36 protein-coding genes and 2 tRNA genes (1 of these 38 running past the window's edge) are annotated in these 57,671 nt (G+C 42.5%); 24 read left to right on the forward strand and 14 right to left on the reverse strand.

Features of this window, described 5'->3' with window-relative positions; genetic code table 11:
* Window positions 1–181: 181 nt before the first annotated feature.
* Entirely contained in the window at window positions 182–1,774 is a 1,593-nt protein-coding gene (locus ACEZ3G_RS13680; protein ID WP_432426079.1) for a sulfatase, read from the forward strand.
* A gap of 12 nt (window positions 1,775–1,786) precedes the next feature.
* Here ACEZ3G_RS13680 and ACEZ3G_RS13685 read toward each other — a convergent pair whose 3' ends face one another.
* The 5 genes from ACEZ3G_RS13685 to ACEZ3G_RS13705 all read right to left on the reverse strand — a co-directional run bounded on the left by ACEZ3G_RS13685 (window position 1,787) and on the right by ACEZ3G_RS13705 (window position 14,110).
* Window positions 1,787–3,253, reverse strand: coding sequence for a glutamate synthase subunit beta (locus ACEZ3G_RS13685; RefSeq protein ID WP_432426080.1), 1,467 nt, complete (start codon window positions 3,251–3,253; stop codon window positions 1,787–1,789).
* 9 nt (window positions 3,254–3,262) lie between these two features.
* A complete protein-coding gene (gene gltB / locus ACEZ3G_RS13690) occupies window positions 3,263–7,771 on the reverse strand; it encodes a glutamate synthase large subunit (protein WP_432426081.1) in 4,509 nt (1,502 codons plus the stop codon).
* A gap of 323 nt (window positions 7,772–8,094) precedes the next feature.
* Window positions 8,095–8,529, reverse strand: a complete 435-nt coding sequence (locus ACEZ3G_RS13695; RefSeq protein ID WP_432426082.1) for a hypothetical protein — start codon at window positions 8,527–8,529, stop codon at window positions 8,095–8,097.
* Between the two features lie 99 nt (window positions 8,530–8,628).
* A complete protein-coding gene (locus ACEZ3G_RS13700; RefSeq protein WP_432426083.1) occupies window positions 8,629–12,318 on the reverse strand; it encodes a hybrid sensor histidine kinase/response regulator transcription factor in 3,690 nt (1,229 codons plus the stop codon).
* A gap of 649 nt (window positions 12,319–12,967) precedes the next feature.
* Window positions 12,968–14,110, reverse strand: coding sequence for an acyl-CoA dehydrogenase family protein (locus ACEZ3G_RS13705; protein WP_432426084.1), 1,143 nt, complete (start codon window positions 14,108–14,110; stop codon window positions 12,968–12,970).
* Between the two features lie 281 nt (window positions 14,111–14,391).
* On the opposite strand from ACEZ3G_RS13705, the gene ACEZ3G_RS13710 reads away from it, so the two are divergent.
* From ACEZ3G_RS13710 to ACEZ3G_RS13755, 10 genes are all read left to right on the forward strand, one after another.
* Window positions 14,392–15,624 carry a Glu/Leu/Phe/Val dehydrogenase dimerization domain-containing protein gene (locus ACEZ3G_RS13710; protein WP_432426085.1) on the forward strand — a complete coding sequence of 411 codons (1,233 nt, stop codon included), beginning with the start codon at window positions 14,392–14,394 and terminating at the stop codon, window positions 15,622–15,624.
* Between the two features lie 62 nt (window positions 15,625–15,686).
* Entirely contained in the window at window positions 15,687–17,060 is a 1,374-nt protein-coding gene (gene nhaD, locus ACEZ3G_RS13715) for a sodium:proton antiporter NhaD (RefSeq protein WP_432426086.1), read from the forward strand.
* A 50-nt stretch (window positions 17,061–17,110) separates the two neighbouring features.
* Window positions 17,111–17,803, forward strand: a complete 693-nt coding sequence (locus ACEZ3G_RS13720) for a MotA/TolQ/ExbB proton channel family protein (protein ID WP_432426087.1) — start codon at window positions 17,111–17,113, stop codon at window positions 17,801–17,803.
* Window positions 17,804–17,812: 9 nt separating this feature from the next.
* Window positions 17,813–18,199 carry an ExbD/TolR family protein gene (locus ACEZ3G_RS13725; protein WP_013992279.1) on the forward strand — a complete coding sequence of 129 codons (387 nt, stop codon included), beginning with the start codon at window positions 17,813–17,815 and terminating at the stop codon, window positions 18,197–18,199.
* 3 nt (window positions 18,200–18,202) lie between these two features.
* Entirely contained in the window at window positions 18,203–19,147 is a 945-nt protein-coding gene (locus ACEZ3G_RS13730) for an energy transducer TonB (protein WP_432426088.1), read from the forward strand.
* Window positions 19,144–20,355, forward strand: a complete 1,212-nt coding sequence (locus ACEZ3G_RS13735) for a bifunctional folylpolyglutamate synthase/dihydrofolate synthase (RefSeq protein WP_432426089.1) — start codon at window positions 19,144–19,146, stop codon at window positions 20,353–20,355. The genes ACEZ3G_RS13730 and ACEZ3G_RS13735 overlap by 4 nt, the downstream gene beginning before the upstream one ends.
* Window positions 20,356–20,415: 60 nt before the next feature.
* Window positions 20,416–20,490 (forward strand) — tRNA-Val (locus tag ACEZ3G_RS13740).
* Between the two features lie 733 nt (window positions 20,491–21,223).
* A complete protein-coding gene (locus ACEZ3G_RS13745; protein ID WP_432426090.1) occupies window positions 21,224–24,424 on the forward strand; it encodes a SusC/RagA family TonB-linked outer membrane protein in 3,201 nt (1,066 codons plus the stop codon).
* A gap of 108 nt (window positions 24,425–24,532) precedes the next feature.
* The gene (locus ACEZ3G_RS13750; protein WP_432426091.1) at window positions 24,533–26,287 is read left to right on the forward strand and encodes a RagB/SusD family nutrient uptake outer membrane protein; all 1,755 of its coding nucleotides are present in this window, start codon (window positions 24,533–24,535) and stop codon (window positions 26,285–26,287) included.
* A gap of 143 nt (window positions 26,288–26,430) precedes the next feature.
* A complete protein-coding gene (locus ACEZ3G_RS13755; protein ID WP_432426092.1) occupies window positions 26,431–29,802 on the forward strand; it encodes a VCBS repeat-containing protein in 3,372 nt (1,123 codons plus the stop codon).
* Window positions 29,803–29,900: 98 nt separating this feature from the next.
* Here the strand turns inward: ACEZ3G_RS13755 and ACEZ3G_RS13760 are convergent, their stop codons facing one another.
* Entirely contained in the window at window positions 29,901–30,884 is a 984-nt protein-coding gene (locus ACEZ3G_RS13760; protein ID WP_432426093.1) for a carbohydrate kinase family protein, read from the reverse strand.
* Between the two features lie 91 nt (window positions 30,885–30,975).
* Complete coding sequence (locus ACEZ3G_RS13765; RefSeq protein ID WP_432426094.1) at window positions 30,976–32,034, reverse strand: 6-bladed beta-propeller; 1,059 nt, start codon at window positions 32,032–32,034, stop codon at window positions 30,976–30,978.
* Between the two features lie 164 nt (window positions 32,035–32,198).
* Here ACEZ3G_RS13765 and ACEZ3G_RS13770 point away from each other — a divergent pair.
* The 3 genes from ACEZ3G_RS13770 (at window position 32,199) to ACEZ3G_RS13780 (ending at window position 37,923) form a co-directional block, all read left to right on the forward strand.
* Window positions 32,199–32,273, forward strand: a tRNA-Val gene (locus tag ACEZ3G_RS13770).
* Window positions 32,274–32,509: 236 nt separating this feature from the next.
* Complete coding sequence (locus ACEZ3G_RS13775) at window positions 32,510–36,217, forward strand: efflux RND transporter permease subunit (protein ID WP_432426095.1); 3,708 nt, start codon at window positions 32,510–32,512, stop codon at window positions 36,215–36,217.
* Complete coding sequence (locus ACEZ3G_RS13780) at window positions 36,214–37,923, forward strand: efflux RND transporter periplasmic adaptor subunit (RefSeq protein ID WP_432426096.1); 1,710 nt, start codon at window positions 36,214–36,216, stop codon at window positions 37,921–37,923. The genes ACEZ3G_RS13775 and ACEZ3G_RS13780 overlap by 4 nt, the downstream gene beginning before the upstream one ends.
* A gap of 4 nt (window positions 37,924–37,927) precedes the next feature.
* Here the strand turns inward: ACEZ3G_RS13780 and ACEZ3G_RS13785 are convergent, their stop codons facing one another.
* Window positions 37,928–39,202: a UDP-N-acetylmuramoyl-tripeptide--D-alanyl-D-alanine ligase gene (locus ACEZ3G_RS13785; protein ID WP_432426097.1), complete on the reverse strand. Its 1,275-nt coding sequence runs from the start codon at window positions 39,200–39,202 to the stop codon at window positions 37,928–37,930.
* 138 nt (window positions 39,203–39,340) lie between these two features.
* The gene (gene gldJ / locus ACEZ3G_RS13790) at window positions 39,341–41,011 is read right to left on the reverse strand and encodes a gliding motility lipoprotein GldJ (RefSeq protein ID WP_432426098.1); all 1,671 of its coding nucleotides are present in this window, start codon (window positions 41,009–41,011) and stop codon (window positions 39,341–39,343) included.
* A 473-nt stretch (window positions 41,012–41,484) separates the two neighbouring features.
* Between gldJ and porV the strand changes: the two genes are divergently transcribed.
* From porV to ACEZ3G_RS13820, 6 genes are all read left to right on the forward strand, one after another.
* Entirely contained in the window at window positions 41,485–42,630 is a 1,146-nt protein-coding gene (porV, locus tag ACEZ3G_RS13795) for a type IX secretion system outer membrane channel protein PorV (protein ID WP_432426099.1), read from the forward strand.
* A gap of 78 nt (window positions 42,631–42,708) precedes the next feature.
* Window positions 42,709–43,194, forward strand: a complete 486-nt coding sequence (cdd, locus tag ACEZ3G_RS13800; RefSeq protein WP_432426100.1) for a cytidine deaminase — start codon at window positions 42,709–42,711, stop codon at window positions 43,192–43,194.
* Window positions 43,195–43,393: 199 nt separating this feature from the next.
* Window positions 43,394–44,392, forward strand: a complete 999-nt coding sequence (gene pdhA / locus ACEZ3G_RS13805; RefSeq protein ID WP_432426101.1) for a pyruvate dehydrogenase (acetyl-transferring) E1 component subunit alpha — start codon at window positions 43,394–43,396, stop codon at window positions 44,390–44,392.
* A gap of 2 nt (window positions 44,393–44,394) precedes the next feature.
* On the forward strand, window positions 44,395–46,047 hold the full coding sequence (locus ACEZ3G_RS13810) for a pyruvate dehydrogenase complex dihydrolipoamide acetyltransferase (protein ID WP_432426102.1): 1,653 nt from the start codon (window positions 44,395–44,397) through the stop codon (window positions 46,045–46,047).
* A gap of 113 nt (window positions 46,048–46,160) precedes the next feature.
* A complete protein-coding gene (locus tag ACEZ3G_RS13815; protein WP_432426103.1) occupies window positions 46,161–47,264 on the forward strand; it encodes a M28 family metallopeptidase in 1,104 nt (367 codons plus the stop codon).
* Window positions 47,264–47,944: an SDR family NAD(P)-dependent oxidoreductase gene (locus ACEZ3G_RS13820; protein ID WP_432426104.1), complete on the forward strand. Its 681-nt coding sequence runs from the start codon at window positions 47,264–47,266 to the stop codon at window positions 47,942–47,944. The genes ACEZ3G_RS13815 and ACEZ3G_RS13820 overlap by 1 nt, the downstream gene beginning before the upstream one ends.
* A 16-nt stretch (window positions 47,945–47,960) precedes the next feature.
* Here ACEZ3G_RS13820 and ACEZ3G_RS13825 read toward each other — a convergent pair whose 3' ends face one another.
* From ACEZ3G_RS13825 to ACEZ3G_RS13835, 3 genes are all read right to left on the reverse strand, one after another.
* Window positions 47,961–48,314, reverse strand: coding sequence for a hypothetical protein (locus tag ACEZ3G_RS13825; protein ID WP_432426105.1), 354 nt, complete (start codon window positions 48,312–48,314; stop codon window positions 47,961–47,963).
* Window positions 48,311–50,728, reverse strand: a complete 2,418-nt coding sequence (locus ACEZ3G_RS13830; protein ID WP_432426106.1) for a penicillin acylase family protein — start codon at window positions 50,726–50,728, stop codon at window positions 48,311–48,313. The genes ACEZ3G_RS13825 and ACEZ3G_RS13830 overlap by 4 nt, the downstream gene beginning before the upstream one ends.
* Before the next feature lie 98 nt (window positions 50,729–50,826).
* Window positions 50,827–51,279, reverse strand: a complete 453-nt coding sequence (locus ACEZ3G_RS13835; protein ID WP_432426107.1) for a GNAT family N-acetyltransferase — start codon at window positions 51,277–51,279, stop codon at window positions 50,827–50,829.
* Window positions 51,280–51,345: 66 nt separating this feature from the next.
* Here ACEZ3G_RS13835 and ACEZ3G_RS13840 point away from each other — a divergent pair, with 66 nt between their 5' ends.
* The 3 genes from ACEZ3G_RS13840 (at window position 51,346) to ACEZ3G_RS13850 (ending at window position 54,593) form a co-directional block, all read left to right on the forward strand.
* Window positions 51,346–51,948 carry a SprT-like domain-containing protein gene (locus ACEZ3G_RS13840; protein WP_432426360.1) on the forward strand — a complete coding sequence of 201 codons (603 nt, stop codon included), beginning with the start codon at window positions 51,346–51,348 and terminating at the stop codon, window positions 51,946–51,948.
* A gap of 95 nt (window positions 51,949–52,043) precedes the next feature.
* Window positions 52,044–53,123 carry a mannose-1-phosphate guanylyltransferase gene (locus ACEZ3G_RS13845; protein WP_432426108.1) on the forward strand — a complete coding sequence of 360 codons (1,080 nt, stop codon included), beginning with the start codon at window positions 52,044–52,046 and terminating at the stop codon, window positions 53,121–53,123.
* A 3-nt stretch (window positions 53,124–53,126) separates the two neighbouring features.
* Window positions 53,127–54,593, forward strand: coding sequence for a DUF389 domain-containing protein (locus tag ACEZ3G_RS13850; RefSeq protein ID WP_432426109.1), 1,467 nt, complete (start codon window positions 53,127–53,129; stop codon window positions 54,591–54,593).
* On the opposite strand, the gene ACEZ3G_RS13855 is transcribed toward ACEZ3G_RS13850, so the two are convergent.
* Both ACEZ3G_RS13855 and ACEZ3G_RS13860 read right to left on the reverse strand, forming a co-directional pair.
* Window positions 54,590–55,357, reverse strand: coding sequence for an ABC transporter ATP-binding protein (locus tag ACEZ3G_RS13855; RefSeq protein ID WP_432426110.1), 768 nt, complete (start codon window positions 55,355–55,357; stop codon window positions 54,590–54,592). The genes ACEZ3G_RS13850 and ACEZ3G_RS13855 overlap by 4 nt on opposite strands.
* A complete protein-coding gene (locus tag ACEZ3G_RS13860) occupies window positions 55,357–56,094 on the reverse strand; it encodes an MlaE family ABC transporter permease (protein WP_432426111.1) in 738 nt (245 codons plus the stop codon). Before ACEZ3G_RS13860 ends, ACEZ3G_RS13855 begins: the two co-directional genes overlap by 1 nt.
* Window positions 56,095–56,206: 112 nt before the next feature.
* On the opposite strand from ACEZ3G_RS13860, the gene pafA reads away from it, so the two are divergent.
* Window positions 56,207–57,671: the 5' portion of an alkaline phosphatase PafA gene (gene pafA / locus ACEZ3G_RS13865; RefSeq protein WP_432426112.1), read on the forward strand. The gene runs 206 nt beyond the window's last position; 1,465 of the gene's 1,671 nt are visible here — the first part of the coding sequence; the start codon lies at window positions 56,207–56,209; the stop codon falls past the right edge of the window.

Raw genomic sequence — 57,671 nt, forward strand, 5'->3', positions numbered from 1 at the left:
CCCGTCAGCGCCGATGGTACTGCCACACCAGGTGGGAGAGTAGGTCGCCGCCTTCCTCGAAGCCCCTTACATAACTGTAAGGGGCTTTTTTTGTTTTATATCCGAAGTAAACAAATTCTTACTTTCACAGGAGTCCAAAAAAACAACAGGGTTTTACTATTTTTATTCCAAAACGAATAAAATGTTCAAAGCCATTTATTTCCATACAATATTAATTTTGGGGTTTTTGCTCGTTACGGGCTGTCAAACAGAAGGAGTTCAATCTGAAAAGAAACCCAACATTGTCTTTATTTTGGTCGATGACCTTGGTCTTCACGATTTAGGTGTTACGGGAAGTGAATTCTACGAAACCCCCAATGTTGATCGAATAGCCAAAGAAGGTATGATGTTCACCCAAGGCTATGCGGCAAGTAGGGTATGTAGTCCCTCTCGGGCAACGATCATGACCGGAAAATTTACGGCAAGACATGGTATTACCGATTGGATCGGTGCTGCTTCTGGTACCGCGTGGCGAAAACATAACCGTCATGATAAACTGCTTCCGTCTGAGTACGTACATAGCTTGCCAAATGATGAAGTAACCTTGGCCGAAGCTATGAAGGCTGCTGGGTATACTACTTTTTTTTCCGGTAAATGGCATTTAGGTAATGAGGGGTCTTATCCTGAAGATCACGGTTTCGATATCAACAAGGGTGGTTGGGAAAAGGGGAGTCCTATGGGAGGCTATTTTTCTCCTTGGGAGAATCCAAAATTAGCGAATAAAATTGACGGCGAAAATCTTTCAATGCGACTGGCCCAAGAAACAGCAGATTTTATCAAACAGCATAAGGATACTACATTTTTTGCTTTTCTTTCGTTCTATGCGGTTCATGGTCCTATTCAGACCACGCAACAAAAATGGCAAAAATATAGGGATAAGGCCGAAGCTCGGGGCATTGCGGAAAAAGGATACATAATGGAACGGGTACTGCCTATAAGACAAGTTCAGGATAATCCGATTTATGCCGGGTTAGTGGAGAGTATGGATGATGCCGTGGGCGTTGTACTACAGACTTTGAAAGATGCAGGTTTGGAGAAGAACACAATCGTGGTCTTTACTTCGGATAATGGAGGGGTAGCCTCAGGCGATGCATTTTCTACTTCGAACCTGCCACTGCGCGGCGGAAAGGGATATCAATGGGAAGGTGGTATTCGGGAACCTTATTTTATAAAAGTACCATGGTTGGACAATAATGGTTTCGAAAATGATTTTCCGGTCACCGGGGCCGATTTTTATCCCACGCTACTTGATTTGGCGGGAATCGAGCTTTTGCCTGAACAGCATGTGGACGGGATTAGCCTTAAACCTCTTTTGGAAGGAAAGCGATTGGATATAGAACGCCCTTTGTATTGGCACTATCCACATTATGGGAATCAGGGTGGTAATCCTTCATCAATTATAAGGGAAGGCAAATGGAAACTTATTCATTACTGGGAAGACGGCACTGAGGAACTCTATGATTTGGCAAGCGATGTCGGCGAACAGCGCAACGTAATCAAAGAACATGCCGATGTGGCCAAAACCCTTAGTAAAAAACTGTTCGACTGGCTGACAAGCGTCAATGCCAACATGCCGCAATCGGACCCAGAATATGATTCCGTTCTTGCCGCCAATCGACGTCAAACAATTATTGATGAAAGATGGCCGGCACTAGAGGCCCAGCGTATGGAGTTTCAGACCGAAAATTTTGAACCCAATGAAGACTGGTGGGGGAGTAAGGTTACCGAAGATTAATTTTCTTATTCCCTAAATCCTCGGCAAATCTCCATCCCCTTTTAATGGCAATGCCGAATCCCCCATTAAATATTTGTCCACATGGTGCGCCGCCTGTCTTCCTTCCGATATGGCCCAAACGATCAGTGACTGTCCTCGCCGTTGGTCACCAGCCACGAAAACACCGGGTACATTGGTCTTGTAATCGTTTTCGGTGGCCTGTATATTGGTTCTGGCATCTATTTGAAGGCCCAGCTGATCTGCAATCGTTGTCTCGCTGCCCGTAAACCCCAAGGCTAAAAGGGCCAATTCACATTTCCACTCTTTTTCGGTGCCTTCGACTTCTTTCAACTGGGGTCTTTGTCCGGGAACAGTGACCCATTCCACCTCGGAGGTAACCAAACCCGTCAAATTTCCTGAAGCGTCGCCTATGAATTTTTTGGTGGAAATGCTGAATATCCTTTCGGCTCCTTCTTTGTGCGAAGAACTAGTTCGCAATCGCATGGGCCAAAAAGGCCAAGGCTGGTTTTCGGGCCTTCCTTCAGGGGCCATGGGCATGATTTCAAAATTGGTAACCGATTTTGCACCATGGCGAAAAGAGGTACCGATACAATCAGATCCGGTATCTCCTCCACCGATTACGATTACATGTTTATCGGTGGCTTTTATTTCTTCGCCAAGGTTTTTGATACCATCAACACGCCTATTGTTCTGGGCCAGAAAATCCATGGCTTGTACCACCCCCTTTAGTTCGGCACCTTCAATTGAAAGCGGCCTTCTCACTGTGGCACCTCCCGATAAGATCACGGCATCAAAATCCTTCCTTAGACTATCCGCTTTTATAGCTACACCGACATGGATTCCACATTTAAATTCGATACCTTCTTCCTCTAAAATTTTCAGTCTTCGGTCGATAATATGTTTTTCCAATTTAAAATCAGGGATTCCATATCGCAACAGCCCGCCCGGTTTTTCATCACGTTCAAAAACGGTGACCAAATGTCCTGCTCTGTTCAATTGTTGTGCGGCGGCAAGGCCGGCAGGGCCAGAACCTACGACAGCAACTTTTTTACCTGTTCGATTTACAGGAGGTTTGGCGACCACCCACCCTTTTTTAAAGGCCGTTTCAACGATATTTTTTTCGATGTTCTCAATTGAGACGGGGTCTTCGTTAATACCAAGCACACAGGCCTCCTCACAAGGAGCCGGACAAAGTCTTCCCGTAAATTCAGGAAAGTTGTTGGTCGCATGGAGAATTTCAGCTGCCTTTACCCATTTGCCACGATACACGGCATCGTTAAAATCGGGAATCAAATTGCCCAAAGGGCATCCACTATGGCAAAAGGGAATGCCGCAATCCATACATCGCGCCCCCTGTTCCTTAAGTTCTTTTTCCTTCAAGGGCAAGGTAAACTCCTTATAGTTTTTTACACGTTCCTCTACAGGTGAATAAGCTTCAACTTTTCTATCGAATTCCAAAAATCCGGTAATCTTTCCCATGTATCGATATTATATGGTTTGCAATTTTTCTTGTTCCAATCGTATGAGTGCCTGACGGTATTCCTCGGGTAAGACTTTAATGAAATCAGGAAGACATTTTTCCCAATTCTCAAGGATGCGTTGCGCCAAAGGACTCATCGTATAATTGTAATGACTTTCTATAAGATCTTTAAGCTGTTTGATGTCTTCGGCTTTCTGAACGGGTAAAAGGTTCAATGCCTCCTTATTGCATTTTCTTTCAAAGGTCTTGTTCTTGTCATAGATATAGGCAATGCCACCGCTCATACCGGCCCCAAAATTCCTTCCTACCTCGCCCAAGATAACGGCAACACCCCCTGTCATATACTCGCAACCGTGATCACCGATACCTTCAACAACGGTCTTGGCCCCAGAATTACGAACGCAGAAGCGCTCACCCGCCTTACCGTTGATGTAGGCTCTTCCGGCTGTGGCGCCGTATAGGGTTACATTGCCAGTAATGATATTTTCCTCGGGCACAATGGTCGATCCTTCGGGGACTTTAATGACCAATTTCGCGCCTGATAGTCCTTTTCCGAGATAATCATTGGTGTTCCCGTTTACGGTCAATGTCAGTCCCCGAGTGGCAAAGGCCCCAAAACTTTGTCCTGCGGAGCCCGTAAAATTCAACCGTAATGTGTTGATAGGAAGCCCTTGGGCGCCATAAACTTTTGATATTTCATTGCTAATAATCGCTCCTACCGCACGATCTGTATTGTGTATCGGAAAATCAAGACTCAATTTTTCTTTTCTGAACAACGACGGATTCGCTTTTGCGATTATCTCAAATTCGATTGATTTGTCGACATCGTGTTTTTGCTTTTCGGTGTTGTAAAATTTGGTTCCCTTCGGAACATCGACCTGGTGCAGGATCGGGGTTAAGTCGATTCCGGCTGATTTGTAATGGTCTATGGCCTTTTTACGATCCAATTTTTGTACTTGGCCCACCATTTCGTTCACAGTTCGGAAGCCTAACTGCGCCATGATCTCTCGAAGCTCTTGGGCAACAAAGTACATATAGTTCACTACATGCTCAGGCTTGCCTTCAAATTTTTTGCGCAATTCGGGATTTTGGGTTGCAATGCCGACCGGGCAGGTGTTCAAATGACAGACGCGCATCATGATACAACCCGATGCGACCAAAGGCGCCGTGGCAAAACCGAATTCCTCGGCTCCTAGAAGACATGCTACCGCAACATCTCGACCCGTTTTTAATTGCCCGTCGCACTCTAAAACAATGCGGTTTCTCAAATCGTTCATTACCAAGGTCTGTTGCGCTTCGGCAATGCCCAATTCCCATGGAAGGCCTGCATGTTTCAACGAGGTCAAAGGCGATGCTCCGGTGCCTCCATCGGATCCCGAAATCAATACGACATCGGCCTTGGCTTTTGAAACCCCGGCCGCGACGGTGCCTACACCCACCTCGGAAACCAGTTTTACATTGATTCGAGCTTTTCTATTCGCTGATTTAAGGTCATATATCAATTGCGATAGATCTTCGATTGAATAGATATCGTGATGGGGCGGCGGCGAGATCAACCCCACATAAGGTGTTGAATTTCTAGTTTTGGCAATTGAAGGATTGACCTTTGGGCCGGGCAGTTGCCCTCCTTCCCCAGGTTTTGCACCTTGTGCCATCTTGATCTGTATTTCCTTCGCGTTTGTCAGATAGTTCGAAGTCACACCGAAACGCCCTGAGGCCACTTGTTTGATCGCACTGTTACGCCAGTCTCCCGTGGCATTTTTATAAAACCTTTCTTCGTCTTCGCCACCCTCTCCCGAGTTACTTTTACCACCGATACGGTTCATGGCTATGGCCAAATTTTCATGGGCCTCTTTACTTATGGATCCATATGACATGGCCCCGGTCTTGAAGCGTTTTACAATTTCTGTCCACGGTTCTACTTCATCTATCGGAATAGGGTCATAATTCGAAAATTCGAACAACCCGCGAATGGTCATTAAGTTTTTTGATTGCCCATTGACCATTTCTGCAAATTCCTTATAGGTTTCGGGTTCGTTGCCCCGAACGGCCTTTTGCAGTTTTGCCACCGAAAGCGGATTGAACATGTGTTTTTCGCCATCGCGTCTCCAGCGGTATTCCCCGCCGATTTCCAAATCTAAATTTGCGGCAACTTCTTTTTTGGCAAATGCTTTTTGATGCCTTTTGGCGATTTCTTTTTCAATCTGATAAAGCCCGATACCCTGTATTCTTGTCGGGGTATTCGGAAAATATTTATCGACTACCTTGGTGTTGATACCAATACACTCGAACAATTGTGAACCTCGATACGAGTTGAGTGTTGAGATCCCTATTTTGTTCATTACCTTTAAGATACCCTTTCCAATTGCCTTGTTGTAATTTTTGATGGCCTCGTCAAATGTAAATTCGGTGATGTCGTTTTCTTCGATTTGTTCCCCAATAATCTCATTGACCAAGTATGGGTTGATCGCACTGGCCCCAAACCCGAAAAGTAGACAGAAGTGGTGTACTTCCCTAGGCTCGGCAGATTCGACGATAATACTAAGCTTAGACCTTTTTTCTAGACGCTGTAGGCCACTATTGACATATGAACAGGCAAGCAATGCGGGAATTGGTGCATTGTCTTTATTGACATTTCTATCTGAAAGTATGATGATATTGGCACCTTCGTCAATGGCCCTTGAGGCCTGGTCAAGAATCGATTCAAGGGCATCTTCCAAACCATTGTGTCCTTTTTCGACTGTGTATAGAATCGGTATTGATACCACCTTATAGTCAGGGCTTGAATCATAGTTCTTGATCTTGTCAAGGTCTTCTTTTGAAATTACGGGATTCTGTATTTTTAATTTTCTACAGTGGTATTCATTTATGTTAAAAATGTTTTGATCGGCGCCCAAGGTCAGACTGATATCGGTAATCAACTCTTCGCGTATACCATCGAGGGGGGGGTTGGTTACCTGTGCGAAAAGTTGCTTGAAATAATTATAGATCAATTGTGGGCGTTGCGATAGTACGGCTATTGGAGTATCTGAACCCATTGAGCCAATGGGCTCTTTCGCGTATTGCGCCATCGGAAGGATAATGGTATTGATGTCTTCTAGGGTATAGCCGAATACCGACTTTCTTTTTTCAACCGACTCTTCGCCAAGAAATAGCGGGCAATCATTGTACGGTATATCCCTAAGATGTACCAGATTATTGTCAAGCCATTTTTTATAAGGATGTCGCGAGGCGATTTCTTCCTTGATTTCCTCGTCATTGACGATTCGGCCTTCTTCCATATTCACCAAGAACATTTTTCCTGGTTCGAGCCGCCCGTGAAACTCGATGTTTTCAGGGGCGATGTCAAGTACACCGGTTTCTGATGACATGACAACATAACCATCTTTAGTAACCGAATATCTAGAAGGTCGCAGTCCGTTTCTGTCCAATACCGCACCGATGTAATTACCGTCGGTAAAGGGAATCGAAGCCGGGCCGTCCCATGGTTCCATTAAGCAGGAGTTATATTCGTAAAATGCCCTTTTTGCCTCAGACATATCAGGGTTTTTCTCCCAAGCTTCAGGTACCAACATCATCATCACTTCTGGAAGTGAGCGCCCTGTCATCAATAAAAGTTCCACCACCATGTCCATTGTGGCCGAATCTGATTTTCTAGGAAGAATTATCGGTAGTATGTTCTTTATCTCATCGCCGAACCATTCACTTTTTAATAGTTCTTCTCTCGATTTCATGCGCGAAACATTGCCCCTCAAGGTGTTGATTTCACCGTTATGGCACATATACCGGAACGGTTGGGCTAGATCCCAAGTAGGGAAAGTATTGGTCGAAAAGCGCTGGTGCACCAATGACAACCGTGTCACTACCCTTGGATCCATAAGGTCTTTGTAGTACAGGCTGATGTCCTTGGGCATCAAAAGCCCTTTGAAAATAATAATCTTGGTTGAAAGACTAGGTACATAGAAAAATCCGCTTTCAGATAATTTAGAATTTATTATCTCATGTTCGGTCAATTTTCTTGCTATGTACAACTTCAGATTAAAATTGAAGTCGTCTTGCCCTTCATTTTCCTTGGCAATGAAAATCTGCTTTACAAAAGGTTCGGTCTCCATAGCAATTCGGCCCGGTACCGTACGGTTTACAGGTACATCGCGCCAACCTAGAAGTCGAAGCCCCTGTTTCTCGATATTTTCTTCAAAAATATCGATGCAGAACTGCCGCTGATTTTCTTTTTGGGGCATGAATATGTTGCCTACGGCGTAGTGGCCTGGTTCCGGAAGTTCAAAATTGCATACTTGGACAAAAAAGTCATGGGGAATATCGATGAGGATACCGGCCCCATCACCTGTTTTGCCATCAGCACTGACCGCACCGCGATGTTCGAGTTTATCCAATATTTCCAAAGCCTTATGAATAATGTCATTCGACTTTTCGCCTTTTAGGCTACAGATAAAACCGGCACCGCAATTATCGTGTTCAAATTCGGGCAAATACAATCCTTGTTCCTTCAATACCATATACAATATATTTACTTTCAAGGCCCATTTTGGGCATTCCAAGCCTATAAAAATATCATTTTTGTTGAATTATTTATGCTGTTTTGGCTATAATCCAACAAAAAACGCAACGATTGTAATAAAACATTAAAAAATCTTGAATTCCGAAATTTCGGACGCCAATAATTGAGATATTGATAATACACTCATCGCGTTTGGGTACGCCGCGTATTAATCTGGATTCAGAAATTAATTTGATTAGGTTGATATCTCAACTTTCATAATAGAACTTTAGGCTTCTTTGTACAGGCGAGCATTTGGCCAATGGGCCTGTTGGTCGTAATTTACCTTACCATCCATATTGTACCGCTTTCGTCGTTGTCTCCGCTATGTGTTCCGTAGATGCTGTCCGGAGTTATTATTCTTCCCTGGAAAGAAGCTCTAATTGTACTGCCATTATAGTTTATTGAACCAATGTAACTAATATTACTACCTGATACTCTCCAACAACCATTTAATGATGGAACGCCTTCCCCAGAGGCAAGTACAGTTCCGTTATCTTTGAAATTGTGCGTCTGGGGGTACGCGGTAGAATTTGAATTGAAATAGATTTCTCCAGTCCATGCTCCGACTATGTCTTTGTCGATTATACCTGCGACATCACAACTTGCCTCGGTTTCATCTGTTGTTTGCAGGTCGTTATTTTTAGAACAACCAAGAGCAAATAAGAGATGATAGATAAGGAGGACTGCCGAAACTGCGATTGCTTTGTTCTTCATACTGGATTTTGGTTAAACTTGATATATCAAAGCTAAGGAAGTGCCTCGTCGTTGCCTTTCAAATATGTTTCAAACTAGTTTGACAATGTTACCTTCATGTTATGAACGTCTGTGTTGTTCACGATAAGTTGAAGGTGTGACGCCAAGGTCTTTTTTGAAGGAAGTAACGAAGTAGGAGGGTGTGTTAAAGCCAACGTTATAGGCTATCTCTTTTATGGTCAAACGAGAATCGACCAAAAGCTTTATTGCAAGTTGTAGACGATTGTTTCTTATAAATTCAGTAGTTGATCTGCCTGCGAGTGCTTTTAGTTTTCTATGTAGTTGTGTGCGGCTAACATTCATTTTTTTTGCTAGATCTTTAGAAGACAATTGCGGGTTCATAATATTCTCATCTAGAATCTGCTGAAGACGTTTTAAGAAGGCCTCGTCCATGTCAGAAAAGGGTATATCTTTTAAAACAAACCCTTGGCGATATTTCAATTTGATATTATTGCGCAATCTCATTAAATTCTCCATTTTTAGATTTAGCACCTCTACTTTAAAGGGCTTGGTAATATAATCGTCCGCACCTGATCTTAACCCCGAAATCTCATTGGGATTTCCAGACTTCGCAGTAAGCAGAATTATTGGAATATGACTTGTGAGTTCATGGTTTTTTAACTTTTTTGTCATTTTTTCGCCATCCAACTTTGGCATCATAATGTCACTAAGTATGATGTCAGGAACTAACTTTAGTGCCGACGCAAATCCGTCCTCACCATTGGTACATTCCTTAATTTTATACCTTTCCTTGAATAAGGACTTAAGGAAAGATCGAATGTCCTCATCATCTTCAACTATCAGTAATACCGGTTTTTCGGTATTTGGCACACTAGGGGTATCATCATTTTTATGGTTTGTGAATGGGGTCGAAGTAACCAATGACGAACTATGTTCTTCAATCTCATGTTGATCGTAAGCGTGCTTTGAGATGGGTAATTTAACCGTAAATTGAATATGGCCGTTTACAATTAATTCTGCCTTGACGGTGCCATGTGACAATTGTACGAGTTCCTTTACTAAGGATAGCCCGATCCCCGATCCGTCTTTTGTACTTTCCTTTTGGTAGTAGCGCCGAAAGAGTTTTGGTATTTCTTCTTGAGAGATAGAAACACCGTTGTTCATAACAATTAGAATGAGCTGATCGTCTACCGTTTTTACTTGGCACAGAATTGTGCCATCTATTGGTGTATATTTGAATGCATTGGATAGTAAGTTGCCCGCTATCTTTTCAAGTACATCCAAATCTATCCAAGCCTTGCCCAACCCATTTGAATGCCATTCAAAGTTTATCTTTTTTTGCTTGGCTTGATACTCGAAAAGGCTCATAATCTGTTTAAAGAACGAAGAAATTTGAACCTCTTTTGCCCTTATGTTCAGATTTCCACTTTCCAACTTTGCAAGGTCTAGAAGTTGATCTACAAGCTTAAGTAGTCTTTTCGTGCTTTTATCAACTAATTGAAGATCATTTTTAAGGCCTTCTGGGTTATCAGGATTTTGTAGCTGACGTTCGATTGGTCCTGAAATTAATGTAAGCGGCGTTCTAAACTCATGTGAGATGTTGATGTACAAACGGTTTTTGAGCTTATCCAGTTCTTTTAAGTGTTCAGACCTTTGAAATTCAATCTTCAATTTGGATTGTAGTTCCCATTTTGAATAAAAATACTGATATATCAAGAATATCAACAACAAAAAGGCGATACCGTAGGTAACCCTTGCGGTCTTTGACAAGTACCAAGGGTTTTTTATTTCAAATTTATAGGTAGCGGGAGTAAGGTCCCATATATTGTCATAATTACCGCTAAGTGCTTGAAATTCATATTTTCCAGGTGGAAGGTTAGAGTATCTTATCAAAGATTTATTTTGGCTATGGACCCAATCCGCATCATAGTTCAATAGCCTATGTTTGAATTTGTTTTTGTCATGAGATGAAAATTGTAGGGCAGATATTTCAAAAGTGAAGGAGTTTTGGTCATATTCGAAATCTGTTCTTACCGTGCCGTCTATCGGGTTGTTGAAAAGGTTTATTTTATCTATGGCCGTTTCTGGGGCATATGGATTTTCAGTTATTTCGTCAGGTTTGAACCAATTGATGCCTTCCTTGCCACCAAGGTAAAGAGTTTGGGTTTCATTGTCCCAATAGTTGGCAAAAGTAAATTCAAGAGACTGAAGGTCCTGTTGGTCATCGTATTTGAACAATTCTCCTGTGCGCTCAGGTATTTTTATAATACCTTGACTAGATGCCAACCAAAACCATTCATTGTGATGATTGATTGATTGCACCGTAAATTCTGGTATAAAATCGTATTTCAATGTTGTTTTGTTTTTCTCAGGGTCGTATCTGAGAAGGCCAGAGTTGTGGTTCCATATCCATAAAGTATTATCCTCAAAAGGTAATATCTTCGAGTAGTTGTTAAGATCTAGATCATAATGTTCAATTTTAGAAGATCTTAAGTCATAGCTAAAAAGTCCCTCATCGCCAACTATCCACATTTTCTTGTTGTTACCTTCTTTAAAATCGAATATCTTTTTTGAAGGGAATGTATTTATGTTTTCGGCTTCTATTCTTATAACTGGCGGAATCGTGCTTTCTGGATCGTATTTCACCAAACCATTATTGGCTATTTGCAGCCAAATATTATTTTCAGAATCCTTCTTTATTTTTTCGACCCAAGAATTTAGTACTTTTTTTGTGCCGACATTTTTTAATACCCCGTTTTGGTCATAGTTCATAACCTGAATTTCTGAATCAGTATTGCTGACCCATAGCTCTTTTCCTATAAACTCCATAGATAGAATTCCATTACCGGTCAGGCCACAGTTTTCGTTATTGAAACTAGTTATGTCTCCTGTTGTTCCATCAATTTTGAATATTCCAGATTCCATTGAAGCAAGCCATATATGACCTTCAGAATCTTTTTGGATTTCAGTGATGGTCGACATTGTGAGATCATGTGGTAATTCATTTTGAGTAAGCCGATTGAATTTAAATAAAAAGGGGTCGTACAGACTGATGCCCCTGGTATTGGTAATCCAAATACCCTTATGGGAGTCTTCATACAGCATTAAGGTTTTGTTCGATAGAAGACTGTTGTTGTCATATTTGTTATTTGTCAAGTGATTGATCTTCTCTTTCTTAAGATCAATCAAAAAAACACCTTGTCCATTAGTAGAAACCCATAAACTGTGATCGCTATCGAACAACAGGTCGACTATTTCTAGGTCGTCTGAAAAAGAATAGTGCTCAAACCCTTCGAATTTTTCAATTCCTGACTCGGAGCCATTGAGTTTGTATAAGCCATTTTTGCGGGTACCCAGCCAAACGCCGTGTTCTTCGGAAGAGGTTATGGCACTATATCCATTGGGGTTTTGCGACGGTATCTTCAACCAGCTAAACTTGCCATTCTCAGACTTTGCGATGCCGTTTGTCGTAGAGGCAAATATATTTTCTTTGTATTCGATAATCTCAAAGATTTGTTCAGGAATTTCCTGTCTCTTCAAGAGCTGTAAAGTATCCTTGGTTTTTTGGTTTATCGAGTATAGACCATTTCCGACGGTGCCAATGAAGTAATTTCCATTTTTGGCTTGAATCATACATTTGGCCTTATCGATAGCGTTTATATCGTCAAAACTGTCAGATTCTTTGTCGTAAATAGCAAGTGGTCTATTGCCAACGATAGACCATATTCGACCTAATCTATCTGTATAGATTTTCTGGTCATTCACAAACTCATCCGTTGAGCTGATCATGGAAATGCCATAAACTTTGAATTCTTTTCCATTGTATCGATTAATACCGTTTAAGCTAGCAATCCATAGGTAACCTGTACTATCTTTTGAAACACTATAGACCAAGTCCCTTGGTAGTCCATGTCGGCGGCCAATGTTTTTAAAGTTGATTTTTTCGCAGCTCTGATTGGTTTGGGATAAACAATGGCATGATGATGCCAATAAAAAAAGCATTACAAGTATAGCTTTTATGTAATGCTGACACCATTGAGAAGACGATGTGGAGCCAATATTATAGTTGTTTTTTACCAATCCTTTTGAAGTAAAATCTGAATCAATTTTAAAGCATTTTTTAATCACGGGGAAATAAGATAAGAATTTTTGAAAACACCCTTACCTCTTTTTCTTAATGATTCACAGATGTATTATGTGTGAACAATATCAGGATGACGTAGCCTCTTTATTTTGTAAATATGTTGAAAATGCTCATGGCGATAAGATATTATTGGCAAACCTGATGTTTTATTGATTACGTAAAGATTGCACAAATTGGCAATTGTTCACTGTCTCAATCTGAAGCATTACAGCTTTTAAAAGTCAGTTGGTATTAAGTTTTACGGGCAGTATGGCTGTTGAAGTGTCAATGATTAGAAGTTGCCACAATGCAATTTTAACCTTTTAGTATGTTACGTGAAATAACGATTTTCTGAATTTCCGAAGTTCCCTCGTAGATTTGTGTAATCTTGGCATCACGCATCAATCGCTCGACATGGTAGTCCTTTACGTAACCGTTTCCGCCGTGGATCTGCACTGCCTCTATGGTCGTTTCCATTGCGACCTGTGATGCATAAAGTTTGGCCATGGCCCCTGAAAGATCATAGTCAGAACCATTATCTTTATCCCATGCCGCTTTGTAGACCAAATGTCGCGCCGCTTCGATCTGGGTATGCATATCGGCCAATTTAAAGGCTATGGCCTGGTGATTGGCTATTTCGGTGCCGAACGCCTTTCTTTCTTTCGCGTATTTTTTTGCCAGTTCATAGGCTCCGGCCGCAATTCCCAAAGCTTGGGCGGCAATACCGATTCGCCCTCCCGCTAAAGTCTTCATGGCAAATTTGAATCCGAAGCCATCTTCTCCGATTCGGTTTTCCTTGGGTACTTTTACATCGTTGAAATTAAGCGAATGGGTATCGCTTCCTCGAATGCCCAGTTTATTTTCTTTTGGGCCGATTTCAAAACCCTTTGCACCTTTCTCAACAATAAGTGCATTGATGCCCTTATGGCCTTTATCCACATGGGTTTGGGCGATTACCAAGTAGATCCCGGCCGTACTTCCATTGGTTATCCAATTTTTGGTGCCGTTCAAGATATAATGGTCACCTTTGTCGATTGCCGTCGTTTTTTGGGAAGTGGCATCACTTCCTGCCTCGGGTTCGGACAGACAAAAGGCTCCTATTGTCTCACCAGTTGCCAATCGAGGCAGGTATTTTTGTTTTTGCTCTTCCGTTCCGTAGGCTTCTAAACCATAACATACAAGCGAATTGTTGACAGATACGACTACCGAGGCCGACGCATCGACCTTAGAAAGTTCTTCCATAACGAGCACATAAGACAAGGTATCCAGCCCACTTCCCCCGTATTTCGGGTCTACCATCATACCCAAGAAACCAAGTTCGCCCATTTTTGCAACCTGTTCAGAAGGGAAACGCTGTGCATCATCCCTTTCGATTACTTCGGGAAGCAATTCGTTCTGCGCAAAATCTCTTGCGGCTTGTTGTATCATCAATTGTTCTTCGGAAAGTGTAAAGTCCATAATCTTGAGGAATTGTTAGTCAGTGATGCAAAGATAAGGGTATGTTTGAAAATTCAAGAGACAATATGGTCAGGTTTTAAGAATAATTCAATGGTTTTTGCTTTTACACATATCGAATAAACAGCTCCAAATTTTTATATTTGTTCGCCAAGCTTCGATAATCGATTTAATAAAAAAAATTATGAGACAGCATTAGCCCCGCAAGGGGAAAAAATGATAATCGAGATTTGCTAGATCGTCCAAGGGGCGAATAATCCATAATTTTATTTTAAATCACTAAGATGAAGGAATTACTCAAGTTATATGAAGACAAACAGCCCGAAATAGTTTTCAATTGGAAGGACCCCGAAACCGAAGCCGAAGGTTGGGCGGTCATAAATTCACTGCGCGGCGGCGCGGCAGGCGGCGGTACACGAATGCGTGAGGGCCTTGATATGAACGAAGTGCTCTCATTGGCCAAGACAATGGAGGTAAAATTCACGGTGTCGGGCCCCCCGATAGGTGGTGCCAAATCAGGTATTAATTTCAATCCGCACGACCCTAGAAAAAAAGGGGTGCTTGAGAGATGGTACAATGCGGTGGCACCCTTGCTAAAAAGTTATTATGGTACAGGGGGCGATTTAAATGTAGATGAAATCCACGAGGTCATACCCATAACGGAAGATGCAGGGGTGTGGCACCCGCAAGAAGGGGTTTTCAACGGACATTTCAAACCTACCGAGGCCGATAAGATCAACAGGATCGGGCAACTGAGGCTGGGTGTTATCAAAGCATTGGAAAGCAAGAAGTATTCGCCCGATATCTCAAGAAAATATAGGGTGGCCGATATGATCACCGGTTTTGGCGTTGCAGAAGCGGTACGGCATTATTATGATATTTTTGGCGGAAATGTTATGGGAAAAAGGGCCGTAGTACAAGGTTTCGGCAATGTTGGTGGCGCGGCGGCCTTTTATTTGGCGCAAATGGGGGCAAAGGTCGTGGGTATTATCGACCGTGCCGGTGGGGTCATTAAGGAAGAAGGTTATTCATTTGAAGAAATACGATCTTTCTTTCTCAATAAAAAAGGAAATAACTTGATGGCCGATGCGGACCAAATGATTCCTTTCGAAGAGATCAATGAACGCATTTGGACGCTACCGACGGAAATATTCTTGCCCTGTGCAGCTTCCCGGCTCATAACCAAGGAACAGATTGCCAAAATGATCGATACGGGGCTCGAGGTTGTTTCTTGTGGTGCCAATGTGCCTTTTGCCGATAAGGAAATTTTCTTTGGCCCTATTATGGAATATACCGACGAACGCGTAAGCCTTATTCCTGATTTTATTTCAAACTGTGGTATGGCCCGTGTTTTTGCATATTTTATGGAAAAAAGGGTGGGTATCGATGATAATTTAATATTTAATGACACTTCCGATACCATTAGAAAAGCAATTTTAAATATCTTTAGGCAGAATCCTTCAAAAACCGATTTGAGCAAAACCGGATTTGAAATTGCGCTGAAACAACTGATTTGACGAATAGGTTCTTTTGATCAATATTTGATATATTTCAAGCGGACCACTAAAACCGACCGAATATGGAAACCATCATTGTAATTGTATTTGTTGTGGGTTATCTGGCGATAACCATGGAACATAACCTTAAAATCGATAAGCTGATACCGGCTTTGGCCATGATGGCTATTTTATGGGCGATTATCGCTTTGGCACATATGCCGGTCTTCGAGGTCAATGCGGATCTTAAGGAATTGGAACCGAGCCACTTGGATGAAATGCTATTGCATCATTTGGGCAAGACGGCCGAGATCCTTGTCTTTTTATTAGGGGCAATGACAATAGTGGAAATCATCGATTATTTTGATGGTTTTGCTACGATCAAGGGTTTTATACGAACGAAGAGCAAGCGTAGATTGTTATGGCTTTTTTCAATATTGGCATTTATTCTTTCGGCCATAATAGATAATTTGACCGCGACGATAGTGCTTATCACGATCTTGCAAAAAGTTATCAATGATCGAAATACCAGGCTTTGGTTTGCGGGTATGATCATAATTGCAGCCAATGCAGGAGGGGCGTGGTCACCTATTGGCGACGTTACCACAACGATGCTTTGGATTGGAAATAAGGTATCCGCATTGCAGTTGATAGAACATGTACTACTTCCTTCCATCATTTGTATGGTTGTTCCCGTATTGGTCGCTAGTCGTTATACAGCTTTTAAAGGTGAGCTCGAAGGCGATATGGATACTTTGGAAGAACCCAAATCGAGATTCGGCTCGACCATGTTATATTTGGGCTTGGGAGCCATAGTATTCGTGCCCATATTCAAAACGATTACCCATTTGCCGCCCTATGTTGGCATGATGCTTTCATTGGCCGTCGTTGCGACTTTTGCCGAGATCTATAGTAATTCGAAGTTCACGATTTCCGATGCGGTCGATATTCCCGGTGAGAGCGATTCGCATGGGCACCATAGTCCGGTTCATGCTTCGCTTTCAAAAATCGAGCTGCCCAGTATTCTATTTTTCTTGGGAATATTGATGGCGGTCGCGGCAATGGAATCTTTGGGATTGCTTTTCCATTTTGCCGAAAGTTTGGACCAAACCATGCCTATGTTGGGCACAGAATCGGTTGGGGAACATGTTTCCGATCTTGTGGTCTTGATTTTAGGCATCGGTTCTGCGGTCATCGACAATGTGCCCTTGGTCGCGGCCAGCATGGGTATGTTCTCGGTGCCGATCGATGATCCGGTCTGGCATTTTATTGCCTATTCGGCCGGAACGGGCGGTAGCATGTTGATAATAGGTTCAGCCGCAGGAGTCGTAGCCATGGGCATGGAAAAAATAGACTTCTTTTGGTATCTTAAAAAAATCGCTTGGTTGGCGTTCCTCGGATTTATTGGTGGCGCGGTTGCTTTTATATTGATGCGAAATTTAGTGTTGAACGCATAATTTAATCGATAAAATACCGTTATAAGGGCAAATCAACTAAGAGAAATTATATGTTTTTGATGCAAGACCTTGCCACTGACCCAACTACAGGCGAAGTACTATCTGAAGAAAAGACCCTTTCGGTCATGGATTTGATCTTTAACGGCGGTACCGGGAGTATCGTAATTATTTCCGTTTTGTTCATTATGCTGGCCGTAGCACTTTACATTTACTTTGAACGTCTGCTGGCGGTCAATGCGGCTTCCAAAATCGATAGTAACTTCATGAACCAAATTCGTGACCACGTGACCAACGGCAAATTGGAGGCGGCCAAAATATTATGTGCCCAGACAGATTCACCTGTTGCCCGATTGACCGAAAAAGGAGTGTCTAGAATTGGTAAGCCGTTAGATGATATAAATACCGCAATTGAAAATGCGGGAACATTGGAAGTTTATAAGTTGGAGAAAAATGTGAGCATTTTGGCCACAGTAGCGGGTGCGGCACCTATGATAGGCTTTCTTGGAACCGTTATCGGCATGATTTTGGCTTTCCATGAAATGGCCACAAGTGGAGGTCAAGCTGAAATGGGATCTTTGGCATCGGGCATTTATACCGCTATGACGACTACGGTAGCCGGATTGATCGTTGGAATTATCGCTTATATGGGCTATAACCACTTGGTCAACCGTACCGACAAGGTCGTTCATAAAATGGAGGCCAATGCGGTTGAATTCCTTGATTTGTTGAATGAACCGCTTTAATCCCTGAGTATGAAATTGAAAGGAAGAAATAAGGTGAGTCCTGATTTCAGCATGTCATCGATGACCGATATCGTTTTTCTGTTGTTGATATTTTTCATGCTGACGGCAAATTCACCCAATGCATTGGATCTGTTGTTGCCCAAGGCAAAGGGAAAATCGACCAATACCCAGAATGTTTCGGTAAGTATCGATAAGAACTTACAATATTTTGTGAACAACGAGAGAATCAACGGTGAATACATAGAAATTGAATTAAAAAAAGCACTTGAAGGTCAAGACAAACCTACCATTATCTTGAGGGCCGAAGAAAGCGTTGCTATTAAGGAGGCCGTCAACGTCATGGATATTGCGAACCGTAACAATTATAAGGTTATCTTGGCAGTGCGACCCAATTAGCGCATGTCGTTCTTAGATACGAGACACAAGAAAAAATCCTTTACGCTTACAACATTATTGTTAAGTGTACTCCTACTTGTTTTATTCTACATTGGACTTACCTATATGGATCCGCCCATCGAAAATGGAATCTCCATTAATTTCGGTACGACCGATTTTGGTAGTGGTCAAGTACAACCCAAGGAAAAAATACGTTCTGAACCATTGGATACTCCGCCTGTAGAACCGACCAAACAAGAAGAGGTAGTCGAGGAAACTGTGGAGGAAGTCGTTGAAGAAAAACCGGAGGAAACTGTACCGAAAGAAGCCCCTTCCGAACAAGTGCTTACTCAAGAAAATGAGGAGGCCATTAAAATAAAGCAGGCCCAAGAAGCCAAAAGAAAGGCAGAGGATGCTGCTAGGGAAGCTCAACGCAAAAAGGAGGCCGAGGCTCAAAGAGCAAAGGCCGAAGCAGAAAGAAAAGCTGAAGAGCAGCGCAGGGCTGAAGAGAAAAAAAGACAGGAACAAGAGGCCAAAAAGAAAAAATTGGACGAGTTGATGGGCGGTCTGAACAAATCCGATGGTAGCGCCTCGGGTAGTGAGGGAGATGATGATCGGGCCGGTGATAAGGGCTCTCCTGACGGGGATCCCTATGCAACAAGTTATTATGGCAGCCCCGGTTCAGGAAGTGGTACGGGCGGTTATGGACTCAATGGCCGGTCATTGGTAAGTAAGGGTAAGGTTCAGCAAGAATGTAATGAAGCGGGAAGGGTTGTGGTACAAATATGGGTGGACAAAAATGGAAACGTTGTCAAGGCGGAACCGGGCGTAAAAGGTACAACCAACACTGCGTCCTGTCTTCTGGAGCCAGCTAAGAAAACCGCTTTTATGCACAAATGGAACCTCGATTCCAACGCGCCCAGCCAGCAAATAGGTTTCGTAGTGGTCAATTTCAAACTGGGCGAGTGACCTACGAAGAGACGCTTGATTGGATGTTCTCCAGGCTTCCAATGTACCAACAAAAAGGTAAGACGGCCTACACCGGAAAGCTTGACAATATCAAGGCACTTTCAGAGTATTTGGGAAATCCTGAAACAAAGTTTAAAAGCATCCACGTAGCCGGAACCAATGGTAAAGGTTCGAGCAGTCATATGTTGGCATCCATTCTTCAAGAGGCCGGTTATAAGGTCGGATTGTACACTTCGCCCCATTTAAAGGATTTCCGCGAACGTATTCGGATCAATGGCAAGCCTGTTCACAAAAAATTCGTCATCGATTTCGTGGCGCGAAACAAATCTTTTTTTGAATTAAGGCAGCTGTCTTTTTTTGAAATGACCGTCGGAATGGCCTTCCAGTATTTTGCCGAGGGCAAGGTTCATATTGCGGTCATCGAAGTTGGCCTTGGCGGTCGTTTGGATTCCACCAATATTATCGTGCCTGAAGTTTGCCTGATTACGAACATAGGTATGGACCATGTCGATTTTTTGGGCGATACACTTCAAAAAATAGCATGGGAAAAGGCCGGTATTATTAAAGAAGGAGTACCTGTAATAATTAGTGAATATCAAGATGCCGTGGCTTCGATATTCGAATCGGTTGCCAAAGACAAAGACGCAAGACTTGTATTTGCCCAAAAAGAAATTTTACATGCGTTCGATACATCATTGTTAGGGGAGTACCAACACAAAAATGTCAAGGGCGTCATTGCAACCGTCAAGGAGCTAAAAAGTCTAAAGGTTCGTGAAAAAGAAATAAGATCAGGCCTTCTCAAAGTTGTGGAGAATACAGGGCTTTTGGGAAGGTGGCAGATGCTCAAAGACGATCCGAAAGTAATCTGTGATACTGCGCATAATAGTGAAGGGCTATCGTTGGTTTTGGAGCAAATTAGAAAACAGAAGTATGATAAACTCCATATTGTTCTAGGTTTTGTCAAGGATAAAAATTTAGATACCATACTTCCACTTTTTCCAAAGAATGCCGATTATTATTTCGCAAGCCCGAATATTTCAAGAGGGCTTGATGTTGCCATTTTAGAACAAAAAGCTGCAGAAATAGGGCTTAAAGGTGAAGGTTTTTCCTCGGTTGATAAAGCATTTACGGCTGCTTTGAAAAACGCAAAAAAAAACGATTTCATTTTCGTGGGTGGAAGCACTTTCGTTGTGGCCGAGGTAGTGTGATTTTTTCTTTTTTTCTTTTGGGTGTATCCAAAACTGTTCTATATTTGCACACCTTTTTATGGGCAATTAGCTCAGTTGGTTCAGAGCACCTCGTTTACACCGAGGGGGCCGGGGGTTCGAGTCCCTCATTGCCCACAAAAACGACCCGCCATTGGCGGGTCGTTTTTTTATAGCTGTGATATTACTTCTAATTTTTTTATTACTAATTGTTGGGCTACAAGGTTAAATTTTCATCTTTGTAGTCATCTCTCACGTCTTTCTAATGCTCTGTGGATTTCGGTCGAACTGGACTTAGCTTTGAAGTACTTTGATTCGTGAAAAGTATTAAAAAACAAATTGATATAATGGCTGGGCAACCTGTATATTTTTGTGATTGAAGCTTTGGATTAAAATGTGTGGGAAATACACAATGATTGGGGTCGAAACAGATTATTTAATTGTAAATGAACTGATGTCAAAGACATATCTTTTACTTGGCAATAATCAAGCTTTTCATTCAAGATTTGGAAATTTATTGAAATTGGTCGTTTGACAATTTTTTCACTTTTGTATAATACACCTAAATAAAATATTTAAAGGTGCTTTTTTTGTCAATAATTAACATTTTAAGAAATTCAGACCTTTTTGCCAGAACCATTTGACGTAGGAATCAAGTTTTAAAGGACATAAATTTTATAACTCTTTGTAGAAAATTGGTGTTAAAAGGCACTTCATGATTTTTTTTTAAAAGAATTATTCTAATTTTAGCAAAATTTTAGGATTATTGTATTCCTATTTATGAGAACAGGGAAATTGATCTGTGTTAACAAGTGGGAATACTTTAATTTTAATATATTGCAGTATTAACTAACTTAAAACTCAACTTTTTATGAAGATTAAATTGATTAAAAGTTCTTTGCTTTTAGGGGCATTTTTATGCTTCGGGCTGGCAAAAGCGCAGACCGTGTCCGGAACCGTTTCGGATGAAACTGGTCCTTTACCGGGAGCCAATGTTATTGTAAAGGGTACGACCAATGGTACCCAAACCGATTTTGATGGAAATTATACGTTGGACAATGTGGGTTCCGATGGCATTTTGGTTTTTAGCTATATTGGTTATAGAACTGTCGAAGTTCCCGTAAACGGACAAACCACAATCGACCAAATTATGGAGGAAGATGCCGCTGCACTTGACGAAGTAGTTGTGACCGGTTATGGTTCTCAGACGAAAAGAGATGTTACGGGTTCGGTGGCTACCGTTGACGCCGAGGAGTTGACAGCCGTTCCGGCCACTACCTTTGCCCAGCAGTTGCAAGGTAGGGCTGCGGGTATTGGAATTGTAAACGATGCTACACCCGGTGGTGAGGCAACGGTCCGTATTCGCGGTTTCGGTACAATTGGTAACAACGATCCTTTATATATAATTGATGGGGTGCCTTCGCGTTCTCAGGCTAATTTGAACCCTGGCGATATTGAATCATTGCAGGTGCTGAAAGATGCGTCCGCGGCTTCGATTTATGGTTCACGTGCCGCTAATGGGGTAATCATTATTACCACGAAGCAAGGTAAAATGGGTAAGCCTGTCATCAGCTTTGAAACATTTTATGGCACACAATCTTCTTCGGAGGATGTAGAGGCCCTTAATGCGGAAGAATTGGGTTCTTACCTCTACTTGGCGGATCTTTATGCAGGAAAGTCTCCTGGTCACGGCCAGTATACATTTGGGCCGAACGGGGTCATCATTCCTGATTATGTTTTTCCAAGTGGTGCTTTTGAAGGCGATCCAGGTGTGGATCCAAGTCTCTATGCATTGGAGCCTGGAAATATTTATGCAATAACTAGATCTGCCGATACTAATTGGTGGAAAGAAACCACGCGTTCTGCGCCTATTCAGAATTATCAGATTTCGGCATCCGGGGCCACGGAAAGTGCTCGTTATGCATTTACTTTGAACCATTTCGCCCAAGATGCGATTACCAAATTTGTTGGGTATAACAGAACATCGATTCGTGCAAATACCGAGTTCAGGGCCTTAAACAATAGACTGGCGATAGGAGAGAACCTAACGGTAAGTTTTGACAATAGAAAGGGAGGGTTTTCCAATGACTCGGAGCAGAACACCGTTTCTGGAGCCTACAAGCATCACCCGTTGCTGCCGATTTATGATATCGCCGGTAATTTCGCAGGAAGTAGAGGGGCGAACCTAGGAAACAATTTCAACCCTTATGCCGTATTGCACAGGGATCAAGATGATCGAAGATATCGGTCTAGGGTCTTCGGTAATGTTTACGCGTCTTACGATATCTTGGATAATTTAGAGGTAAAAACAAGTTTTGGAATCGATGCGGCTAACTCAAGGGTAATCAATTTGCGCAGACCACAGCCAGAGTATGTTGAGGGTAACTTTATCAATGGTTCTACATCTGATAATGCCTATGAATACCAATGGCAATGGAATACGGTATTGACCTATGATAAAACCTTCAATGAGGTTCATAATTTCAATGCCTATGTGGGTATCGAGAGTATTCAGGCCTATGGTGAGTTCTTTAATGCAAGTAGAAATCAGTTCGCTTTTGAAACCACGGACATTCTGAGGTATTTAAGACTTGGGGATGCCACGACAGCTAGCAATGATGGTGCCTCATTCAGGGATTTTTCCTTGTTTTCGCAATTCGGTCAGTTCAAATATGACTATGATGGTAAATATTTGGCACAGTTCACGATTAGGAACGATGCTTCATCAAGGTTTCAAGCGGCTTCAAGAAGCGCTGTTTTCCCTGCCTTTAGCTTGGGTTGGCGTGTCAGTGACGAGAAGTTCATGGAAAATGTTGATTGGATCGATGAATTAAAGTTGCGTTACGGTTGGGGTAAAACCGGTAACCAAGAAATTGGTGATTACAATGCCTTTACTACTTATCGTTCTAATATTTTCAATGCAGGATACCCCATCGATGGCTCGACTGGTGCCCCTACAATTGGTTTTGACGCTTCTGGATTTGGAAATCCTGATGCGAAGTGGGAGACCACAACATCGAACAACTTTGGTATTGACTTATTGATGTTAGATCGAAAATTGAATTTCAATTTGGACATTTGGGATAGGGTTACCTCCGACATGTTGTTTCAGTCGCCGGTTACATATAGTGCTGGTGATGCATCGGCTCCCTTCTTCAACGTAGGTCAAATGACCAATAAGGGTATAGACCTTAATATTTCTTGGGATGATAGTGTTGGAGAAGACTGGAGTTACGGAATCAGCTTTAACTTGTCACAATACAAGAATGAGGTTGATAAGTTGAGTGAAAATGCCGACACCCGTCTTTTCGGTGACGGTTCTCGTGTGCCTTCTTTAACGGTAACAGAGGCAGGAACTCCTATTTCGTCCTTCTATGGTTTCAAGACAGTAGGTCTTTTTCAATCACAGGCTGAGGCAGATGCATGGCCTGCTTACGGAAGCTACAATGCGCCAGGAAAATTGAAGGTGGCCGATGTCAATGGAGATGGTGTAATCGATGACGATGACCGCACCATTATTGGTAGCCCACACCCTGATTTTACGTATGGCATCAATTTGGATTTGAGCTACAAAAATTTGGCACTAAACGTTTTTGGTAACGGTTCTCAGGGGAATGATATTTATAATTATGTGAGATACTTTGCCGACTTTAATACCTTTCAAGGTAACCGTTCAAAAAGAGCATTATATGAAGCTTGGCAACCAACAGACCGTAATGCAGACCCAAGTACTTGGGTAGCTGCGAACCCTAACGCAACTGTGCCAATTATGGATGCGAACGATCAGGTGAGTAGTAGGCCTTCATCCTATTTTATCGAAGATGGAAGCTACTTTAGGCTGAAAAATGTCTCTTTGACCTATACACTTCCTCAAAAGCTTTTGGGCAATGGAGGTATTTCAAACTTTCAGATATATGCACAAGGCCAGAACTTATATACCTGGACAAAGTATACAGGTCTTAACCCTGAGATTCAGGCGGCTAACAGAGATGATGATACACTTGGTTTTGATGGAGGCTACATGCCGGTCGCAAGAACTTATACTCTTGGTTTAAGAGTTAGCTTTAAATAATAATTGCATGAAAACGGAATGAATCGATGTTTTACGAATTGAAAATAAGTAAGTAGGACAGAAAATGGTTCGTTTCAAGAAAATTAACAAACATAAATGATAGTAAAAATGAAGAAGAACAAATCAATTTTAACGATGTTCATCGCATTGGTGATCCTGATTACGGGGTGCAATGATGAATTTTTGACCCGCGAGCCAGAAGGCCAATTTGGCCAGCCCAGCTTGCAGACCCCAGAGGGTGTGAGAAGTTTATTGATAGGTGCCTATGCAATGATTGATGGTTCTGGTCTTGATGGAACTGCAGATTGGAATGTAACTGTGGAAAATTGGGCCTTTAACCTAGCTTCCGATGATGCCTTGAAAGGTACCGATGCAGGAGACCAGCCAGAGCAATCTTTTATAGAGGCATATGACTTTCAAGCGTTTAATGGACATATTAATAACCGATGGAGGTCGCTTTTCAAAGGCGTGGCTCGAACAAATGATGTTATTACTTCTGCAAACGCCATAGAGGGCTTGGGTGATGCCGAAAAGGCACAAATAATTGCCGAAGCTAGATTTTTGAGAGGTATTTTTCATATGGAAGCTCGTAAGATGTGGAGAATGCCTCCGTATATTGGCGATGATGTTTTTGACATCAATGACGTAAATAGCACATTGGTGCCCAATGACCGTGAAATCTGGCCTTTAATCGAAGCTGATTTCGAAGCGGCCATTGCCGTACTGCCCGATACACAATCTGATGTAGGGAGACCTACCAGTTGGGCGGCAAAAGCTTTTTTGGCAAAGTCAAAAATGTATCAAGGGTGGAATGAAGATGGTTCTGCGAATACTGCTAAGCTGCAGGAGGCTAAACCTTTATTGGAAGATATCTTAAATAATGGGCCTTTTAGTTTGGTAGCTGATTTTGAAGACAACTTCTTGGTCGCAACACGAAATAATTCAGAATCTATTTTTGAAATTCAATATGCGGTCAGTAGTGCGGCCGATCAAGCATCAAGTAGAGGTATGGGCCTTGCGCACCCATATACTGATCCTTGGGGTTGCTGTGGTTTCTATCAGGTCTCTCAAAACTTGGTAAATGCCTACCAGACTGAAGATGGATTGCCATTGCTTGACACGTTTGATGCTAATGATGTTTCGCCCGATACCAATGCAGATGGAACTTCTGTTGTTACTACAACCTTGGATCCAAGGTTGGACCACACGGTAGGTCGCCCTGGAATTTTGTACAAGGGCTTCAAGATTTATCAGACAGACTTTGTTCGTGATTTGTCATATGCTGGGCCATTTTTCTCAAAAAAGCATGTTGCTGAACCAGAAGGGTTTGGTATAGGTGGTTGGGGTAATCTTACTGCAAACAATTATCGCTACATGCGCTTGGGAATGGTTATACTTTGGTTAGCCGAGGTTGAGGTCGAGATAGGAAGCTTGGAAAGGGCCCGTGAACTTGTCAATTTGATTCGTGAGAGGGCTTCGAATCCTGATAGTTGGGTGCCAAGAACTATTCAAGGTTCCGATCGTAACGATTTTACCGTTGTTGATGGTGAAGCTGCCGCCAATTATGAGATATCACAATACAGCACACCATGGACTGATCAGGCGACGGCCCGTAAGGCAGTTCGATTTGAAACTCGTTTAGAATTCGCTATGGAAGGCCATAGATTTTGGGACTTGGTACGTTGGGGAATTGCAGCAGAAACACTTAATGCTTATATCGCTAGTGAGTCACAACATCGCCAGTATATGGCCGGTAAATCTTTTACTAAGGGTAAACATGAGTATTTTCCTATTCCGACCCAGGCCATTGATCGCTCTTTCAAGGAAGGAGTACCTACTTTAACACAAGATCCCGCCTATTAGGATTAGGATATATATAGTATAAACTTTGAATAACGGTGATAGGAAACATCCTATCACCGTTTTGTTTGAAAAACACCATTTTATATTTGTAGACAACAAAGACAGATTTGTAAATTAGTTTTTTCTTAGCATTATTTAAATTCATGAAGACTTATTTATTGTATGTTTTTATAGCTTCGATTTTCTTGTTTTCCTGCAATGAGAGTAAGGAGCTTGTTCTGTTTAAGAATAAGCCAAGCACTCTTACTCAAATAACTTTTAATAACAGTATTGTTGAGACTGACAGTGCCAATATTCTTACCGAAGAATATATTTTTAATGGTGGAGGGGTCGCAGTCGGAGATTTTAACAACGATAAACTTCCAGATTTGTTCTTTACTGGAAATCAGGTGTCGAATAAGTTATATTTGAACAAGGGCGAGTTCAGATTTATGGATATTTCTTCTGAATCCGGTATTGAAGCAACCGATAGATGGTGTACTGGAACGACAGTAGTTGATATTAATCAAGATGGCTGGCTTGACATCTACGTTTGTGCTGCTCGCGAAGCTGATTTAAAACGAAGGGCAAATCTTCTGTTTGTCAATCAGGGCCTTAACGAACACGGTATTCCTGTATTCAAGGAATCTGCAAATTCTTACGGAATTGCTGAACAAGGCAACAGTATGGGGGCAGCTTTTTTTGATTATGACAGAGATGGTCTTTTAGATCTGTATGTATTGAATAATGAACAGGTGCACATACTTCCAACTAACTATAGAAAAAAGGTTGATGATGGAACCGCCGTAAGTAACGATCGTTTATATCGGAATAATGGTAACGGTACCTTTACTGATGTCACTCTGTCTGCCGGAATAAGGTATGAAGGTTTTGGCCTTGGAATAGCTATTGGTGATTTGAACTATGATGGTTGGCCCGATATCCACATAGGTAATGACTATCTTACCAATGATTTGCTTTATATAAATAATGGAGATGGTACATTTTCAAACGATATCGAAGATTTTATAAAGCATCAGAGTAAGTTTTCTATGGGCTGCGATATTTCTGACTACAACAATGATGGATATCTTGATATAGTTACTCTGGATATGTTGGGAGAGACCAACTATAGGATGAAGACCACAATCGGTATGAACAACTATATCAAATATGTGTTGAATGAACGTTGGGGCTATGAATATCAATATAGCAGAAATATGCTGCATGTTGGCAATGGACCCGGTATACCCTTAAGTGAAATTGGCCTTCAAGCAGGTGTGTCTAGAACGGATTGGAGTTGGTCACCTTTATTTGCTGATGTTGACAACGATGGATTTCGAGATTTGTTGATAACCAACGGATTTCCTAGGGATATTACGGATAAAGATTTTGGAGATTTTAGATTGAGCGTAAGTCAGTATTTGAGTCCTTACAAGATTTTGGATTCTATTCCCGTTGCCAAAGTACAGAACTACGCTTTCAAAAACACAGAGGATGGACTGTTTCAAAATATGGGAAAAGAATGGGGGCTGAACTTACCTTCCTTTTCGAACGGTGCCGCATATGTTGATTTAGACCAGGATGGTGACTTGGACTATGTAGTAAATAATATTAACGATGAGGCCTTCGTATTTGAAAATACGATCGGAGGTAGTGCCGAATCTCCACAATCTCTTAGAATATCGTTGAATGGCCCTGAATCGAACCGTATGGGTATTGGTGCCAAAATAGTGATAAGATACGGCGAAAATCAATTTCAGTATTACGAACATTATTTGACAAGGGGCTATATGTCCTCTGTAGAAGAGGTCATTCATTTCGGTCTTGGCGATATAAGGTCGGTTGATTCGGTCGAAATACTTTGGCCAGATGGCAAATTGCAAAAAGTTATCGGCATAAAGACAAACCAGACTTTGAAATTGGACTATGACGATTCCGATACTATTGTTGACACTGAGCCAGTTTTCCCGTTGGTGCCAAAGAAAATAAAAACAATCTTTAAAGAAATATCAAAAGAACTGTCGGTTGATTTTGTTCATCAAGAAAAAGACATTGTCGATTACAATATCCAGCGTATTTTGCCACATAAACTTACGCAGAATGGCCCATGCCTTGAAGTGGGTGACATAAATGGCGATGGGTATGAAGATTTTATCGTTGGCAGCTCCTCCACTTTTTCGCCAAGTATATTCTTTCAAAGAAGCGATGGTACTTTTGCCGAAAAAAAGCTTTTTGACAAAGACTCGGATATGCGATATGAAGAACAGTCAATGGTTTTGTTCGATCTTGAAAATGATGGGGACCTCGATCTATATTTGGTTTCGGGTAGTGCGGAGTTTGAAGAAAAAAGTGAACTCTATGTCGACAGGCTTTTACTGAATGACGGTAAGGGCAATTTTACCTTGACTAATGATGTATTGCCCGAAGTAAGAGCAAATGGCTCAGTAGTAAAAGCCGAGGACTTTGATAATGACGGATTTACGGACCTGTTTGTTGGAGGCCGTACCCCTATTGCGAAATATCCATTACCAGACAGTAGTTTTCTACTTAAGAATGAAGCGGGTAAATTGGTTGATATTACCGACACATATGCAAAGGGTCTAAGAAAGGTCGGCATGGTTACCGATGCCAGTTGGTCGGACTATAATGGAGATGGTTTGTTAGATCTCGTTGTTGTCGGTGAATTTATGCCCTTTACGATTTTTGAAAATAAGAAAACCTCGTTTGAAAAGGTAAAATCGTCGACACTAGATAATAATCTGGGATGGTGGGAAACCGTTAGTGCCAATGATTTTGACAACGATGGTGATACGGATTTTGTGGTGGGCAATTTGGGGTCTAATAATTTCTATCGGCCAACAAAGGAAAAGCCGGTTACCATTATAGCAAAAGATTTTGATGCTAACGGTAGTATCGACCCCGTAATGTTCGCTTATTTTAAGCAAGATGAAGATAGTTACGAAGCATTTCCAGTAAATTTTTGGGGCGATTTGAATGCTCAAAGCCCTTTGTTTAGGTCGAAATTCAATCTTTACAAGGAGTACGCCAGAACGACCAAAAATGATTTGTTCACAGAAGAAGAACTAAAAGACGCCATAACTTTGACCGGAAATACTGACAAAAGTACTTATGTCGAAAATATGGGCCAAGGAGAATTCAGACTATCAGCCCTTCCCCTGGATGTTCAGGTGGCACCTGTCAATGGATTTTCGACAGGCGACTTCAATGATGACGGCTTTATGGACGTTCTCGTAATCGGAAATGACTTTGGCAATGAGATTTTTATTGGCAGGTATGATGCCTCGAACGGTAGCCTACTCTTAGGTAATCAAAATGGAGGATTTAAAAGCCTTCATCCTGTGGCAAGTGGTTTTACGCCTAGTGGTGATGCGAAAGCAATTGCTAAGTTGAGAAGTGCTTTGGGTGAAATGTTATATATCGTTACTCAGAACGAAGGGCCTATTCTGATTTATAAACAAAAAGTTTCTAGTACTAATTCAGCGCAGAAAAATAGATTGGTTCGGAGTAATTGAATATGATATCTTTGGCAAAGCAATATTACGTAGGTACTTTTGACGGGTTGTATTCGTATCCTTAAGGTCATATAGTCTTACATCCGGAAGTTTTGTAGTTATACTGCTCCATAAGTTTCCAAAATCATCTGATCGGTTTCTTCAATAGATTTGAAAACACTAAAGTCTCGCCCTTGCGTTCGTTGTGCTCCCAAGGCATTTGCATACTTGGTGGCGGTTATATAATCGGTTCGGTTTTTTAAAATCCCGTAGCCTAGGCCGCCTGCAAACGAATCGCCGCAGCCCGTGGTGTCAACCACATGGTCTACATGAATCGATTTGACCCTTTCATGATATATTTCACCTTCCTTTTTAAAAAAAACGGCACCGCCATTCGAGTCTAAGGTAACGATTAAGGATTTTACCCCGTTTTCAAGGGCATGATTTGCAAATTCAGGAAGATGTTCGGTAGACCCATCATGTAGATTTACCAAACTCTCCGAATGGTATTCTTTTTCGAACCAGCAACATTTCGATTCTTCTAAATTCATTTTGAGCACATCGATATAGGGCAGCCATTGATCACGGTCGATCCAAAATTTGACCAATCGATCTCCGGTCATCGTAACGGTATTTGTGGGCCCATGGGCATCGAAAATAATCGTAGCGTCACTTTTTTTCTTGATATACTTCAAGGTTTCGAGGGGTACCTCGTAATCGGTGATCGGTACACATACGAAAACATCACAATGCAAAAGATTTTTTACGTCTTTGGGGATGATTGGGTTCATAAAACCTGTTTGTTTCTCCAATCGATTGTTTTGGTCCAAAAATTTAAGGCTGATAACATCACCTTGGTCCTGATCTGAAGTAATGTTGGCGACATTTATATTCTCATAGTCGGCAAGAATCTCCTTGATGGCCTGTTCGTCTTTCTTGCGAACATGTGATACCAGGTGAACCGTTCCTTCATTGCCAAGAAGTTTCGACAAACCAATGGCCGTATGGGTGGCACATCCATATTTTTCTATGACTTCACCCCTATGTGTTGTAATATGATCCCTAGGGATTGGGCCCAAAACGGCAATGTTGTATTTTGACATAGTTATCTGCTTGTTGCTGTTAATAATAACAGTAATTCAAAAGAACATAAGAAGATACGACTTTTTTGGAAAGTTCAAACGCAAGATGAAATTAGACGCGATGTAGCTTGACAGGGTAAGTTTTTCCGGATGCCCACTGTGGAATGTAAAGGTTTTCATCGTTATCAACGAACACATCATGCGGGTTTTTAAAAGTTTTTCCGTCGTATTGTGGAGCAACCAAGACACCTCCTTTATATTCGGGAATGCTCCCTCCGGGAAAGGAGATGACGTTATTGTCCTTATCGAGAACGGCCAGCATACCGTCATAGCTGTCCCAGGTTTTGGTTACGATTACGGCAAAGTAAAGATTCTCGCCACGTATTACCGGCCTGCAGATTGAGCAACCCGGCAGCGATATGGTTTCCAAGTGTTTTCCATCCAAAGAGAAACGCTTGAATTCTTGGCTGGCCCGAGAGGTTATCAGTAAGGTTTGATTGGTTTTGTCCCTAGTATCCAAGGTGATGCCATGGCAACAATTGAATTTGTCATCTTGGTCACCCGTTCCACCAAAATGATTTAGGTACTCACCTTTCGAATTGTAGTGAATGATAAAATTCTTTCCATAACCATCGGCCACGTAAATGTCACCATTGGGCATAATGGCGGTCTCGGTGGGTAGAAATTGGTCGTCCTTTTCATATCCGCTGACCTCCTTTGGTCTTTCCAAGGTCATCAAGACACGGCCATCCAAGGTTGTTTTTGTTACCTTGTGTGTTTCGGGATCCGTTATAAAAAGAGATTGGTCGCTGCCTTCACCGGTAATGGTCAACCCGTGCGCTCCAGGAAATTCGGTGCCCCAAGAATCCAATACTTTTCCCGATTTATCATATATCAGAACATTGTTGTTGTTTGCACCGGTCGTTGTCATAAAAATACGGCCCTTATGGTCCATGGCCATTTCATGGCAATCGTTTACAGGTATTTTAGATGGGTCCTGTACTCCCCATTCTTTATCTACGCGATATTTGAATTCTCCATGCCCTACAATTTCCCCCATATTTTTTGTTGAGTGTGTAATTCCAAAAGTATATTTAGGTGCGGCCAAAGTCGCCCCGGCCACTATAGTTGACTTTTTTAAGAAATCCCTTCGGCTATTATTTTTTTTCATAACGTTTCTAGTTGTGTCCCGCATCTTACAGTGCGAGATGGTGTTGCCCTAAATTACGTTTTTTAGACTAGAAAATCATCATTTTCTAGTTTGGCAATTCATAAACTTATGAAAGAACCGTCTTTTTTGAATGCAAAAATAGTTATACCTTAGCGACCTCTTTTGGGTCATTAGCTCAGTTGGTTTAGAGCGCTGCCTTGACAGGGCAGAGGTCATTGGTTCGAATCCAATATGACCCACATTCTTTCTCATTTTGGGGGTTGACAGTTGTCATTATATCGCCGTATATAGTTTTTTTATTCTTCAATATTGTTTTCGCGATTGCCTATACGGCCCTTCTGTGTTGTGGGCCATATCATTGTATATCTTTTTCGTTTAAATAGTTCGCCTTTCACCACAATCATTTGTTACTTTTGAACGTTAAGGTTTACGGGAGTTTTTCGACGAACGGAACTCTATTTGCAAACAACGGAAAATGCTTGACAGAGGCATCAAATTCTTGATCGACAACAAACTGATGGCCGTCATTTTGATGCTATTGTTTTTAGTATGGGGGCTAGTACATTCCCCTTTCGATCTTGGTGCTGGTATAATTCCGAAAAATCCCGTATCGGTGGATGCTATTCCCGATATCGGGGAAAATCAGCAGATTGTTTTCACACGATGGAATGGGCAATCTCCACAGGATATTGAAGACCAGATTACGTATCCGCTTACCGCCGACTTACTGGGTGTTCCAGGGGTAAAAACGATTCGCAGCTCTTCGATGTTCGGGTTTTCGAGCATCTATGTGATTTTTGACGAAGACATAGATTTTTATTGGGGAAGAAGCCGTCTTCTCGAAAAGTTGAACGCCCTCCCAAATGGTTTACTTCCAGAAAACGTCAAACCAACCCTTGGCCCTGATGCCACCGCATTGGGGCAGATATTTTGGTATACATTGGAAGGAAGGGATGAAAACGGCAATGTTACGGGTGGCTGGGACCTTCATGAGATTCGAAGTATTCAAGACTTCTATGTGAAGAACGCCCTATCAGGAGTGGAAGGGGTATCGGAAGTGGCTTCCATTGGGGGTTATGTTCGGGAATATCAGATCGATGTAGATCCCGAGCTAATGCGGCAATACGGAATATCACTTTCAGAGGTCGTACAAGCAGTCAAGAATAGCAATAGGGATGTTGGCGCAAAAACACTTGAGATAAACCAGACCGAATATTTTGTGCGCGGACTAGGTTACGTAAAAAGTACTACGGATATCGAAAATACCGCGGTCAGGTCAGAAAATTTCACCCCGATCCGAATCAAGGACATTGCACATGTTACTTTGGGCCCGGCCGAACGAAGGGGAATTCTTGACAAAGAGGGAGCCGAAGTCGTTGGAGGGGTCGTAGTATCGCGATATGGGGCAAACCCTATGGAGACCATTACCAGGGTCAAGCAAAAAATCGATGAAATTGAAACGGCACTTCCGACCAAACTTTTGAAAAATGGTACCAAATCTCAACTGACCATAGTCCCTTTTTATGATCGTACCGAACTCATCGAAGAAGCCTTGGGCACTTTGGGCAATGCGTTGACATTTGAAGTTTTGATCACAATTCTTGTGGTGGTGGTGTTATTGTATAACCTACGAATTTCGGTACTGATCTCGGGCCTGATGCCGATTGCCGTACTTACCGTTTTTATTGCGATGAAATTGTTCAAGGTCGATGCCAATATCGTCGCCTTGTCAGGTATTGCAATAGCCATTGGTACCATGGTTGACATGGGCATTATACTTTCCGAAAATATTATCCGTCATTTAGAGGCGCATCGTGATATTGGAACATCCGATATTGATAAGGTAGTTTATGAGGCGACTTCAGAAGTATCCGGAGCTATTTTGACCGCAGGGCTTACCACGATTGTCAGCTTTATTCCAGTATTTACAATGACCGGGGCAGAGGGTAAGTTGTTCACTCCTTTGGCTTTTACAAAAACAGTGGCTCTGACCGTGTCTATGATAATCGCACTTTTTTTGATACCGCCTTTTGCCGCGCAATGGTTCAAAAAAAGAAAATCCAAAAAGAATCATTTGATTTTTTTTGGGTCGACCTTGTTCCTTATTGGGGTGATTGCCGTTGTTCTTGGCTATTTGGTGGGAATCGTAATCATAGGATTCGCGATCATTGATCTGTTTGGTAACTTCGATAAAATAACGAAGGACAGGAAGCAAACCTATTTGCTCTTTTGGAGTGCCCTTTCCATTGTATTGCTGTTGGGCTATTATTGGCGACCCTTTGGTTATGCCCATAATTTGGTGATCAATGTACTGTTCGTTGGAGTGATTTGTGCCGTGATACTCGGGGGTATTATTTACTTCAAAAACAGGTATGAACGAATTATGATATGGGCCCTTGAAAATAAGGTAAAGTTTTTGAGTGCTCCATTGGTGCTATTGATTCTCGGTATTTTGATTCTGTTCAATACCGGCAAGGAATTCATGCCCTCATTGGATGAAGGTTCCTTTCTTTTGATGCCGACTTCAATGCCCCATTCGGGTATTGTAGAAAATCAACGTGTTTTAAGGCAGTTGGATATGGCGGTGGCCAATTTGCCCGAAATTGAGACCGTAGTGGGTAAATCGGGTCGGGTTGAATCTGCATTGGATCCTGCACCCCTATCAATGTATGAGAACGTTATTTTCTATAAACCTGAATTTATTCAGGATAAAAAAGGTACTCCCATAACCTTTAAGACAGATGAAAGGGGCCTGTTCGAAACAATTTCCGGGGACTTTGTCAAGGCGGGAAGCGGTTATAAAAGAGAAGATCTTATCGAAGACGATCATGGTGATTTTTATAGAAATTGGCGACCAGAAATTAAAACCAAAGCAGACATATGGAATGCAATCGTAACAGCGACCAGTCTTCCTGGTATTTCATCAGCTCCTAAGTTACAGCCTATCGAAACCCGGCTCGTTATGCTTCAGACCGGTATGAGGGCCCCTATGGGCATTAAGGTCAAAGGTCAGGATCTAAAGGATATCGAGGCATTCGGATTACAACTGGAAGCTATATTGAGAAATGTGGAGGGGGTCAAGAAGGAGGCTGTTTTTGCCGATAGAATCGTTGGCAAACCCTACCTTTTGATTAACATTGACAGAAATAAGATCGCACGCTACGGGGTATCAATTTCCGAAGTTCAAGAAACCCTAGAAATTGCTGTAGGAGGTAAAGTACTGAGCCAGACCGTAGAAGGTCGTGAACGCTATGGAATACGGGTACGATATCCTAGGGAACTTCGTGGTTCTCCCGAAGACTTGGAAAAGATCTACCTTGATGTTCCCAATGGAATTTCAGTGCCTATTTCAGAATTTGTGACCGTTGAATACGAACAAGGCCCGCAGAACATTAAAAGTGAAAACGGATTTTTGGTAGGTTATGTACTGTTTGACAAGCTAGATGATTATTCGGAGGTAGGTGTCGTTGAAAATGCAAAAAAATTGATACAAGAAGGTATAGCGCAAGGCTCCTTGAAGGTGCCGGTAGGGGTTAGTTATCAATTTGCGGGAACCTATGAAAATCAACTGCATGCCGAAAAAACGTTGTCGTTTATAGTACCTTTGGTACTATTGGTCATTTTTTTGATCCTGTATTTGCAATTCCGTTCAGTATCCATCTCATTGATGGTCTTTACGGGTGTTGCAGTGGCTTTTGCCGGAGGGTTTATTATGATATGGCTCTATGGCCAATCATGGTTCATGAATTTTGGAATTGCAGGCACCAATTTTCGTGAAGTATTCAACATTCATACAATAAACTTGAGCGTTGCGGTATGGGTCGGTTTTATCGCCTTGTTTGGGATCGCCACCGATGATGGGGTCGTTATGGCCACCTATCTAGACCAGGAGTTCAAAAAGAATAGACCCAATGATATTGGGGCAATACGTGAATCGGTTTTGGAAGCGGGCAAAAAACGAATTCGTCCTTGTTTGATGACGACGGCAACGACTCTGTTGGCCTTGTTGCCCATATTGACATCCAATGGGCGGGGGAGTGATGTAATGATACCGATGGCCATTCCAAGTTTTGGAGGTATGCTGATTGCCTTGATTTCATTGTTTATCGTTCCGGTATTGTTTAGTTGGAGAAAAGAGGCGGAATTGAAATATTCGGCGCAAAATAAAGTTTTAGGAGTATGATCAAGAAGTATGCAACATATCTGGCACTTTTGTTGGCGGGCTTGATTGTAGGTTACTTGCTCTTTGGTACTGGTAGCGGTATCGACACTCATGCAAACAGCACAGATGTCGAAGAGGCAACGCATTGGACATGTTCGATGCACCCACGTATAAACAAAACGGAAAAAGGCGAATGCCCCATGTGCGGTATGGCCTTGATTCCGATTGATGCCTCGCAAGGCTCATTGGGGCCAAATCAATTTCAGATGTCTAAAAATGCCATGGCATTGGCCAATATTGAAACGACCACGATAGGGGTCGGCAGTATGACCGACAATAGTTTGCTTTTATCCGGGGTAATTACTTCCAATGAAAAAACAGATGCGGTACAGACCACTATTTTCGATGGTAGAATCGAAAAGCTAAATATAAACTACGTAGGCCAATATGTCAAAAAGGGACAGCAGATAGGTGTGATCTATGCTCCTGAAATGTATGCCGCGCAAGATAAAATGCTAACCTCTTCATCTTACCAAGATACCCATGAAAAATTGTGGGCGGCGGCAAGAAACACCTTATCGCTCTGGAGAATGACCGATGAGCAGGTAGAAGAAGTTATTCGAACGGGCAAACCTATGGCAAATTTTCCATTGATTGCCGATGTTTCGGGTACCGTTACCGAGGTTGTGGCATCCGAGGGCAAATTCTATAAACAAGGCGACCCCTTGTATAAAGTTTCCAATCTATATACGGTATGGGCAGTTTTTGATGCATATGAGGGCCAATTGCCTTTTTTGAACATAGGACAGGATATAATGATTGCCTCGAAGGCTTTTGAAGGTAGGCAATTGGAAGCAAAAGTATCTTTTATAGAACCTATTTTTGATACATCTAAACGTACCGTTTCGGTCAGGGTTACCTTGAACAATGGCGAGCAACTGCTTAAACCGGGAATGTTCGTCGAGGGAACCGTTAAAGTGAAAGGCGCCGGTCAAATATTGACAGTGCCCAAGTCTGCAGTTTTGTGGACAGGCAAACGTTCACTGGTCTATCTTAAAACGGATCTGAACAAGCCGATTTTTGAGATGGCGGAGGTTACCTTGGGCAATGTTATTGGTAATTCTTATGTGGTGATCGATGGATTGGCCCCGGGCGATGAGGTAGTTGTAAATGGAACATTTACAGTCGATGCCGCTGCGCAACTTCAAGGCAAAAGGTCTATGATGAACCGTATGCATGAAGGTGGTAATAATGTCCAGGCGATCGACGATGCAAGTTCCGGACTCAAATTTGATGGCCGATTTCAAAAACATTTTTCGAAAATAATTGACAATTATATAGCATTGAAAGATGCCCTAGTAGCGACAGATGTTGAAAAATCAACCAGTAAAGCACGTGTTTTACTCGAAGAGCTGAATAGGCTTGAAATCGGGATGTTGAATGATATTTCCAGTTCGCATGTGGAAAAAATCAAGGAGTCTGCCAAGGGTATTGTAGAAACAGACGATATTGAAGAGCAACGAAAATATTTCAAGCCCATGTCGGAGCATATGGTTGCGGTCGCTTCGACCTTCAGCAATCTCGATAGACCTATTTACGTACAATTTTGTCCGATGGCAGATGGTAATAAAGGTGCGAATTGGTTGAGTTTTGAAGATAAAGTGCGAAACCCATATTTTGGTGATAAAATGTTGACATGTGGTAGTCTCACCAAGACCATTCATTAAGTCGTTAGAAAAAATCTAAAACACGTTCTAAGGCCATACCTCTCGAACCTTTTACTAGAATGTTTCCTTTTGATAGCTTATTTTTTTTCAAATACCCCGCTAGATCTTCGAAAGATTTGAACTTTTTTGAATCGGTCTTAGTTTGAAAAAAGTTTTCCCCTACCAAAAAAATCTGGTCGAAATTCATCATATTGGCCAAATCGGCAATATTCTGATGCTCGATTTTGGCAGTTTCGCCCAACTCGAACATATCGCCCAAAAAAACGATTTTGTAATTTCCGTCCATCGCCTTGAAGTTTTCAAGGGCCGCCTGCATACTTGTAGGATTGGCATTATAAGCATCCAATATAATCTGATGCCCGTTTCTTTTGATGATCTGTGAGCGATTGTTTTGCGGCAAATAGTTCTCTATGGCTTCTTTGATGGCCGGAACAGGAACATTGAAATACTTCCCCATAAGAACGGCCACCGCACAATTCGTGAAATTATAACTCCCGATAAGCTGTGATTGTATTGTAGTGTTTTCGACCCGCAAGGTCACAAACGGATTGGCGCCCAGAAATTCAATTTTATAATATTCCGGCTTGGTCGTGCTGAATCCGTATTTGTTGATATACGTGCCGAGTTTGTCCAATTGTATGGGGTCGTCCGCATTTAAGAATGCCGCTTTTTTGTTCTTTAGTAGGTATTCATAAAGCTCGCTTTTTCCCTTTATAACACCTTCCTTGCTTCCGAAACCTTCGATATGGGCCCTGCCAAAATTGGTTATATATCCGAAATCGGGTTGTGCAATTGAGCAAAGAAATTCAATTTCTTTTTGATGATTGGCCCCCATCTCCACAATGGCCAATTCGGTATCAGGTTTTATCGAGAGCAGGGTCAATGGTACGCCTATATGGTTGTTGAGATTACCCTGTGTCGCCACGGTATCGTATTTTTTTGACAGGGTGGCGTTGATAAGTTCTTTGGTAGTGGTCTTGCCATTACTTCCAGTAAGGCCGATAATTTTTGCATTGCAATGGTTTCGATGAAAGATGGCCAATTGTTGCAACGCGCCCAATGTGTCCTCGACTAGAATGTACTTGTCCGATACCCTATAATTTTCATTGTCGATAACGGCATAAGATGCTCCTTCGCTTAGTGCCTTGGAGGCGAATTGGTTTCCGTCAAAGTTGGTTCCCTTTAGGGCAAAGAAGATACAATTTTTAGTGATTTTTCTAGTATCGGTACAGACTGTGGGAAATTTTAGGAATAGTTGGTGAATTGCTTCTATTTTCATTCAAAGAGGGTGGTAGACGTTAATAACTTCGTTTGGCAAAAGAGTTTGGTCGGTAATTTCAGACCTTTAAGGTAAAGTTAAATAAAAAAAGCACCACTCTTTTCAGTGGTGCTTTTTTGCTTTATTTGGTAACAGTGTTTATTTTGCCTTTTTGCCTCTAACTGTTTTATTCTTTGTTTTCGATTTAGAGCCGACCCTTGACATGGCGCATCTGAAACCGATATAATCGGTTGCCATATATTGTGGCAAATATCTTCTTTGGGCGGGGTCTAACCAATAGGCCCTATCTCTCCAAGAACCTCCTTTATATACCCTGACCTCATCGTTGATCAAGGTTGTTCTGTTGTTGGATTTGTCATATTGACGGATCAAGTTCCCAGCAGAATCACGCTCCACTTTATGTTTCGGTGAATTGTACATTTTTTTGCCTTCCTCCTCTTGTTCTTCGTCACTGAACCTGTCAAAGAATCTCGAAGAACCCGGGTCGCCATCACGGTAACCTCTGTTATCGGAAGAAGAGAAATTGGTACGCAAATAGGTCTCGTTCTCATCGACTGGAACCATTTTGATTTCACCTGGTAAGTTCATTGCCACGATCTTACCGTTTGGCAGGGTATCGTAAACTATCGAATCTCTCAATATGTTTACCTTACCATCCTCACCGATGGCCGTTTTCATGTATATGTTGCCACGGTAGTAGTTAAAGTCACTTACTTCGTCATCGACTATGGGGCGGTAGACATCGGCTACCCATTCGGCAACATTGCCGGCCATATCGTATAATCCAAGATCATTGGGCTTATACGACATTACCTGCGCGGTTATATCGGCACCGTCGTCCGACCATCCTGCGATTCCGCCGTAATCACCCTTGCCTTGTTTGAAGTTTGCCAATTGGTCGCCCCTACCGACACGTTGTCCGTTACGGGTATAATCGCCTTCCCATGGATATTTTTTTCTACCTCTATAATTATTGTACTCTCGTGTGCCCTGATTGGCCTGCGCGGCATACTCCCATTCGGTTTCGGTAGGCAACCTATATTCCGGAATGATAATACCACTGCTTCTTTTTGCATAAGTGTTCACACTGTCCTTCTTCTTTTTGCCCTGAAGTGAATCGATCTGACCATTATAGACTGATTCAGGTCGGTTCAAATAAGCTTCCGTGCTGAAAGTCCCTTGTACTTCTCCGGTAACGGCCTGATATTTGGCATCTTCAGAAAGATACCCTTCGCGTTCCAACATAATCTCGTTGACACGGTCGGTTCTCCATTCCGCAAATTGAGTTGCCTGTACCCAGTTGACCCCGACGACAGGATATTCTGCGTAGGCAGGATGGCGTAGATAATTGTTCGTCATGGTTTCATTGAAGCCCAAACGATTTCTCCAAACCAAAGTGTCCGGTAGTGCTCCTTTATAAATATTGGTATATTTAGGATTTTCAGGAGGGTAAACGCTTTTCAAGTAGTCCAAATATTCCAAGTACATGACATTGGTAACTTCCGTCTCGTCCATGTAGAATGATTGAACGTGTTGCGCTGTAGGGGTATTGTTCCAATCATGCATTACATCATCCTGTACCTTACCTTTGGTAAAGGTACCTCCTTCGATAAATACCAGTCCTGGAGCGGTTTCTTGCTCCTTAAAGTCGGTATTAAATTGAAAACCACCTTCTTTGGCATTGATTTTCCAACCTGTAGCTCTCGATACGTTTTTAGATGTGCTACCGGATTTCTTACAGCTGGTAACCGTAAAACCTCCTGCAATTACTGCAAATGAGAGTACAACTTTGATAAATTGTTTTTTCATAATTAGGACTTGAGTTCAATTACCAAACTACCAAAAAAACTGTAGGTTAGGCAGTTTGTACGTTTGTATTTTGATTAATTTTTAGTACCACTTTCGGCATATTAAACGATGTTTTACCCATTATATTTTATATGTCCGGAAATAATTTCCGATAGATTCGTACATATTATTCCAATGGCACCGGCTTCAGAAATTATAACGGTGTAAATAGGGATATAGTATGGAATATTACATTATCTTTTAAGTTCTTGGCGACAAAGAACCGTTATGGTTATGGGCCTTTGTTTTATTGAAAATTCATGCCTTTTATTTTTTTGATCAATATTGTGCCTAAACCGGTGAATTAAAAATAATACCTTGGTAATACAAGATATTTTTGAATTGCCCGTTTATCTTGTAATATGACCAAAATCATTTTGGCAAGTCACCTTATTTTTGAATATTTGACCAGTTAAATCTTTAGATTCTATCCAATGAAGAAATTTGCAGTATTTATTGTTTTGGCCATCGGCCTAAAATCTGTAGCGCAAGACGAAAGGGTAATAACCACTGCCGTACCGTTTTTGACCATCGCGGCCGATGCCAGATCGGCTGGAATGGGCGATATGGGGGTCGCGACCTCTTCCGATGCCTTTGCACAGCAGTGGAATCCGGCAAAATTTGCGTTCGCCGAGCGCAAAATAGGAATCGGACTGAGCTACACCCCTTATTTAGAAAGTATCATTACCGATATATCGCTTTTAAATGCAAGTTTTTACAACAAGATTGACGAGCAGAGTGCATTTGCCATTGGGTTACGTTATTTCACACTTGGTGAGATCGAATTAAGACAATTTGCCAATGACCCGGGTACATTGGCCAAGCCAAACGAGTTGGCCCTTGACGGTTCGTATTCCTTAAAATTGAGCCCTACATTTTCTATGGCCGTTGGTGGTCGTTATATTCGCTCAAACTTGAAGTTGCCTCAAAATGGTGATGTTGACTCGAGGGCAGCAGGTTCTTTTGCCGTTGATGTGGCTGGTTTTTACCGTTCTCGGGAAATCGCATACAATAGTTTTGATGGTCGTTGGAGGGCCGGGTTCAATCTGTCGAACCTTGGGGGTAAGATCCAATACGATGAAGGCGGTCAGGAGAACTTCTTGCCGACAAATATGAAATTGGGAGTTGGCTTCGACTTCATTTTGGACCAAGACAATGTTATAGGCCTTACTACTGAATTCAATAAACTTTTGGTGCCAACACCCAAAGATTTTAATGGTGATGGCAATATCGACAGCGCAGACAATGATGAATACCAGCAAATAGGATTCTTTAACGGACTTTTCAAATCCTTTGGCGACGCACCTGATGGGTTCGGTGAAGAACTTAAAGAATTTACCTGGGCGTTGGGCGCTGAATATGTGTATCAAGATGCCTTTATGGTACGAACCGGGTATTTTAATGAAAGTGAGGAAAAAGGTTCAAGAAAGTTCTTCACCTTGGGCGCCGGGTTTAAATTCAAGGCGGCCCAGATTGATCTATCGTATTTGTTCTCGACCTCACAGGTAAAGAATCCTTTGGAAAATACGCTGCGTTTCTCGCTGACGTTCAGTTTAGGGGAAGAATTTTATAACGATTAAACGTTGTAGAAAAAAGAAAATAGGAAAAGCCTGCCGTTGTGCAGGTTTTCTTATTTTTAGTGGCCATATAAACTTGTAATGGATAAAAGAACAATAACCTTTGAACTTCTGGTGTTCGACTCCTTTGATGAACTTTCTTCTATCGATAAGACATTGATGACTTCCGCGATTGAAGCTAGGGAGAATGCCTATGCGCCATATAGTAAATTTCGTGTAGGAGCGGCCGTTCTTTTGGAAAATGGTGAGGTGGTCATCGGCAACAACCAAGAAAATGCCTCTTACCCCTCGGGTCTGTGTGCCGAACGGGTTGCCGTATTTCACGCAGGAGCAAGATTTCCCAGGGTAGCCATAAAATCAATAGCCATTAGTGCCGCTTCAAAAGATTATGTTGTTGATGATCCGGCGGCCCCTTGCGGCAACTGTAGACAATCGATTTCGGAATATGAAGTAAGGCAGGGCAGCCCCATTGCTATATTGATGATGGGCGAAAAAGGCAGCGTTTTGAAATGTGGCTCTGTTGCCGATATACTTCCGTTGGCGTTCGATAGCTCTTATTTAAAGTAAGTTGTCCAACGGATTTATTGTGCGTGTTTTTACATAGTCCGCTTTATAAAACGACCGCTTTTATAGAGATTACCTTTTGTTCCGTTTTTTTTTACCGATTCATTTATATGTGTATTTTTGTTGTTCCGGTTATTTTCAATGAAGTCTATAGAAACATTCTTTTTAACCGAACCGGAAACCTGCTAAAAACACCGAATGAATGGAAAAAATCACTAAGGAAACCTATCTAAAATGGTATGAGGATATGTTGTTTTGGCGCAAGTTCGAAGACAAGCTTGCCGCAGTATATATTCAACAGAAGGTAAGGGGGTTTCTTCATTTATATAATGGCCAGGAAGCCGTTCTAGCCGGTTCCTTGCATGCCATGGACCTTACCAAAGACAGAATGATCACGGCTTATCGCAATCATGTACAACCCATAGGCATGGGTGTTGATCCCAGAAAGGTTATGGCCGAACTATATGGCAAGGTCACAGGAACCTCAAAGGGAATGGGAGGTTCTATGCATATCTTTTCAAAGGAACATCGATTTCACGGAGGCCATGGTATCGTAGGTGGCCAGATACCGTTGGGCGCCGGCATGGCCTTTGGCGATAAATACCATGGCCGCGACAATGTTACGCTTTGCTACATGGGCGATGGTGCCGTTCGTCAAGGGTCGCTGCACGAGACCTTCAATTTGGCTATGTTATGGCAGCTGCCGGTAGTTTTCGTCTGTGAGAATAACGGTTATGCGATGGGGACTTCGGTGGCACGTACCTCGTATTCCACTGAAATATGGAAATTGGGCCTCGGTTATGAAATGCCTTGTGGACCGGTCGATGGAATGAACCCCGTTGCTGTTGCAGAAGAAATGAGCAAGGCCATTGAACGCGCCAGAAATGGTGGTGGACCTACCTTTTTAGAGATGAAGACCTATCGTTACAGGGGCCACTCCATGTCAGATGCACAACATTACCGCACCAAGGAAGAGGTCGAGGAATACAAGAAAATTGACCCGATAACGCAGGTCTTGGATGTGATCAAAGAGAATGAATATGCAACCGACGAGGAAATCAAGGCCATTGATAAAAGGGTCAAGAATTTGGTTTCGGAATGCGAAAAATTTGCTGAAGAATCTGAGTATCCACCGGTAAACCAATTATATGATATGGTTTACGAACAAGAAGATTTCCCATTTGTAGAACATAAATTATAAGTATGGCAGAGGTAATCAACATGCCCCGTTTAAGCGATACCATGGAAGAAGGTACCGTGGCCAAATGGTTGAAAAAAGTAGGCGATAAAGTGGAAGAGGGAGATATTTTGGCCGAGATCGAAACTGACAAGGCCACCATGGAGTTCGAGTCCTTTCATGAAGGTACACTCTTGCATATTGGTATCGAAGAGGGCGATGGGGCTCCGGTCGATTCCCTTTTGGCGATTATCGGTGAAGATGGAGAAGATATATCCTCATTACTGAATGGTGGCGCGAAGGTAATCGAAGAAAAGCAGGCCTCCGAGGCAGAAGGTTCGGCTCCCGATGCTGAAGAGAGTGATGATGATGGCGATAGTGGTTCCAGTGAAATGCCCGAGGGTGTTGAGATCGTAAAAATGCCGAGGCTCAGTGATACCATGGAAGAGGGTACAGTGGCCAGTTGGTTGAAAAAAGTGGGCGATAAGGTAGAAGAAGGCGATATTCTTGCCGAGATAGAGACCGATAAGGCAACCATGGAATTTGAATCTTTCTATTCGGGTACATTGTTATATATCGGTATCGAGGAAGGGGAGTCGTCTCCCGTAGATGCCGTATTGGCTATAATTGGGCCAGAAGGCACCAATGTGGATACAGTATTGAAATCAGGGTCATCACCTAAAAAAGAAAGCGTACAAGCAGCACCGACCGGTAGTGATGCAGTTGAGGAAAAGCGAGAAACAGGTGCCCACACGACCGTTGCCGATACCAAAATGGCGAACAACGGACAACGGATTTTCGCTTCACCTTTGGCAAAAAAAATAGCTAAGGAAAAAGGTATAAGCTTATCTGATATAAATGGTTCGGGCGATAATGGGCGTATTATCAAGAAAGATGTCGAAAACTTTAAACCTGCGACCCAAACCGAACAACCGACAATCGAAAAAGGTCAGGTTGACAATGCCATTACAGCACCAATAAATCAACCCGTTGGTCAGGAAGGAAGTGAAGAAGTCAAGAATTCACAGATGCGCAAGACAATCGCGAAAAGATTGAGCGAATCAAAATTCACGGCGCCACATTATTATCTTACCATCGAAGTTGATATGGATAATGCTTGGGCATCAAGGGTTAAGATAAACGACTTGCCCGATACCAAGGTATCTTTCAACGATATGGTGGTCAAGGCCTGTGCAATGGCGTTGAAAAAACATCCTCAAGTAAACACCACTTGGAACGGTGATACCACCCGTTATAACCATCATGTGCATATCGGGGTCGCCGTTGCCGTCGATGATGGCCTTGTAGTGCCCGTATTGAAGTTTACCGATCAAATGAACCTTACCCAGATTGGGGCTTCGGTCAAAGATTTGGCGGGTAGGGCCCGGACTAAAAAATTGACCCCAGCGGAGATGGAAGGAAGCACCTTTACAGTATCCAATTTGGGAATGTTCGGTATTGTGGAGTTCACCTCGATCATTAACCAGCCCAATTCGGCGATTTTGTCCGTGGGGGCCATTGTTGAAAAACCGGTGGTTCGAAATGGGGAAATCGTAGTCGGTAAGACAATGAAGGTAACTTTGGCCTGTGATCATAGAACGGTCGATGGGGCTACAGGGTCACAGTTCCTGCTCACGCTGCGGGCTTATTTGGAAAATCCGGTTACTATGCTGGCCTAATATAAAATTTAGCCATCCCCGGTATCTTCCTTGTGAAGAACGAAAATAGAATTAATGTCTTGAAAGCATCCTTTTTATATAGGATGCTTTTTTACCTTTGAAAAAAAATCGAAATGAAGGCATTCCTCCCGATTATGTTATTTTTTCTGCTCATGGATTGCGGTTCCTCCAAAGTGGAGCAAAATGTGACCCTCCATGATAGAGAGACGACCAGCTCTAAGAAAATAATGAAATCTTTTGAGAAATCAGCCGATGTAGATGAAAGGGCTAAAGAGATTCATGAAATTCGAACAGAGGCATCTCAACCCAAAACCATGACCGGTGAGACGGCTCAAATCAAACTTCCTTCAGGAGATACTTCCCGGGAGCGTATCGAGGAAATAATGAACTATTTGACATCCGATGAGCTGCAAGGTCGCGATTCCGGTAGTGAAGGTATTGAAAAGGCCGCCAATTATATCGCAGCTATTTTCGAAGCCAATAATATTGCACCCTATTTCAATAACTATCGAGACACGCTTTCCAATTTTGACAAAACGGCATTCAATGTCGTGGGTTATTTGGAGGGTAGCGATAATAAACTAAAAAATGAGTTTATTATCATAGGTGCACATTACGATCACATAGGAATATTAGAGCCAAAAGATGGCGACAATATTGCCAATGGGGCCAATGATAATGCTTCGGGTACTACTACCGTACTTGAACTTGCCCGACATTTCGCAAACTCTAGATCGAACCGAAGAAGTATTATTTTCGCCCTTTTCAGTGCCGAGGAAAAAGGCCTTTTGGGATCTAAGCATCTTGCGCAAAAATTGAAGGAGCAAGAGATAGACCTTTATACCATGCTCAATTTCGAAATGGTCGGGGTGCCCTTGGTCGACAAGAATTATTTCATGTATGTTACGGGCTATGAAGAATCGAATCTCGCGGGAGTGGGCAATATGTATGTGGGTTCCAATCTAATCGGGTTTTTACCGCAGGCCAAGGAATACAACCTCTTCAAGAGATCTGACAATTACCCGTTTCACGAGGTTTTCAATGTACCCTCGCAAACCTTTTGTACTTTCGATTTTACAAATTTCGACCATTACCACCAAGTCGGCGATGAGGTCGGATTAATGGATTTCGATCATATGGCCGAGGTGGTCAAAAAGTCGATTCCATTGATCCAAAGTATCTCGAACTCCATGACGAAAATGATCAAATACAAGTAATGGCAAACGTTATCATAACGGGCTCGAGCCGTGGCATCGGTTTCGAATTGGTCAAACTTTTTGCGGATGATGGCCATAAGGTATTGGCATTGTCGCGAAATGAAAGGCCGGTCGCCGATTTGAACCATTCAAATATCAACTGTTTACCGTTCGATTTATCGATAGACGATGATTTGAAAAAGTTGGATGATATGCTCCAAGGCGATTGGGCCCACGTCGATATTTTGATAAACAATGCCGGAAGATTGTTGAACAAGCCTTTTTTGGAAACTACGGCGACCGAGTTTGAAATGGTATATAGGGTCAATGTATTCGGAGTGGCTCGACTTACTAAAAAGGTGCTTCCCAAGATGGGAAAAAATGGCCATGTCATAACGATAAGTTCAATGGGAGGCGTGCAGGGCAGTGTTAAATTTCCCGGCCTTTCCGCTTATAGTTCTAGCAAGGGCGCCGTAATAACCTTGACAGAACTTTGGGCCGAAGAATTCAAGGAAACCGGTCCGTCGTTCAACGTTCTGGCCTTGGGCGCGGTACAGACCGAAATGTTGGCCGAAGCCTTTCCGGGCTATAAAGCACCGACAACGGCTTTGGAAATGGCCAAGTATATCAAAGATTTTGCCCTGAACGGCCAAAAACTGTACAATGGCAAATTACTTCAAGTCAGTAACAGTACACCTTGATTTTTTCATTGAAGTGCTATTTTTTTACCAGTACGGCACATTGATTTCCAAAAACCCCGGCAATTCCCGCCGCTAGACCACCTACGATTCCTGTAATTAATAGCAATAGATTTACATTTCCTTCCAAAGGGAATAAAACGGCAATTTTCTTTGCCATTATAAAATCATTGGCACTGCTGATGGAATAGGCATAGGAGATCCAAAAAAGGGCTATAGCCAAGAATGGGACCATGAAAACCGCCATTCTTTTAAGTGGAATGAAAAGGCCGCTCAAAAAGGCCGCCAGCATAACCCCCCACCAGGGTAGTAATTCAGAAAAGACCGCTGCGAGGACCAACGTAATTATGAAATTGAGTAATTTTTTTCTCATGGCTTGGGATTTAGTTCTTGGGTAAACAGCACATTTTGCGCTTGGTCTTTGCTTTGCATGAAATCGAGTTCAAGATAGTTTCCGGCGGCCCAGATATCGATAAAATCGTCGTAGTATTTACTTCCGGGATTTCCTGACTGTCCGCCCGGATATACACCAAAGGCCTTTGGCGGAGAGCTCATTTCAACGATCATTCGCCAAGAGGGGCCATGATCTTTTTTGGTAGCATTCACGATTCCACTGTTGCCCCCGATGGGTAGATCAAACCTTGAAAATGCAGGTAGGGCCTGTAGCAAATGCCCGACGAACGTGGCTTTGTAATCTCCCCAATCAATATCACCGTTTTTAATTTTCCATGCCTGAAGATCTTGCACGGCTTGCTTAAAAGAAAGCAAGAAAAGGTCTTTCGCGGTTTCCTTTTCAGGAGTGTCCAAAAGATCCATAAAGGTATCATCAGGATTGTTTTTTAAAAGATGTACGGTTTGATATTGAAACGGATTGGCCAAGGCCAAGTCTTCGACTTTCAATTCATCCCATGTAAGGGGCACTAATTTATTCCACCAGGCTTCCCATATCGAAGGGCCGATTTTTTCAATGTCATTGTTGAAATCCCAATTTTTCAGATCCTCTAACATTTCTGACTCCTCAGTGCTCAAGGCAGAAACATCCATGTTTTCGATCATATGCGGTAACAGTTCGGCCGCCTTGAGGTTATAATTATTGTTATGAAGGTCTTTGAAATCTTGAATATCGAATTTTTCCTTTGATTTGAAAAAATCGTTGATTACGCGATTTCTATAGGTCTCGTACCCGTCATTGAAAACATAATAAGGGTACGATTCGTCGACCGGATGTTGATTTGCCGAACTCACGAATCCCCTTTCGGGATTTTTGATGTGCGCATTGTGTTCCTGGGGAATAAAACCGTTCCAATCATGGTCGGGGTTGCTTCCATCCATCAAGAATTTGCCCTGTCCTTCCCATTTATTGGGAAACATGCCTTGGATCCAAAGGGCGATATCACCAGTAGCAGAGGCAAAAACAAAATTTTGGGCCGGGGCGACATGGTGTTTCAACGCACCCATGTATCCATCGTAATCCTTGGCTTTGTTAAGCTCTAGAAACGTACGTTGGTTATTGCCCCCGATATGGCCCGTCCATTGCATGGCATAGCCTATTTTTTGACTATTGCCCTTAAAATCGGAATCATAGCTCACAGGACCGTGATGTGTATAGACGACGGTATCAAAGACCGTTTTTCCATCTCTGACCTTGATTTCCTCAATACGTTTGGTAGTTTTCTTTAACTGCCCATCATATCGATATGCGTTTCGGTCTTCATTCTCGAATTCGATCTTGTACCAATCTTTGACATCGCGGGTAGCGTTGGTAACCCCCCAGGAAATATCATTGTTGAAACCGATGATAATGCCCAGAGCTCCGGGAAGACTGACCCCGAAGGTATTCTTTTCAGGTGTCGCCAATTGCATGGCATACCATATCGAGGGCAACTTAAGACCGAGATGCGGATCATTGGCCAGAATAGTGTTGCCCGAATACGATTTTTCAGGGGCCACTGCCCAATTGTTGCTTCCATTATCCGGATCGGGCTTTTCCATAGTCTCGGAAATAGAATCCAAAGGAAGTTCGCCCTTTGGGATATCATGGGCCAAAACCTCCCAATCGCTCCAATCACGTTCTTTGGGAATTACGGGGTCTATGGTATCAAAGAAATCGGGATAGAGCAGGTCAAAACGCTCTTTGCCATATTTTTTCAAAAAGTTCGTGTATTCAAGATCCGAATCACCACCGGCCAACATATCGGTCATGTACATTAGCAACAAAGCGGTTTTTTTGGTGGTCCAAGGTTCTGGACTATAATCGAGCAACTTATACTCTACCGGGTAGTCAGAGGGATCCAATTGTGCAATATATTGGTTGGCACCGTCTCTGTAAGCTTCTATAAACTGTCGGGTTTCAGGGTCTTCCTGCATTTTTTTTAGGGCATTCTCGGCACCGAAGACCATGCCTTTGCGACGTTGACCTCTGTCAAAATTGATCGCTACCTCACCGATAAGTTCAGAAATTCGTCCGGCCGCGGCATGGGTCTGGAACTCCATCTGCCATAATCTGTGTCTGGCCGTGATGTAACCTTGGGCAAAGTAAAGGTCATGGTCGTTTTCGGCAAAAACGTGCGGAATCAAATGTTTGTCGTAATGTACTGTTACGGGTTTTTCCAATCCTACCAACTCAAGTCCGTCAGTTTCACCCGACTCACTTTTGTCATTTTGCCATATACCATGGGCGGGATCTAAAAATTTTCCCAAAGGAGGAATGCTCCCAAACTTCGTATTCAAACCATAATAAATGCCAAGTGCCAGCAAGAGCGATAAAACAAATTTTAGAAATTTCATATGCAGGGAAAATTATGAGTCCGAATGTACTAAATGGACGTAGCTTGAACAACACTTAACCATGATTTTGTCAATCAGATATGATCTGGTTTTACGGACTAAAGTAACATCTTCTCAAAACAAACACTGTTTTCAACCCCTGAGTACTGTCCATAATTGGGGATCACTACATACCCATTTTTCATGTAAAGAGCAATGGCCTCGGGTTGGCGTTTGCCGGTTTCCAATACGCACTTTTTGTAGTATAGTTCTTTGGCCCATAGCTCAAGACCCAATAATATTTTGGTGGCAATGCCTTTGCCCCGTTGATGGGGCAAAACGTACATACGTTTGACTTCCATTGAACCGGGTTCGATTTCTTTGATGGCCCCGCACCCAACAGGTTTATCATTTTCGTAGGCCACCAGCGCATATTTTATATCAGTGATCTTGTTGAACTGATCATAGAAGGCATGATCGTTACCATCTCGTTGCGCCAAATCGGCATCGAGACGGGCAACCAAATTCTGGAAATCTATGTTCTCTGAATCAGTTCTTGACAGCTGTATCATTTATTATCTTTTCGAAAGGACATATTACGTAAAGTTACGAATCGTTTAATTCCTATTTTTGCCATGATGGATCACATTCTTCAAAAATACGTGCCCGAAAGGGCGGTAGAACCCTCTTTGCAGTTGATAAAAAAGTCGGGGGTGCACCTGAAAATTGTAGATAAAAGGGTAACGCGGCATGGAGATTATCGCAAACTGGCCAATGGCAGCCATCAAATAACGGTCAATGCCACTTTGAACAAATATCGATTCTTGATTACCTTGATCCATGAAATCGCCCATTTGGTCGCATTTGAAAAGTATGGTCGGTTCATTAAACCCCATGGTCTTGAATGGAAACGGACTTTTCAATATTTAATGTTGCCTTTTATCAGACCCGAGATATTTCCGACGCGATTGTTGCCCCTTTTGGCGCGGCATTTCAAGAACCCGAAGGCGAGTAGCGATACCGATGCCAGATTATCGCTAGCTTTGAAAGAATACGATGTACAACATCTTGATATGTCTTTCGTTTTTGAGATACCGCACGGTGGTTTTTTTAGGTTATACAACGGAAAGATCTTCAAAAAGGGCAACAAACGGGTAAAGCGTTATGAATGTGTTGAGGTCGCTACGGGGAGGACCTATCTTTTTCAACCAAATGCGGAGGTCGAGATAATCGAAAGTTAGAAAGATGTGGAAGATTTGGTCGTTCCCTGTTGTCATCCTGAGCGCAGTCGAAGGGCAACCAAATGCCGAAGTGGAATTAGTTAACTGAACAAAGCATGAACAAAAATTATTACGCCGTTTTAATGGCAGGGGGAGTAGGATCACGATTTTGGCCGATAAGCACTTCGGAGTATCCGAAGCAATTCCATGACATGTTGGGTACTGGGGAAACGTTGATCCAAAAAACATTCAAACGACTCAATAAGTTTGTACCTACGGAAAATATTCTCATCTTGACCAATGAGCGGTACAATGAACTGGTATTACAGCAATTGCCGATGGTCAAGCAAGAACAGGTAGTGCTCGAGCCGGCCATGCGCAATACGGCCCCGTGTATCTTATATGCGGCCTTGAAAATTAAGAAAATGAACCCTGATGGGGTAATGATCGTGGCACCTAGCGACCATTGGATCGAAGACGAGGATGCCTTTGCCCGAGACGTCACGATTTGTTTCGAGAAATGTATAAAAGAAGAAGTGCTATGCACCTTGGGCATTCAACCGACTTTTCCGAACACGGGGTTTGGTTACATTGAATTTGAAAAGGGAGGTGATACTGAATTGAAAAAAGTGCACCAGTTCAGGGAAAAACCCGATTACGAAACGGCCAAGGAATTTTTGGACCAAGGAAATTTCCTATGGAATGCCGGAATTTTCATGTGGAGCGTAAACACGATCGTCAATGCCTTTAAAAAATATCAATCGGAACAATATCGGTTGTTCGAATCAGGTCTTTCTTGCTATAATACCAATGAAGAGCGGGGTTTTATTTATGAAAATTACCCAAAGGCCGAGAATATTTCGATCGATTATGCCATATTGGAACCTGCGGAGTCCATTTTTGTGCTTCCGGCGACCTTCGATTGGAACGACTTGGGTACCTGGGGCTCACTTTACGACAAACTCGATAAAGATGAAAGTAACAACGCCGTGGTAAACGGCCGGGTCATAGCGGAAGACGCGCAAGGCAATATGATCCGTTCCCCCAAAGGGAAGATCGTTGTGGTGGATAGCCTGAACGATTATATCATTGTCGATAAGAAAGATGTCCTACTTATCTATCCCAAATCAAAAGAACAGCACATCAAACAAGTTTTGAACAAAGTCAAGGATACTTTTGGAGATGAATATGCATAATATATGGATCAAGATTTAAACAAAAATAACAATACCCTGCAAGAAAATCAGATTGAAAGCGGGGAGGAAGTAAAAAAGGACTTTCAGGGTTTGTTGGGCAGTATGAAAAAGTTCTTAAAGGAACTTTTGGATATACGCCCGAACACCGACCAAGAGGCGACCAAAGAAGCGATAATCGCCGATATTCCGTTTAAGGGGCATACCTCTTGGATTTTGATATGTTCGATTTTTATAGCTTCGGTCGGCTTGAACGCCAATTCTACCGCGGTGGTCATCGGCGCTATGTTGATATCTCCTTTGATGGGCCCCATATTGGGCATTGGTATGTCTGTCGCCATCAATGATATAGACACGCTAAGACGTTCGTTGAAGAATTTTGCCGTCATGGTCGTGTTAAGCGTATTGACGGCGTATTTGTTCTTTGAGTTTTTTCCGCTAAGGGACGAATCTTCAGAGCTATTGGCCCGAACGGCACCTGATATTCGAGATGTACTGATAGCATTTTTTGGTGGTCTGGCCCTTGTAATCGCCCGTGCCAAAAAAGGTACTATTGCCTCGGTCATTTTTGGTGTGGCCATTGCTACGGCTTTAATGCCGCCTTTGTGTACGGTCGGTTTTGGATTGGCCATTGGAAATTTTGATTATGCCATGGGCGCCATGTACCTCTTTACCATTAATACCATATTTATCGCGCTCGCGACCTTTTTGATTATCAAGCTGTTGCGTTTTCCGATGGTGCGATACGTGAATTCGAAAAGAAGGCGATTGGTGGCGCGGATCGCCTCGGCCATCGCTATTTTGGTAATGGTGCCGGCAGGTTTCACTTTTTATGATACGTTGCAAGAGTCGCTCTTTATGAAAGATGCCGACGAATTTATCAATGAAAAAGTGGCCCCTTATCAGTTTTCCGGAGAAGGTCGTTTTCTTGAAGATTTTACCGATATCGAGTACAATCATGGTGAAACCCCGATAATTGAACTCGTTTTTATGGGCAATGAAAAAGTGCCTGACAATGTCATCGAAACTTGGAAGACCCAAATGGAGGAATTCTCGAAATTAAAAAATTGTGACCTAAGAATCATTCAAGGTGGCAATGGTGAGGAAATAGATCAGTTTAAATATGTGAACGAGCTTTACGAGTCGCAAAAAAATATTTTAATGGGCAAGGACGACAAAATCAAATTATTGGAGGTCGAGCTCAATAGAATGAAAAAATATGCTGGCAAACAAATTCCGTTTTACAATATAAGTGCCGAAGCCAAGACCAACTATGAAGATTTGGCATCGATCGAGTATGACCATGCCATTCGTACCGACTTTAAGAGAATCGATACCGTTATGATTTTTGAACTCAAATGGAACCAAAATGTTTCTAGGGCCCAGGTGGCCGAGAATAATAAAAAAATACACGAATGGCTAAAAGTTCGCTTGAACGACAGTACCGTTCTGCTTAGGGTGTCAAATAACTAGTTGCGCTCTTCGATATACATCTGACGTACCTTCTTGAAAAGCTCGGAGGAATACACGAAGTTGGTGACCGCTTCATTATCGGTCTTAAAGATTTCGTGTTTGGTGCCTTCCCACTCTTTTAATCCGTTCTTTAGAAAAACGATTTTTTCACCGATTTCCATTACCGAATTCATATCATGGGTATTGATGACGGTGGTTATGTCATATTCTTCGGTAATCTCCTTTATCAGGTTGTCGATGAGAATGGCAGTTTTCGGATCGAGACCCGAATTCGGTTCATCGCAAAAGAGGTATTTCGGGTTCATGACGATCGCACGGGCGATGGCGACCCGCTTTTGCATACCTCCTGAAATCTCGGACGGATACTTATGATGGGCATCGATGAGGTTCACCCGTTTCAAAACGAAATCGACCCGATCTTGCATCTCCGACCTCGATTGTTTGGTGAACATTTCCATAGGGAACATGACGTTGCCCTCTACCGTGAGGCTATCGAACAACGCACTGCCCTGAAATACCATGCCCATCTCTTGACGTAGGTCGCGCTGTTCCTTACTTGAAAGCTCATCATATATCTTTCCGTCATACGATATAGTGCCTTCTTCGGGAGTAAAAAGGCCCAAAAGGCATTTTAGAAAAACGGTTTTTCCCGAACCGCTCTGGCCGATGATCAGGTTGGTTTTTCCCTTGTCGAAAACGCTTGAAATCCCTTTTAGTACATGGGCATCGCCAAAAGACTTGTGTATGTTTTTTACTTCTATCATCAGCCTAGCATCAATTGGGTCAAAATGTAGTTAAGAATAATGATCACAACGCTGGTCCACACAAAAGAAGTGGTACTGGCCTTACCTACCTCGAGTGCGCCGCCTTTCATATAGAATCCATGAAAAGAAGGTATGGTCGCCAAGATAAAGGCAAAGACCAAGGTCTTGATAAAAGCGTAAGTCACATGAAAAGGAATAAAATCGAGCTGTACGCCCTCTACAAAATCGGCGCTGGTACTAAAACCTCCGAAAACACCGGCTATCCAACCCCCGAATATACCCACGTACATTGAAATGGCGATAATAAACGGGTACAACATCATGGCGATTATCTTCGGGAAAACCAAATAATTCAGGGCATTGACACCCATAACCTCAAGCGCATCGATTTGTTCAGTGACCCGCATGGTGCCGATACTTGAAGTTATATATGAACCGACTTTTCCGGCCATGATTATTGAGCAAAAGGTGGGTGCGAATTCCAAAATAATCGATTGCCGCGTGGCGAAGCCCACGAGATATTTAGGTATGAGTTCACTGGTAATGTTCAGGGCCGTTTGTATGGCAACCACGCCTCCTATAAAAAAGGAGATGAAAACAAGAATACCTAGAGACCCATAGATGAGTTCGTCTATTTCTTTGAGGATCAAGGCTTTCATTATACGCCATTTGGTAGGCTTTTTAAAAACCTCAATAACCATAAGTGCGTAAGAGCCGATCGACGCTAGGTAGTTCATTGCTTAAATATAGAATTCCGACAGTAAAAATAGGAATAATGAATGTCTTTTAACCTTCCTTTAATCTTTAAAGGCTTTAATTACATATTTTTGTGCTATCAAGAAATAAGACATGCGTAACAGAACATTATCTCTTTTTTCAACGGGTATTTTGATACTCCTGTTGATCAATTTTTCATTCGCCCAGAAGAATTCCAATGACAAAGAAGAACAGTTTTTAAGAACAACTCCGAAATTGGTCGTCGGTATTGTTGTGGATCAGATGCGCTACGATTACATTACCCGTTTTTGGAACCACTATGGCGATGATGGCTTTAAAAGATTGGTCAATGATGGATTTAACTGCAAGAATAATCATTTCAATTATGCGCCGACAAGTACTGGCCCCGGCCATACCTCGGTATATACCGGAACGACGCCCGCGACCCATGGTATAATTGGCAATGATTGGTACGATAAAGATTCGGGCCAATGGGTCTATTGCGCCTCCGATGATGCCTATACCTCGGTCGGCACTACTTCAGATGCCGGTAAAATGTCGCCGCATCGAATGAACGTAACCACGATAACCGACCAGCTTAGACTTCATACGCAAATGCGCGGCAAGACCATTGCCATTGCAATGAAGGATAGGGGGGCGGTACTGCCTGGCGGACATACCGCCAATGGGGCCTATTGGTTTCATGGTATGGATGAGGGCAAGTGGATAACAAGTTCTTTTTACATGGCCCAATTACCCAAATGGGTTCAAGATTTCAACAGTTCGAACAAAATCGAGCAGTACAAGAAACCATGGACGACTTTAAAAGATATCAATACATATCTCGAAAGCGGGTCGGACAACAATGCCTATGAAGGGCTTTTCACAGGCGAAACCATGCCGATTTTTCCGCATGACCTCCCAAAATTGTGGGAAGCGAACGGTAAATATGATTTGCTGAAAGCGACGCCCTACGGTAATAGTTTGACCACTGACTTCGCACTTGCGGCATTGGAGGGCGAGAACCTTGGTGCCGATACGACAACCGACTTTTTGGCAATTAGCTTTTCAAGCACCGATTATGTGGGGCATAAGTATGGTGTCAATGCCAAAGAGGTGCAAGATGTATATCTGAGGTTGGATGAGGACCTGGCCCGGTTGTTCAAGGCATTGGACAAAAAAGTGGGCGATGATGAATACACGGTGTTTTTGACCGCTGATCATGCTGCCATAAATGTACCGGCCTATTTGAGCGATCAAAAGATACCCGCAGGTTATTTTGAGACGGAAGGCATGAACGCAAGGTTTGCCGAATTCTTGAATTACAGATTCGGTACTACGGATATTGTCAAAAACAATTCCAATTATCAACTGTTTCTCGATCATAAGATCATCCAAAATTTAGATATGGAGGTTGCCGAGGTTCAAGAAATCTTGGCCAAGGAACTGTTGACTTATGAACACATTGAAAGGGTCTACACCGCACACCAGATGTGGCAGAACGAATATACCGATGGAATACCCTATATACTTCAGAACGGGTATAACCAAAAACGTTCGGGCGATATTCTATTGGTCTTGCAGCCTGGGTTCATTT

Source organism: Meishania litoralis (genome assembly GCF_042611095.1).
Lineage (GTDB): Bacteria > Bacteroidota > Bacteroidia > Flavobacteriales > Flavobacteriaceae > Meishania > Meishania litoralis.

Bases quoted from the DNA above. Each gene is read 5' to 3' on its own strand.
- ACEZ3G_RS13680 (WP_432426079.1), top strand. From the start codon at position 182: ATGTTCAAAGCCATTTATTTCCATACAATATTAATTTTGGGGTTTTTG.
- ACEZ3G_RS13685 (WP_432426080.1), bottom strand. From the start codon at position 3,253: ATGGGAAAGATTACCGGATTTTTGGAATTCGATAGAAAAGTTGAAGCT.
- gltB (WP_432426081.1), bottom strand. From the start codon at position 7,771: ATGGTATTGAAGGAACAAGGATTGTATTTGCCCGAATTTGAACACGAT.
- ACEZ3G_RS13695 (WP_432426082.1), bottom strand. From the start codon at position 8,529: ATGAAGAACAAAGCAATCGCAGTTTCGGCAGTCCTCCTTATCTATCAT.
- ACEZ3G_RS13700 (WP_432426083.1), bottom strand. From the start codon at position 12,318: ATGATCAGCTCAACGGATGAGTTTGTGAATGACCAGAAAATCTATACA.
- ACEZ3G_RS13705 (WP_432426084.1), bottom strand. From the start codon at position 14,110: ATGGACTTTACACTTTCCGAAGAACAATTGATGATACAACAAGCCGCA.
- ACEZ3G_RS13710 (WP_432426085.1), top strand. From the start codon at position 14,392: ATGAAGGAATTACTCAAGTTATATGAAGACAAACAGCCCGAAATAGTT.
- nhaD (WP_432426086.1), top strand. From the start codon at position 15,687: ATGGAAACCATCATTGTAATTGTATTTGTTGTGGGTTATCTGGCGATA.
- ACEZ3G_RS13720 (WP_432426087.1), top strand. From the start codon at position 17,111: ATGTTTTTGATGCAAGACCTTGCCACTGACCCAACTACAGGCGAAGTA.
- ACEZ3G_RS13725 (WP_013992279.1), top strand. From the start codon at position 17,813: ATGAAATTGAAAGGAAGAAATAAGGTGAGTCCTGATTTCAGCATGTCA.
- ACEZ3G_RS13730 (WP_432426088.1), top strand. From the start codon at position 18,203: ATGTCGTTCTTAGATACGAGACACAAGAAAAAATCCTTTACGCTTACA.
- ACEZ3G_RS13745 (WP_432426090.1), top strand. From the start codon at position 21,224: ATGAAGATTAAATTGATTAAAAGTTCTTTGCTTTTAGGGGCATTTTTA.
- ACEZ3G_RS13750 (WP_432426091.1), top strand. From the start codon at position 24,533: ATGAAGAAGAACAAATCAATTTTAACGATGTTCATCGCATTGGTGATC.
- ACEZ3G_RS13755 (WP_432426092.1), top strand. From the start codon at position 26,431: ATGAAGACTTATTTATTGTATGTTTTTATAGCTTCGATTTTCTTGTTT.
- ACEZ3G_RS13760 (WP_432426093.1), bottom strand. From the start codon at position 30,884: ATGTCAAAATACAACATTGCCGTTTTGGGCCCAATCCCTAGGGATCAT.
- ACEZ3G_RS13765 (WP_432426094.1), bottom strand. From the start codon at position 32,034: ATGAAAAAAAATAATAGCCGAAGGGATTTCTTAAAAAAGTCAACTATA.
- ACEZ3G_RS13775 (WP_432426095.1), top strand. From the start codon at position 32,510: ATGCTTGACAGAGGCATCAAATTCTTGATCGACAACAAACTGATGGCC.
- ACEZ3G_RS13780 (WP_432426096.1), top strand. From the start codon at position 36,214: ATGATCAAGAAGTATGCAACATATCTGGCACTTTTGTTGGCGGGCTTG.
- ACEZ3G_RS13785 (WP_432426097.1), bottom strand. From the start codon at position 39,202: ATGAAAATAGAAGCAATTCACCAACTATTCCTAAAATTTCCCACAGTC.
- gldJ (WP_432426098.1), bottom strand. From the start codon at position 41,011: ATGAAAAAACAATTTATCAAAGTTGTACTCTCATTTGCAGTAATTGCA.
- porV (WP_432426099.1), top strand. From the start codon at position 41,485: ATGAAGAAATTTGCAGTATTTATTGTTTTGGCCATCGGCCTAAAATCT.
- cdd (WP_432426100.1), top strand. From the start codon at position 42,709: ATGGATAAAAGAACAATAACCTTTGAACTTCTGGTGTTCGACTCCTTT.
- pdhA (WP_432426101.1), top strand. From the start codon at position 43,394: ATGGAAAAAATCACTAAGGAAACCTATCTAAAATGGTATGAGGATATG.
- ACEZ3G_RS13810 (WP_432426102.1), top strand. From the start codon at position 44,395: ATGGCAGAGGTAATCAACATGCCCCGTTTAAGCGATACCATGGAAGAA.
- ACEZ3G_RS13815 (WP_432426103.1), top strand. From the start codon at position 46,161: ATGAAGGCATTCCTCCCGATTATGTTATTTTTTCTGCTCATGGATTGC.
- ACEZ3G_RS13820 (WP_432426104.1), top strand. From the start codon at position 47,264: ATGGCAAACGTTATCATAACGGGCTCGAGCCGTGGCATCGGTTTCGAA.
- ACEZ3G_RS13825 (WP_432426105.1), bottom strand. From the start codon at position 48,314: ATGAGAAAAAAATTACTCAATTTCATAATTACGTTGGTCCTCGCAGCG.
- ACEZ3G_RS13830 (WP_432426106.1), bottom strand. From the start codon at position 50,728: ATGAAATTTCTAAAATTTGTTTTATCGCTCTTGCTGGCACTTGGCATT.
- ACEZ3G_RS13835 (WP_432426107.1), bottom strand. From the start codon at position 51,279: ATGATACAGCTGTCAAGAACTGATTCAGAGAACATAGATTTCCAGAAT.
- ACEZ3G_RS13840 (WP_432426360.1), top strand. From the start codon at position 51,346: ATGGATCACATTCTTCAAAAATACGTGCCCGAAAGGGCGGTAGAACCC.
- ACEZ3G_RS13845 (WP_432426108.1), top strand. From the start codon at position 52,044: ATGAACAAAAATTATTACGCCGTTTTAATGGCAGGGGGAGTAGGATCA.
- ACEZ3G_RS13850 (WP_432426109.1), top strand. From the start codon at position 53,127: ATGGATCAAGATTTAAACAAAAATAACAATACCCTGCAAGAAAATCAG.
- ACEZ3G_RS13855 (WP_432426110.1), bottom strand. From the start codon at position 55,357: ATGATAGAAGTAAAAAACATACACAAGTCTTTTGGCGATGCCCATGTA.
- ACEZ3G_RS13860 (WP_432426111.1), bottom strand. From the start codon at position 56,094: ATGAACTACCTAGCGTCGATCGGCTCTTACGCACTTATGGTTATTGAG.